Here is a 57,671-nt window from a genome sequence, read left to right on the forward strand (position 1 = left end):
GGTCTAACAAACAGGTTAAGCACCCAACGATGTAGCCAATCCCGATTCATCGGGAGGGAGCACGAACATGAAAATTTACTCTCTTAACCTTGTTATTGATACTTTACTACTTGATCGAAACGAAATTATATACACATGAAATACGTAATTATATTTTTCATTGCACTTCCCGGATTCTTCCAAAACAACTATCCGGATGCTACAAAGATATTGCAGAAAGTAGACGACAATATGACCTCCAAGTCAAGGATCGTGGAGTCGCAAATGGTTATACACGGTCGGAGAAATGATCGGGTGGTAACTTCTAAAGGCTACTCAGAGGGAAACGATAAGTCATTTACGGAATATCTTTCCCCCGAAAGAGAAAAAGGTACCAAGATGCTAAAGCTGGAAGACCGGCTTTGGATCTACTCTCCATCTACTGATCGTACCATTCAACTCTCTGGGCATATGCTTAGGCAATCTGTAATGGGTTCCGATCTATCGTACGAGGACATGATGGACGACAGGAAGCTTACGGATATCTATGACGCCAAAGTGATTGGCGAGGAAGAGATTGATGGCAGGAAGACCTGGGTACTGGAGTTGAATGCGAATGTGGATGATGCTTCGTATGCCCGCCGCAAAACATGGATTGACCAGGAGCGCTTCGTGCCTTTAAAGGAGGAGCTCTTTGCCAAAAGTGGGCAGCTTTTGAAGAAAACAGTGCTTAGTGATGTAGTCAGGATAGGCAACAGATGGTTCCCAAAGAGGATGAACTATAAGGACATGCTGAAAGATGGTGATGGCACAGACTTTATTATGACAGACATAGAGCTTGACCCTGAAATACCTGAGTATATTTTCAGTAAGGCTTCTCTGAAAAAATAGAATCTGATTGGGCAGATAAAAAAAAGGGTAGATATCGATCAAGCAAAGCGACATTCGCCCAGTTTAAGAATAAATAAACGACAGAAGAACTACCAGAGTCCTTTTAAAGCTAAGTCTGGCATTTTGACACTAATCCGGGCTGTTTGACCGGATTTTTTCTTGTCTGCCAATCAAACTCTCTTCTCTCCTCCTCTGGGTTTGTTTTTCAACTTTTTACCCGCACCTAAGCGTCTCTCATCACTCAAACTCCTCAAAAGTAACTAAGTGGCGTTATGTGTGAATTAAAGGGGCTTCTGCTATTTGAACGGATCAAAATATACTTCATTCCTTGTCGAACAAATTTCAAAAGTTGCATTTAAGTCAATTAAATGGAACATTTCCGGGCTGAACTGTGTACCTTTGAGGTAGTCGATCAAAGATATTGAAAGGGTTTACCCCTTTAGTACCCAAAACAATGAATTATCATAATGCCCCAAGTGCCAGTTTCATCTCCTGCCCAACGCTTCCATTTTACTACCCGAGGCCGCATAGGTGATTCCTTGTTTTTATAAACATTAACCAACGCAAGATTATTAACATTACCTGACATGCCCTGGGGCATGCCATAGCTATTTATTATTCATGAGTACATATAACAATCAGGAACTTCACAGCATTGACAAACAATACTACCTCCCAACTTTCGGCAGGTTTCCCGTAACTTTTGAGCGGGGTAAAGGCTCCAAACTCTGGGACACCGACGGCAAAGAGTATATCGACATGCTGGCTGGTATCGCTGTTTGCAATGTAGGGCATTGTCACCCCGCTGTTGTGAAAGCGCTCCGGGAACAGGCAGGCAAGCTGATGCACATCTCTAACTTCTTTCTAAGCGAACCCCAGGCCCTTCTCTCCAAAAAGCTATGCGAAATCTCTGGTATGGATAGGGTGTTTTTCAGCAACAGTGGGGCTGAGTCGGCTGAAGGTGCCATAAAAATTGCCCGGAAGTATGGGCACAGCAAAGGAAAAGGTGGTACCGTCATCTCTATGAAAAACTGCTTTCATGGCAGAACGCTGGCCACGATTGCCACCGGCAAAAAAACGATGCAAGATGGCTTTGAACCCATCCCACAGGGCTTTATGCAAGTGCCCTTCAACGACATAGACGCACTGAAGAAGTCCTTGCAGGGCAATAATCCGAAAGGCGGCACTCACCAAATATCCGCCATCATCGTAGAGCCCATTCAGGGGGAAGGCGGTATCAATGTAGCTGACCTTGAATTCCTCAAGGCGCTCCGTCAATTGTGCGACGAAGAAGAAATTGTGTTGATTTTTGACGAAATTCAATCTGGAATCGGCCGCACGGGTAAGTGGTTCGCTAAGGATCATTTCGGTGTGCAGCCGGACATTATGACCCTCGCCAAAGGGCTGGGCGGGGGCATCCCCATCGGTGCCATCCTGTGCAGTGAGAAAATGGCCTCGGTGATGAAGCCCGGCGACCATGGCACAACGTTTGGCGGTAATCCATTGGTGTGTGCTACGTCTATAGCGGTGTTGGAAGTGATTGAAGAAGAGAACTTACTGACGGCCGTAGCAGAAAAAGGAATCTGGCTCAAAAAGGCTCTGCTGGACATGAACGAGTCTTCCCTCAAGGAAGTAAGGGGAAGGGGGCTCATGCTCGGTGCTGAGTTTGATTTTGAAACTAAACCTCTTGTGGTGGAAATGCTCAAAAATGGTGTGGTTGCAAACGCTACCGCAGGCAACGTGCTTCGTTTTGTGCCAGCGCTTACCATCGGCTATGATGAGATGGAGCAGGCCATTGCTGTATTAAAGGAATCACTAATAAACATAAAGGCCCATGCCTAAGAAAAAGATAGGCGTTGTTGGCGCCACTGGTTATACAGGCTCTGAGCTTGTGCGCATCCTGGTCAGCCACCCGGAAGTAGAAATTTCCGTCATTACGTCCGAAAGTCGGGCGGGTGAAAAATTCTCAGATGTCCACCCGTTTTTCAAAGGCATCGTGGATCAGCCCTTGCACAAGGCCGACAAGGTGAATGAACTCGACCTTGACCTGGTTTTCCTGGCATTGCCACACGGCGTCTCCATGGAGTATGTGAAGCAGTTTGCAGGCAAAGGCTTTAAGATCGTTGACTTTTCGGGCGACTTCCGTCTCGACTCCGCCAAGACCTACGAGGAGTGGTACAAAAAGCCGCACACTTTCGTCAAAGGCTTCGACACAGCGGTGTATGGTCTGCCAGAGCTTTTCTACGACAAAATCAAAGGTGCTGAGTTGGTGGCTAATCCTGGCTGCTACCCCACCAGTGCTATTTTGCCCCTGGCCCCACTGCTCCAAAATAAGCTCATAGAGCCAAAAGGTATCATCATCGATGCCAAGTCAGGCATCACCGGCGCTGGCATTAAGGCCAGCGCCACTACGCACTTTTCGAATGTGAACGATAATTTCAGGGCTTATGGTTTAAAGAACCATCGCCATACGATTGAGATTCAGGGTGTGCTGGATGGCATAACAGCTGGCGTCACGCTTCAATTCACCCCTCACCTGCTGCCGGTAGATCGTGGCATCCTTTCAACGACTTATGCAAGACCTACAGGCCCAACAACGGGCGCTAAGTTGAAAGGACTTTATCAGGACTTTTACAGAGACAAGCCCTTCGTAAGAATCTGCGACACACCACCTGCGATCAAAGACGTGCGGGCCAGCAACTATTGCAATATATTTGTTGACTTCGACGAAAGAACGGGCAATATTATCATAGTAAGCACCATCGACAACCTGGTAAAAGGTGCCGCCGGGCAGGCTGTTCAGAATATGAACATCATGCTGGGCTTCGAAGAAACTTTAGGTCTAAACCACATCCCTGTCAATCCATAATCATGATCAAGAACATCACCAACGTACGAGGCATAAAATGCTGGGGTGCTCACTCCGGCGTGAAATCACTTAGAAGAGACCTCGCAATGATCTACTCTGAAGTGCCAGCCAGCGGTGCAGCTGTCTTCACCCAAAACAAGGTGGTTGCCGAGCCTGTTAAACTATCAAGAGAAAACATCAAAGGGGGCGTAGTTCAGGCCATTGTCATCAATGCAGGCAACGCCAATGCCTGTACAGGCCAGCAGGGTGCGGATGGCGCTCAGGCCATGCTGAAAACTGCCGCCGAGGCACTAGGTATCGATCAAAAAACGATCATTATAGCCTCGACGGGTATCATTGGCGAGCCATTCCCTACCGAAGACGTGGTAAAAGGCATCATCGAGTCGGCACCTAAGTTAAGCAGCAAGTCCAATGCAGGCTCATTCGCTGCCAACGCCATACTCACTACAGACACCTTCCCTAAAGAAGGCTTTCTGGAGTTTGAACTCGATGGCCATGAAATTAACATGGGGGGCATTGCCAAGGGATCGGGGATGATCCATCCCAATATGGCCACCATGCTTGCATTTATTGCCACCGACGTAGCCATAGAACCGAAGCTGTTGCAGAAAACCCTGAAAGAGGTGGTTGACCGCACCTTTAATATGATCACTGTAGATGGCGACACTTCCACGAACGACATGGTGGTGGTAATGGCCAACGGCAAGGCTGAAAACGACATACTGAAGTCAGAAAAAGACAAGGGCTATGACGTGTTCAAAACAAAGCTTGAGGAGATGATGAAGCACCTTTGTATGCTGATCGTTTCGGATGGAGAAGGGTCGTCGAAGTTTCTTGAATATACGGTTAAGAATGCAACAGACGAGGTAACGGCCAGAAAAATATGCCGGGCTGTGTCAAGTTCCACCCTGGTAAAGACCGCCATGTTTGGCCGTGACCCCAACTGGGGTCGAATTGTGTGCGCAGCAGGCAATGCCGACGTACCATTCAACTTCGAAAAAGCCGACCTGTATCTGGGCGACGACAAAGAGATGATTCAGGTGCTGGAAAAAGGCAAGCCGCTCGACTACGACCGCAACTATATGAAGCGGGTGCTCCGGGAATCTCACATATATATCAACCTCGACCTGAACGAAGGCAAAGCAGAAGCTACCGGCTGGGGTACTGATTTGACAACGGATTACGTGTTGTTTAACTCAGTGTATACGACTTAGGTAAGACCGAAGCAGGCGTCGGGACGGCAAGCAGACAGGTTGTGCTGGGGCCGTCAGACGTCATCCTCGACGCCTCATCAGCATTCGTCCGATACCGTTGAAAAGAAATCAGTCGATGATTTTGTCCGGGTTTATTTATCTTAATTGCTCATTCCAAAAAGGATACCTACATGTACAAAAGACTTTCATTCCTCACTGCTCTTTTCCTTGGTGGCTTCACGCTGCTTGCTCAAAACCCCCAGCGTTTTAAGGGAGAAATTGACAAATACGCTCAGGAAGCAGCTTCAGTCAATAACAAGAAGCTTGCTTTGTTTACAGGCAGTTCTTCCATCAGAATTTGGGATGATATGGCGGAGAGATTCCCAAAAAAGAATGTAGTCAACCGAGGCTTTGGAGGTTCTTCTATGTCGGATTTGCTGTACTACACAGATGAGCTAATCTTCAAATATTCCCCTTCGAAAATCTTTATTTATGAGGGCGACAACGACATTGCCTCCGGAAAGACACCTGAGCAAATCCTGGCAGACGCCGAGACTATTCTTGCTCAGATAAGAGAAAAACTACCGAAGAATGTAAAGGTTTACTTCATCTCCGCTAAGCCCAGCGTTTCCCGCTGGAATCTTAAAGACAAGTATGTCGACTTCAACACGCAACTGGAGGCCTGGGCCAAAACCGAGACGGGGGTCGAGTACATAGACGTTTGGACACCCATGCTGCAACCAAGCGGCGAGGTAATGGATGATATCTTCAAAGAAGATAACCTCCACATGACGTCGAAAGGCTACGACATTTGGGAGAAGGTTATCAAAAAATATTTGTAGGGCCAACTATCTTCATCAAGCGTAAGAAAGGGGTGCGGGAGCGCTTTTGGGCTCCCAAAGCCTGCTGCTTACCAACTACTGTTTACTTCTTACCCTTCACTTCCTTCCCTGTCCATTTTTTACTATCCCATTTCTGAATATTTGAGGATTTTGCATCTTTAATAAAGGTTCCAAAACTCAACCATGTTTAAAAGTGCTCTCCTTATCGGAATCAGAAGCTTGCTGAAGAACAAGTTGCATTCCGCCATCAACCTGTCTGGCTTTGCGATAGGTATTACCTGTTCGTTGCTTATCCTTGCCTTCGTGTGGGACGAGCTCCACTTCGACCGCTTCCACCCCAACGACGACAGGTTCTACCGCCTGGCCCTTCACCGCAGCTTTCCGGGCCGTGATGTGTCATTCGCCACTACGCCTTTCCCGGCAGGGCCGACCCTGCTACAGGACATCCCCGAAATAGAAAGCTATTGCCGTCTTTTCACACCCTTCTCCAGTCCGCCGAGGGTAAGAATAGGTGATATTGAATTTTATGAAACCAACAGGCTCGCTGCCGACTCCACTTTCTTCAGGCTGTTCGGCGTTCAGCTAAAAGAGGGGGATCCCCGCAACGCCCTGAAAGATCCCAATAGTGTGGTGCTAACGGAAAGCACCAGCAAAAAATACTTTGGGAATCAGGAGGCGCTTGGCAAAATGATCAAGGTGGGTGACTCCACGCTTTACCGGGTAACCGGCGTTACTGAAGACGTGCCGCACAGAAGTCACCTTGAGTTTGACCTGCTCTTCTCGCTTCGCTCCTTCCCCGGCGCCCACGATGGTACCTTTTGGGGGTCTTACCAATGCCTCAACTACTTCCTGCTAAAACCCGGCGTAACCCCCGAGCAAGTGAAAGCAAAAATCCCATCGGTTGTGAAGCAATATATGGGGCCGCAGGTGGAGTCTCTCCTCAACATCACTTTCGACGAGTATGAAGCAGCAGGCAACCGGCACAACTATGTCTTCCAGCCTATTCAAAGCATCCACCTCGAAAGCAACTTTCAGAATGAGATAAAGCCTAACGGTGATAAAAACTATGTCTACCTTTTTATGGTCGTTTCAGTGCTCATCCTGTGTACGGCATGCTTCAATTTTGTGAACCTGTCAACAGCCAACTCTGTCAAACGGGGCAAAGAAGTAGCCGTCAGAAAGGTGGTGGGCTCTAGTAAGCTTCAGCTCGTTATTCAGTTCATTACAGAGTCCATTGTTATCACGCTGATAGCTGTCGTCATTTCTTGTCTGCTCTTCATTTGGCTGCTGCCCTACTTTAATCAGCTGGCAGAAAAGCAAATTGCCTTGACGGACTTTAGCCTGCCAAATGTTGCCGGGCTGCTATTGGTGTTCACCGTGCTGTTGGGCACCCTGTCAGGGCTTTATCCTGCTTTCTTCATTTCATCGTTTCCCACGCTCAAGATTTTCAAGGGGGAACTCAAGCTAAGCCACAAAAAATGGGGCTTCAGAAACATCCTGGTGGTAGCACAGTTCATGGTATCTATTTTTTTGATGGCGGCCACGCTATTCATTTACCGCCAAATGAACTTCATGATGGACAAGAAACTGGGCTTCGACAAGGACCAGGTGCTCGTCATTGAGCGAAGCAACCAGCTGGGTGGTAGTCTCAGGGCTTTTATGGACGAATTACAGCAGGTCAACGGTGTGGAAAAAGCGTCAGCCTCTTTTCATGTACCTGGCCGACAAATGAGCGGTGGCAGCTTTCATGCCCAGGGAGTATCCGCCACAGAACGATATCTCTTTACGGCGATTTACGCCGACTATGATTTTGCTGACACCTACGGCATCAAAGTAAACGAAGGCCGCTTCTTTTCGAAAGATATGGCCTCCGACACGGCAGCTGTTCTTGTGAACCAGGCCACAGTAGACATGGTGGGCTGGGACAATCCGTTTGAGCAGAAAATTCTACCAACCGCCGGCACCCTCCAGCGCATCATTGGCGTGGTAGACGACTTCCATTTTGCTTCGCTGCATGAAAAGGTCGGGCCGCTGGTCGTCTTTGGCATCTCGCCCCAGCAGCTAGCCACGGTCAGCCCCAACCTTGTATCAATTCGAATCGGTTCGGGCGCATCCACAAAGGCAACGGTGCAAAGCATAGAAAACACCTGGAGCAAATGGATGCAGGGCAGCCCCATTCAATACAGCTTTCTCGATCAGGAATTCAACGCTCTTTACCAAAATGAAGAACGAATCAGCAGGGTGTTTTCCACTTTCTCCATACTGGCCATTTGCATAGCCCTTATTGGCGTAGTTGGCCTTTCCACCTACATCGCCAATCAGAGAACAAGAGAAATCGGTATCCGCAAAGTGCTGGGGTCGTCGGCTTCCGGCATTCTTGTGCTGCTCTCAAAAGATTTTGTTCAATTGCTGATTGCCGCAAACATACTGGCACTTCCGCTGGCGTGGCTGGCGCTGAGTAAATGGCTGGAGCAGTATCCTTACCAGACTTCGTTGACCATCTGGCTCTTCCCCGCCATTGGCATCGTCTTCTCTTTTTTTATTGTGCTCACTACTTGTCTTGTTACCTACAAAAAAGCGCAAATGAACCCTTCGAAAGCGATCAGGTATGAGTAGAGATTGAGAAGCCGGAGAGTGAAAAATGAGAGATTAAAAAAAAGCCCTTGCCGTTCTTTCAAACAACAAGGGCTAACAATTCATTTAGCTGTATGAACTAAGCCAGCGCCTTTCTGCAATATTCAACACATTTTTGCACCTCTTTTACGGCATCAGAACCTTCAGGAATCTCGTACTCAAGCTCAATGGTGCCAGGAAACTTGTACTTCTGCTCACTCATGAGTTGAAGCACCTCTGTCAGCGGTGTGTCGCCCGTTCCCCACACCAGGTTCTTTTTCCCATGCTCTGGGTTTTGGCGATCCTTCATGTGCATGCTAAGGATCCGATCAGCCTTTGCTTTCACCATGCCCAGCGGATCGGCATTGCCAGCAGCAACAAAGTGGCCCAAGTCAAGATTCAATCCATTGTACTTCGACTGCTTAAGCGCAGTATCCCATAAAGTGGGTGTTTGCTGCTCGTGCCCATGGTAGCCAATTGACACCTTCTGCTTGGCTGCCAGGGCACCCAGCCTGAGTGTCTGCGCATCGTCGCTTGGATGCTCCAGGGTCACGTGGCTGGCCCCAAGCGCCTTCGCTGCCTTAAGGCCGTATATCACTTCAGCATCGGTATTGTCTTTGCCAAAGGCATTAGGTTTGAAAGCGTAAATCTGCACACCGGCGTCGTTGTACATTTTCTTTACCTGTGCAAACTTATCCATAGAAGCTGTTGCCCTCCAGGCGGCCACTTCTTTGTTGTAGGCAGCCGACTGCGCCTGCATATCAGCCATTTGCTTCTTCTCATCGTCGGTAAGCTCTTCCCCTCTTCTTTGCTTACCATACAGGCCAAACATTGCCCTGCGGTCAATAGTACTTTCAGGCTTGCCTGCGAAACTTTCAGCCGGATCGCCCATTAGCTCCACCGCACTGATGCCGCAGTCTACAATGTACTTTAGTGTAGCCTCAGCACTTTGATCAGGCAGGCTGCGGAACGAGTAGGTAATGACACCCAACTGTACTCCGTTAATCATGGAGTCAGGCTTGCCATAACTTTTGATTATGTTGGGAAAACCGCTTGCTCTTAAAAGGGATGGAGCGACTAAAATACCGGCCGCAGCTGTTGCCGACTTGCCTATAAAACTCCGGCGTGAAGCCAGGTGTTGTTCGTTATTTTTCATTGAAGTAGGTAGTTAAAATGACACGACGTATAAGATAAACAGAGTTAACTCTCCATGGTTTGCGCCAACTTGCCATCAGCAAACATTCCAGGAGAACTAAGATACATGAATTTAGCTGTGCAAATGGCAATCAGCAAGCTTTTGGAAGTATAATAGACAATACGTCGTTTTTACACGATGGTCGGCAAGATTTACGTGACTGGCAGAATGCAGACAGTGCTTCAAAGCACATTCCTCGAGAAAAAATTAACCATTCTGATGAACCGAATCCTCTTAGTCCCGAAGGGAGGCCACGCCTGTCAGGCTGATTTTTCGAGAATACTCAACATTGTTCACTGTAAGGACATAATTCTTTGACTTGCCTACTCTTTCAATACTAACTGGCTTCAGTCCTATCTCTGGCTGATATATGTAGAGCTGATTTCCAACTACATGCCATCTTGTATTCTGAAGTTTTGTAGCATAGTCATTTGCCCAGTCGTCGTTCACCGTGACCGTTTGTCCCTGCTGCACCCACAAATATTTGGGCTCATTTTTGCTTTGTATGGCATTAAAAGTGCCCTGAGCGCTCTTATTGTACCAATAACCGACAATGTTGTTTATTGAAATGTACTCTTCGGCGCCATCAGTAGACACCATAACATACTCCCCCTCTTCAGCTATCCTCTCTTGAGCAAGTAGAGAAGTAGAAATCAGAAAGAGTGCGGAGAAAACAAGAAAGAAACACTTCATGGTAGCTTATTTTAGTTGGAAAATGGTGAAAAGCTATCTAAATAACAAAAAACAAGCCAACATTAAGTCTCTCCTGTTTCAAAACAATGAGTTCATGCTCCCTAATACGTTTTCAAAGATTTAAAAGCCTCCGCAGAAGTAGAAAAGTAAAGGCGTTTGTCTTTTAATTGGTGAACCCTTTTGATGGTATACAGTTGACCTGACTGTTCAATTTCACTTGGAAGCTCCAGCCACTCCTTCCCATCCCATTTGTAGATAAACCTTTGGCCGCTAAGACCCTCCACAGCGCCAACAGCTTTTACACTGAACAATGATCCGTCACTACCAACCAGATCGGGTACCTTTCCCTCAATCTCTTTCCATGTTTGCCCGCCATCGTCGCTTCTGATGCCCTGATTGAACTGCTGGTAGTTGCCGTTGGTACTTACACTCACGCCAAACAAAATTCCCTCCCTGTCAATACACGTAACATATTGTGAACCGCCTTCAAAAAGCACAGAAGAAGCTGACCAGCTGATTCCATCGGTAGACTTGCTCACATAGGCGTTGAACTTTGGCACACTGAAGCCAGTTCCGCCCAGGTAGTAGTCGTAATTATAACCGGCAATGGCGATAAGGCTTCCGTCACTGAGTTGCTGCACAGAATGGCCACTATAACTTGGGAAGCCAATGGAAGCTTCCTTCCAGCTGGCACCACCGTCGCTGCTTCTGTACACATTGTTGCCGAATACGTAAAGATTTCCATCAACATCTTCATAAAGCGTGGAAAGGGTAGTTGATTGCTTCAGGTCAACGGGAACGAGGCTCGCTTCGGCCTGCATTTCATAGAGACCTCCGTTCAGAATCACGAAAGTTTTTCCGTTCGATGCTTCAATCGCATCATACAAGGTCGCCTCCTGACCAACAAGCGCTTCGCCAATCACTATCTTCTCATCGGTATCCAGGTTATGTTCAACCAGACCATAAGCCAGCCCTCCCTCCGCTGCACCTGCATAGTAGATAGTTTCACCAGCCATTGCCATGGAAAAAATGCCTCCGCTAATATTGTTGTGGTAGCCGGCTTTGCCCGCCGACTCCCATGCTCCACCGGTATATTCGTAGATGCCGTTTGGTGCAGCCAGCAATACAAACACCCTTCCGGACGGCGAGACCCTCAGATCCAGTGGATTTTGGTAGTTAGTCATTTCTCCCTTAAAGGTCATTTGTGTTATCGATCCGCCGGGAGTTACTTTAGTGACACCAGTAGGGTTGGCAAAGTAAAAATTGCCATCTGCTCCAGCCGCTTGCTTTTTATTAGGCAGACCCCTGGCTATTCCCTGGCTAAACGTCCATTGATTCGTTGAGGGATCGTGCTTCGACATATCACCGGACTGGGAGTTGATAAAATAGATGCCACCTCCGGGTGCCACATCAAAATAAGCGCTATTGGAAGGAATTTCTACCACCTCAAACGCCGAAGCACCTTTCTTCTTTACCGAAAACTTATTAAGACTGGAAACGCTGCAATTACAGCCAATGAAATAGTAAAGATTACCGGCATCATCCAGATAGGCCACATCATAGTAGCCCCCTTCAGGGTGCTGCACCATGCCTAATGAAGTACCGTCCCACAGATAGAAAGTGTTGTCGTACTTAAGCAATACCTGGCCATCATTGCTTACCTTTTGCGGTACGCTCCGGTTAAAATTATTGGCAGCACTTGAAACCCTGCTCCAGGTGGCTCCTGCGTCCTTGCTGTAGTAAAACTCAACGGTAGTGTTTGTGACAAAACTAACCTTAGCTGCCATGTACTGCTTGTTGGGGCTTACCGCTATGTATTGCACGGGAAACTGACCAAATTGAGGCACAGTGATATTGAAAGCACCGGTCGTAGAGGTAAGATCCCCTTCCTGGTCGTCATCTTTGCCGCAGCCCGCCAGCACCAATAATGTGAGCAGCATCCAACTAAGGTTCTTCATATCATTTTTTGATGCCAAAGTTAGACTTGATGTAGCCTGCGGGACATCCGTGCCGGACGGTATTTTAGAGGGGTGGAAAGGTGGTATCCCTGTCCAGGTCTGTAGGTATTAAACCTATAAAACAAAAAAAGAGGGCTGTGCATAGGGCAAACGCATTTAAAACAAATTGGACAAATTATTATCAAAGCTGTTTTTCTACCCCTGCCCTTAAGGGTGAAACAGCTTTGAAATTCTCCTTTCCCTTTAGGGTCAGGGTAAAAAAGAAGAATTTCAAAGCTAAATAGTTTTAAATGCGTTTGCCCTGGGCTGCGCACCCTCCTTTCCATTTATTTCAAGTCCAATAATTATTCATCTTTGAGCACCTCCACCATATTGAGTCGGGCGGCAGTGTAAGAGCGGTAGCCCATAGTAACTACGGTAACGAGCAAGGTGACCCCGAGGGAAATGGCAACGATTTCCCAGCCAATTGTAATGTGATAGGCATAGCTTTCGAGCCACTTCTGCATGCCCAGGAAGGTGCCCGTTGCCGATACTACAAAGGCAACAGACAGGATAACAAGAATCTCTTTTGTGAAAATATTCAGAATCTGACCTACGGAAGCCCCTACTACCTTACGAATGCCTATTTCCTTGCGCTTGGCATTTGCCATATAGTCTGTAAGACCATACAGCCCTATGGCGCAAATCACCATGGCCATCAAGGCAAAAAACCTCATCACTTTGCCCATAACGTCTTCCATTCGGTACTGATTGGCTACCTTCTGGTCAAGAAAGTTATACTCAACAAGCAACTCAGGAAACACCTTCTCCCATTCTTCACTGATAATTGCCACAGCTCCTTGCCCCGCTTCTGGATCGGTAGAAGCAAGTGCAATAGACAGCTCATAAAAACCATCGGGCCCGTAGTTCAACATCACCGGCACAGCCTCCTGACGAAGTGAATTGGCGTTAAACTCCTCCACCACTCCTACTATCTGGAATTTACCTCCCCAGGTTGCCTGAAATAGCTTTCCAAGTGCCTCCTGTGGGTTAAAAATCCCCATTTTCCGAATAAGTGTTTCAGTAACAACAACTCTTTGATTGATAATCGATTCACCCTCCGGCGATCTTTGATAAGCATCAGTCGAGTTTACATTCCTTCCAGCCACCAATTTAATATCGAACAGATTCAGGTAGTTTTCATCTACCTCCTTCACGTTTACAGTAAATACCTCTTCCTCCCCTTTTTCAGGGCTGAAATACTGGCCGGTGTTGTTGGTGCTTGCAAGCGGACCTCCCAGGTTCAGGCTTGCCTGCGCAATTTCCGGGTGCTTCAGGAGCTCAGTCTTTAGCACTTCTGATCGCTTTAAATCCGGCTCGGGAAACTCGATGGTTATTACACCATCTTTCCTGAACCCCATGTCCTGGCTCCGGAAATAATCGAGCTGGAAAATCACTATGATAGTACCCATGATAAGCCCAATGGAAACCGCAAACTGAGAGCCTACCAGCACTTTGCGAAGCGGGAACTTACTTTGCCTGTCAATGTTGGAGATTTTCGTCTTAATAGCTGTAAGCGGTGAAAAGCCTGAAAGCACAAATGCAGGGTACAAACCAGACAATAAGGAGACCGCTGTGATCGAAATGGCACAGAAGATGATCCAGTTAGTCAACGGAACATCCTTAATAGTCATCGGGTAATCAATAAGATCACCAGCCGCACCAAGCATCACGTCGGCTATAAGAAAGCTAAAGCCGTGAGCCAACGCCACAATAATGAAGGACTCTAACAAAAACTGGAGAATGAGCGCCGGACGATGGCCCCCAAGCACTTTTCTTATCCCTACTTCTTTGGCTCTTTTAACAGCCCTGGCCGTAGAAATATTGATGAAATTGATGCTGGAAATCACTATAAGCAATATAGCCAGAGCGACGATAATCTTGATGGTGGCTGGCTCGAGAGACATGCCGCTATAGGTGCCGTAGTCGGTGGTGTGAACCTGGCTCAATGGCTGAAGGAAAACGCTATAGCCATCCAGTGTATTGTTTTTTTCTACAACCCCCTTAATGCCCGACTCGGCAACGCCTGCTTCGCTCTGGCTATTCAACTTGATCAGCGCCTGCGTATTACCATTGAGTCTGTCCCACATCTTAGCTTCCCCAAAGTAGGCGTTCACCCCCTCCTGGGCTTCATAATACGCTACCATGTTGAACGGGAAGTCGGTCGACTTCGGGAAATCCTGATAGACAGCTTTCACCACCAGGTCGTGCTTGTTGCCAAGGTTAATAATCCGGCCCAGCGCTCTATCGTACTCATTGATGATATCAAAAAACTTTCGGGCGGTTGTTGCAGAAATAACTACCGAGTTAATATCTGACAGTGCATTGGCAGAGGAGCCAGCCACCCACTCGAAATCAAGGATTTCAAACACATCCTGATAAGCAAAGCCAATATCTTCTTCCTTGAGCTTTTTTAGAGCTCCTCCTTCCAGGGGTATGTTCACCTGAGCTGAAAGTGAGTACAAATTTGTGGCAGCTTCAATGCCGGGGATTTCACTTTTTAACGCACCGGACAACGGATGTGGCACAGTAGCAAACTTCACATCGTCATCGCCACTTTTCCAATGGCTCACCACCCTGTATACTTGCTCCAGGTGGCTTTGGTGCTTGTCGTAGCTGAGCTGCAGGGTAAGAAATGAGTAAATGGCTATTACGCAGGAAGCGCCCAAAGTAAGGCCTGTAAGACTCAGTACCGTATAGGTTTTGCTCCTGAAAAAATTACGCAAAGCAGTGAGAAAGTAGTTCCTAAGCATAGTAGTAGTGGTTTGTCCTCACCTCTACCTAGCAAATAACTGTGCCAAAATCATATATTATTGACTTTCAACAAATTACGCACAAAAGAAATCAAACGCATGTACAGAAATGGACACGGGAGAGAAAAAATTGTACGGTATTAAAGATTTCTAAGCCATCATTTGTTGAAAACAAATTCTTTTGGTAGAATGCTTCACTATCCATCTTAATAATTAGCCGCTAAGTATAATCTGGTACTGATCATCTGATCGAAGGGATTCTGTTATGGCTACTTCATGGTCGAATATTTTACAATCCTTTTTCCAGTCAGCATATGCCATTGCGGTCTTGAAAATGACCAACTTAAAGTTATATAAGCCCTTTTTGTTTTTCTATGGAAAAATCAGCTAGCAGCCCTTTGAAAAATGAAGTGTATAAGCTTATCAGTACCGATAAAAGTATTTATGAGGCGATAGAAGAGCATGCCCATCAGGGCTTTTGGTATTTAGATCTCGATAACAAAACTAATTGGTGGGCCAACCCGAGGTTTTGGAATTCTTTAGGGTTTTCGTCTTCAAGTCAGAAAACCGAAGCACCCGGCCCATCGCTGGAAGAAATCCTTTTGTCAGATGATTTGACAAGCCTCCTCCAAACTATTGAAAATCTATCAAAAGAGGATAGTTTCCTGCTTACCCTCAGATACCTCCACAAAAACAATCAGGTGCTTTCCTTTGAGGTAAATGCTAAAGTTATCAGAGACGAGTCTGGAAAAGCAACGACGCTTCTCGCACTTCACTGCAAAAGCAAGGATATACCTTTTTTCGTCAATGATCTTTGCAGCCAGGTGCTCTATTCTGTTCATGAAAGCTATCAGCTTACCGACACGACAGGCAATATACTAGATGCCAATGATAGCTTTTGCAAACTGATTGGCTACACAAGGGACGAGCTATTGACAATGAACCTAAGTCATTTGTCTGCAGAACTCACACCTGATCAGGTTCAGGATTTCATTAATAAAGTTCTAGCCAAGAACGGTGGCACAGTATCTACTAAGGCCAGGACAAAAGATGGCCGTTTGATAGATATCGAAATCAGGACAACCCTTATCGATCATAATGGAAAGCCATTGCTGGCCTCTTTTGTGCGTGACGTAACTGAACAGTTAAAAACTAATGAAAGGCTTGAAATAGCGCTTCAGCGGTACAACTCTCACCGCAACAACTCTCCGCTGGGGACTGTAGAATATACAAAAGACCTGATTGTGACGCAGTGGTCCAGGCAATGTGAGGAAATATTTGAGTGGACAGCCGAGGAAATATTAAGCGCTAATATTTCAGCTTTCAACTTGATATACCAAGCCGATATTGAAGCCACAACCAAAGTGGCCATCGACCTCATGTCTGGCAAGGTTGACGGCAATGTGTCAGTGAATCGCAACTACACAAAAAGCGGTAAGATTGTCACCTGTATCTGGTACAATTCTGTCATAAAAAATGAAAAGGGTGAGGTTATCGCCGTCATATCACTCGTTCAAGACGTCACCCACGAGAAGGAGATTGAACTAGGGCTGAAAGCGAGTGAAGAAAAACTCAAAGAAGCACAAAAAATTGCGAAAATTGGCGATTCAAGCCTCAACCTTCTTACAGGTGAATTCATTGTATCAGAAGGTCTCCTTGATATTGTGCAGTTGTCAAAAGACGACGAAGGAGATCATCTGGAATGGCTTCGTGCGGCCCAGTATCCCGAAGACCGGCATAAATTGGAATTACTGATCAGGGAATGCATAGCAAGTAACAAAAAAGTCATCCCTCCATTGGAATATCGGTTGATAAGGAAAGATGGTGTGGTGATTTGGGTGAAGACTCAAGGGAAAATAACTTATGAAAATAAACAACCGTCCTCAATATTCTTCACCACTCAGGACATCTCAGAGAACAAGGCTATACAGGATCAGATAAAAGCCTCAGAGGAGCGGTTCAGGTCACTGGTCGAAAATGGCAAGGATGGACTGGCTATTCTGTCGGCAGAAGGCGAAATTAACTATATGTCGCCCTCGAGTTTGGGCATACTGGGCTACAGTGATAAAGAGATGGAGGCAGCCAATTTGGTCGATATGGTTCACCCGGAAGATTTAGATAGCCTTACTAAGGCTTTTTACCTGGCGATGGAGCAGCCATCAATACCAGTGGCCGATGTGCTCTACCGGGTCAAGAACAAGGAGGGGAAATGGCGCTGGATGGAAGGGTCGCTGACCAACTTCTTAGAAACCCCTCATATAGGTGGCGTTGTTAATAACTTTCATGACGTAACCCACCGACTGGAAAACTCAAACCTTCTAAAGAAAATCAACAAACAGCTCAAAACAGCTCAAAAAATTGCCGGGCTTGGGTATTATGAGTGGAACTGGAAAGACAACTCGGTTTTTTGGTCTGATGAACTTTACAACATCTGCAAAACGGATAAAATACCTTCTGAGGCAGCCCTTATTGCTGCCATCCACCCCGATGATCGACCAGGGTTCCTCTCCTACAGGGAAAAGCTAACGAACGAAAAGTCAGAAAGTACTATCGAATTTCGATTTCTGATAGGAAGAGACGTCAGAAGCCTCATGGTAAGAACGCTTCCATTACTTGACGACAGCGGCAAAGTGATTGGCTTGGAAGGAACGGTTCGGGACATCACAGAAAGAAAAGAACGTGAACAAGAAATTCTAAGGCTTTCAACCTTTCCTTCCGAAAACCCAAATCCAGTGCTAAGAGTGCTGAAAGACTATACGATTAGCTATTCCAACAAAGCCAGTCAACCAATCCTGGAAAACAAAACTTCAGGTAAAGCGCCAAAACTGCCTGAACATCTCTGGAAGTTTGTAAAACAAACCTTCAACAGCTCTGACGTATTGCGAACGGAATTCTCAGTTGGCGGTATTACCTATTCTTTTACGTCAGCCAGAAGCCCTCATGGTGACTATGTGAACCTGTACGGGCTTGACATTTCGTCTCAGAAGAAAATAGAGCAAGCACTTCGAGACAGCGAATACCTGCTGAACGAAGTCGGGAGGATAGCCAAGATTGGGGGTTGGGAGCTGGATCCGGAAACAGACATCGAAACCTGGACAGATGAGATTGCGGCAATTCATGAAATTGAAATTAGCCCGACCGGGCAGTATGTGCAAGGCATGCAGTTCTACACAACCTCCTCCAGGGCTGTCATTGAAAAGGTCGTAAACGATGCCATCAACTTTGGTAAGCCCTATGATCTTGAGCTTGATATTATGACGGCCAAAGGCAACCATAAATGGGTGAGGACGATCGGAATCCCCATACTGATGGACGATGGCAAGGTGAAGCTTAGGGGCTCATTTCAGGACATTACAGCTCTTAAGAATGCCAAAGACAGTATTCTGTTGGAAAAAGAACTTTCCGACAATATCATCAACAGTTTACCGGGGGCATTTTATTTATACACCACTGAAGGGAAATTTTTACGCTGGAATAAAAACTTTGAAAAGGTGACGGGTTACAGCGGGGAAGAAATAGCCAACATGCATCCTATCCAGTTCTTTCACAAAAGCGAAAAGGAACTGCTCGCAGAAAAAATAGGAAATGTATTTGTTGCTGGAGAAGACAGTGTTGATGCACACTTTCTCACCAAAAGCGGCCAGATGATCCCCTACTACTTCACAGGCAAGGCCATTTCTTACGATGGTGAAACCTGCCTTATGGGAGTAGGTATTGACACTAGTGAAAAGAAAAAAGCGCTGGATGCTCTGCGAGAAAGTGAGGAACAGTATCGCTCGTTGTTCGAGAACATGAATGAAGGTTTTGCTCTCTGCGAAATGATTTATGAGAAAGGTAAGGCAGTAGACTTTAAGTATTTAAAGGTAAATAAAGCATTTGAAAGTATTACAGGTCTGAAAAACCCGATAGGAAAGAAAGTGTCGGAGTTGATCCCGGGCGTAGAAAAAGTAAACCAGGAAGAAATTGCGTTATTGAGCAGGGTATGCGAAACTGGCACTCCTGAAAGGTTTGAGACCAAAGTGGAAGGGCTGAATGTTTGGTTATCTTCTTCTGTGTTCAGTCCTGGGAAAGGTCTCTTTGTCTCGATGTTCCAGAATATTACCGAAAAAAAATTGGCCGCTATTGCTATTGAATCAAGTGAAAAAAGATTCAAGGCAATAGCTGAGCAATCGCTCACGGGTATTTACATTTTTAACAAAGAAAAATTTCTCTACGTAAATAATCAGTTTGCCTCCATTTTTGGGTACACGGTCAATGAAGTCCTCTCAACGCTCAAGCCAATCGATGTTGTATCAATTAGTCAGTCCAAAGCAGCAAATGAGTTGATAAGTAAAGGTGTCAATAATAAACTTACAGCGTTACACGATGTAATAGAAGGAAAAAAGAAAGATGGCACCACAATATGGATTGAGGTGCATGGGTCGACAATGGAACTAGAGGGCGAAGTTTTGATTACAGGTACCATGCTTGACATCTCAGAAAGAGTTCGATCAGAACTGTCCATGAAAGAACTTCTCGAAACAACTACCAACCAAAATAGCAGGTTGAAGGATTTCTCGTTTATTACCTCACACAATATCAGGTCGTCGGTTTCGAATATACTGGGGCTTACCGACCTGCTGATGCATGACCCCTCTAATGCTGAATACCTCCGCATGCTGCGCACCAGCACCGAAAAAATGGATGCAACCATCAGAAATATCAACGAACTGATTCATTTTGAAAATGACCTTGGAGAGAAGGACAAGGTAGCGTATAATATCCTTCACTCAGTCAACAACATTCTTGCGCAAAATAATCAGGTTATTAAAGAGCAAGAGTTGGATATTAAAACCAATGTAGAGAAGGATTTGAGTGTCAGATGTATACCTGCCTATCTGGATAGTATCTTACAAAATCTTGTGACAAATGCGATTAAATATGGTACTACCGAAGATTCAAACATCATTGAAATCAAGGGGCAAAAGATTGATAACAAAATAGAATTGCAAGTAAAAGATTATGGAAGAGGTCTCGATTTAGATAGATTTAGGGATAAATTATTTAAAATTGGGAATCGGTTCCATTCTTTCAGTGAAGGTCAGGGTTTGGGTTTGTACATGTCAAAGAGGCAAATAGAAGCCATGGGCGGCAGCATAGAGGTGGAGAGTCAGCCAGGCAAAGGCGCAACTTTTAAAGTCTATTTCAATGCATGAAGGTCGGAGAATTTTTTTGATCGATGACGACGAGATCTTTTTGATGATCTCCACGGTAAATTTGAAGACGGTGTGTAGCGGCGTTGAAATACTGACAGCTACCAATGGCGAAGAGGGGTTGACGCAATTCGAAAACGTCCAGCCAAATGTAGTTCTCCTGGATATTAATATGCCCGTTATGAATGGCTGGGAGTTTTTGGATAAACTCTCGGGAAGCCCAGCCTCCCCATATCAAAATTCTGATTGTTCTATATTCATCACCACCTCCTCGGTAGATCCGGAAGACAGACAAAAAGCGCAGCAGCATCCGCTTGTCAAAGGCTTCATAGAGAAGCCGTTGACAGCAGAGAAAATCAAAGCTATGGATATATGCTAACAAGCCATATTTCCATAGCCCAACATCAACTGACTACTCGGATCATAGCAATCGTTATTCCGACATAATCCCTGGGGACAATCACGGTTGTGCACCCAATTAGCTGTACAGTACCCTTCGCCTGGGTATTTCAATTATTCCACTCTCAAGCTTTCAACAGGATTGATCCGTGACGCACGCAAAGTGTGATAGACAATGACAAGGGCGGCCACCAAAAGTGCGGCCAGCCCACTAACAACGAACAGCCCCACCCCGATTTCGGTTCGATAGGCGAAATTGGCCAGCCACTTATTCATCAACCAAAGCGTAAGTGGCACTGACAACACAATAGCAACAAGCAGCTGAGAAATGAAACTTTTCGATAGCAAAGCGAAAATTGTCAATGGAGTGGCTCCCATCACCTTCCGAATGCCAATTTCTTTGATGCGACTGTTCACAACCAGCACCATAAGACCAAGCAGACCTAAAATTGCAATGACTATGGAGAGGATTGTTGCTACGGTAATTAGCTTGTTTAGCCTTGCTTCGTTTTCATATTGCTGTTGTATTTTTTCATCAACGAAGCTGAAATCCAGGGCCTCATTTGGGAAAACTGCCTCCCACTCCTCGTCAAGGATATCCTGCACCGCCGTTAGGTTCAATCCAGTGTAAGTAAACACAAGCTTGGGAACCGGCGAATCCCCCACATTGAAGTCGGAAATCCCCTGCAAAATGGGCATAGCATTTTCCGCTATCACGAGCGGCTCCACCTGCGAATGAAGAGAAGTGAAGTTGAAATTTTCAGTCACTCCGATAATCCGGTGTTCGCCAAACTCTTTACCGGGCAGCTTGTCGTCGACAGGGTTTTCGAGTCCAAAGTAGTCGGCCGCCGCCTGATTAATTATAATCGACTGGCGTTCGTCAAGGCCGTTTCCCTCCTCAAAATCCCTGCCCTCCTTTACTTTTATCCCAAATGACTTCAGGTAGTTGGCGTCAACATTCAGGAAGGCAAACCGCCTGAACACATTCTTGTCGTCGGTGTAAGCAAGCTGCGTCCATCCATTTGAGCCAAAAACATGAGTAGCCATACCAATGTCGGTAACATCGGGGTGTTTTTGTAATGCAGCCTTCAGAAGCTTACCATTTTCCATGCCCGTAGCTATCACCTGAGTGAGTCGCTGCGCAGCCGGATCCGGCTGAAGCGTAACGGAAACAACAGACTCATAATTGAACCCCAGGTCTTTCTCTTGCATGAAGCTTACCTGCTTTTTCATGATCAGTGTAGTACTGATGAGAAAAACAGTAACAAGAAATTGAAACACCAGCATGCCCTTTTGCGCCACGTGCCTTCCACCGCCCTGGCTTCCTCCTCTCAAAATAGCCACGATACGAAAGCCAGACAGCACAAAAGCCGGGTAAATTCCAGCAGCGATGCCTATGGCTAACCCAACACCCAGGTAAGCGAACAAATGCCACCACCTGAAGGTGAAAAATATTTGGGTTCCGGTTAACGTGTTGAACGTGGGAACAAGCAATACCGTGAGCACAGTACCGATCGTCATAGCTATAAGCGCTACCAAGAGGCTTTCGCTGAGGTATTGCACCACCAGCGTACTTTGCCCGGCACCCAGCACTTTTCGCATACCCACCTCTCGGGCCCTGCGCAGAGACTGCCCAATGGAGAGAGTGGCGTAGTTGATGCAAGCAATTATGAGCACCAGTAAGCCAATAGCGCCAAGTATATACACATACTGAGGATTGCTTACCGGAGCAAAGCCAGCCGGTACGTCGGGGTTGAGGTGAATGTCTGTTATTGGCTGCAAACCAATGTTGTACTGCCCCCTTTCTACCTCTTCGCTCAGATACCCCATCACCACGTCCTGCATCTTGTCGTTTACGTTTTGAACATCAGCGTTTTCTCTGATCAGCACATATGTTTCAGCAAGCACGCTGAACCAGGCATTCATGGCACCTTCTCCATAAAATCTTCTGCTGTTCTCCGCCGATACAGCAATATCGAACCGTATGCTGGAGGCATGCGGCATATCGGCTATCACCGCCGACACTTTAAAGTCCTCTATATTTTCAGCGATTTGCAGGCTCAGCACCTTCCCCATCGGATCATCGTCGCCAAAATACTTTCTGGCATAAGACTCGGAGATGATCACACTTCTCAACTCCTGAAATGGCACCTCTCTGTTCCCCGCTATTACTTCAAAGTCGAAGACCTTGAAAAAATCAGGGCTAATGACGGCCACCTGCTCATCGATACGATTCTCCCCTCTTCCCACCAGATGGTTCTCCTGAGTTATTCGCACAGCAGCTTCTACTTCCGGAAAGTTTTGCTCAAACAAATCTTCAAACCTAAGCGGCGTAACACTGTTAAAAAATATCTTCCCCTCGCCATAGTCTTCTTTGACCCAACTTCGGTAGATGCGGTCCTTTTTTGAGTGAAAATGATCGAAGCTTAGCTCCTGCTTCACATAGAGCCCCATCAGCAGAAAGCAGGCAATGCCGATGGTCAGGCCCACCAGGTTGATAGCTGTGTTGACTTTGTCCCTGGCCAGCACCCTAAAAGCGATTTTGAAATTGTTGGCTGTCATCATAAATATTGAGTTTTTGAGTCTTTTCGATTTTCCTATGGCCGAAATTCTCAGCGACCGAATAACGAGCCATACGTACGTCAAATCAGCGGCTCGCTTTCCGATCTCAGTCCGGCGTTTTTGATACACCTCATACAGATCACCCTGCAGGTCCTCCAGAAGGTCGGGGTGGCAATACCACTCCAGAAACCGATCAGCCCACCTTGGAGGATTGGAACTCATGAGCCCTGAATCGTTAGTAACTTTTTGTACAAGCCCATCCTTACCAGCATCGTTTCATCGATCACCTTGCGGCCGGCCACCGTCAGCGTAAAAAAACGTTTCCTTCTTCCTCCCCTGTCGGCAGTAGCACCTCCCATCGAGGACGTGACAAATCCCTTGGCCTCCAACCGTCGGAGCACTGAGTGTATGGCAGTAACATCGGGCTTTCTACCAGCTTGCTCGGCAATCTCCTCAAGGATAGTTACTGCATAGGCCTGCCCTGCTAGTGAGCCCACGGTCAAAAGCACAAGCTCCTCCAGTTCGCCTAATGATTCTCTTTTCATAGTTGCACAAGATATTTATTGTACAAAGATACAAATAAACTATTTAATAATTTTTTGTACAACAAATTAACATTCGTTAACACCTGACAGACGATCTGGTGAGGTACGGAGTCAGGAAATCACTGACGCTCCGTCTTGTATAGAAATGTCGTAGAAGTTGGGCGCTGTATGAAATTGCTTGGTAAATGAGAGGTCGACGTGACGCTTGAATTCCTCCTCAAACTCCTTTTTCACGATGTTAATGGTGCATCCACCAAATCCCCCTCCCATCATCCTTGCGCCTGGTATTTCGTCGGGAAACCTGGCCGCTTCGGCAGCTAGAAAGTCCAGTTCCCGGCAGCTTACCTCGTAGTCGGCCGAGAGCCCACGGTGCGTGTCATTCATTTTTTTTCCGAACGCAAGCAAATCGCCCTTTTTTAAATCACGGGCAGCGGCCCGTGTACGTTCTATTTCACCCGTCACAAACCTGCACCTCCGAAAGACATTCTCAGGAAGTTCATCCGCCAGCTCTTCCACTTCAAATGAATTAAAGTCTCTGAGGGAATTTGCTTCAGGTTTATGCTTTTTAAGAACCGTAACCCCCAACTCACACTCAAGTCGTCTCGTATTGTACTCAGAGCTGGCCAGAGAGTGCTTCACCCGTGTGTCGATAAGCAGAAGGCTGTGATCCTGGAGCTGAAGTGGATAGTAGTCGAATGTAAGATCACGACAATCGAGCAACATGGCGTGGTCTTTCTTTCCCATTTTGCTGGCAAACATATCCATGATTCCACACTTGACCCCGACAAACTCATGCTCCGCCTTTTGAGCTATCTGAATAATGTCCCATGGCTCAACAAACAGCTCAAACAATTGCGTCAGTGCTGTTCCAAAACCAACCTCAAGCGCTGCTGACGATGACAAGCCGGCCCCATTTGGGATGTCGCCACCGAACACACAATTGACCGGAGGAATATCGAAACCACGCCGTTGCAAACCAGCCACAACGCCAGTAAAAAAGTTAGTCCACGCCGGATTGGACTTTGGCACCAACTTCTTGTGGTTGACCAGCGCTCCCTTATTGATATTCAAAGCAAAAAGGGAGGTATCGGGCCGGGTAGAAGGTGACATAGCAAAAATAATCTCCCTGTTAATAGCAGCAGGAAACACAAAGCCATTATTGTAGTCGGTGTGCTCGCCAATCAGGTTGATCCGGCCAGGTGCCCGCACAACAATGGCGGGACTTGAGCCGTAAAGCTCCGTAAATGTTCTCGATATTAGTGACTGGTAATCAAGTTCCTCAAACATCACTGTAGTTTAGGTTTAATCAACGGGAACAGCTTTCGCCAGGAAGGCTCTTCTCCCTCTTAAAAAAGTGCTCAAATATACGAGCAGTTTGCTATTTCGAATATAAGCCAGTTGAAATTGAAGTTTCTGAGAATACCGTTGGCACTCGTTATTTATTAATAAAGAGAGACCAGGAGCTATTGTCAACTATTTAACGTACCTTTGCGCCAGGTTCTCAGTTGACAGGCCAATTATTTCACATACTCAGCCTGCCGCACGCTTCAAGTCGATGTCTGCCATTCAACCAAGGATCTTTTAAGGACAGACTGCTGATTGTGACCCTTCCCGGCTCGTTATCAGCCATATTTAAACAAAAAACATTAATGACATTTGAAAATCTAGGGCTTATTGAGCCCATTCAGAAAGCCCTGAAGGCTGAAGGCTACACTACGCCTACGCCTATTCAGGCCCAAGCCATCCCACATCTTCTTGAAGGTAGAGACTTACTGGGTTGCGCACAAACAGGCACCGGAAAAACTGCTGCCTTTGCCATTCCCATTTTACAAAACATTTACACCGCCAGAACCGAACAAAGAGGTATCAAAGCCCTTATTCTTACCCCAACGAGGGAATTGGCGATACAAATTGACGAAAGCTTTGCCGCCTATGGCAAGTATACCAGAATCAGCCATACAGTAATATTTGGTGGCGTGTCGCAAAATGCGCAAACCAATGCCCTCCGTAGGGGTGTTGACGTGCTTATTGCTACTCCAGGTCGCTTACTTGACCTGATGAACCAGGGTTTTGTTCGCCTCGACACCATTCAGTTTTTCGTATTGGACGAAGCGGATCGCATGCTCGACATGGGGTTTGTGCACGATGTAAAGAAAGTGATTGCCAAAATACCCGCTAAAAGGCAGACGCTTTTCTTCTCAGCCACCATGCCGCCCGAAATTGTAAAGCTGTCTGACAGCCTTCTTACAAATCCTGTGAAAGTAGAGGTGACACCTGTATCTTCAACAGCCGAAAAGATAGAGCAGTCGCTGTTCTATGTGGAGAAAAGAGACAAGAAGCATTTGCTCAACCATATCCTGGAAAACAAGAGTATTGAGACGGCGCTGGTTTTCACAAGAACAAAACATGGTGCCGACCGGGTAGTGAAAGACCTTAACAAGGAGGGAATTACTGCCGAAGCCATTCATGGCAACAAATCGCAGAATGCACGTCAGCGTGCCCTCTCAAACTTCAAAACCCGTAAAACAAGGGTGTTGGTTGCTACCGACATTGCAGCCAGAGGTATCGATATCGATGAGCTGACCCATGTATTCAACTACGAGCTACCCAATATCCCTGAAACTTATGTTCACAGAATTGGGCGAACAGGACGTGCCGGAGCGGATGGAAAAGCAATTTCTTTTTGCGAGAGAGAAGAGAGACCTTATTTGAAGGACATCCAAAAGCTGATAGGAAAAACGATTCCTGTAATAGAGGAACACCCATACGTAAATGCTACACCAGTACCAACTTCCAGCGAAGTGTACTCGTCAAGACCAAAGTCTGGCTCTAGCGGCAATTCGGCGTCGTTCAAAAAGAAGTGGAACAACAACGGAAGGCCAAACAACAACGGAAACAGATCCTCGGATCGGCCGCAGCGTGACTCTTCTCAATCAACTGCCATGCCTTCACGGTTTTCGAGGTATTAAGAATTGATAGAATGTATTTTAAAAAAGGGCTTCGGCCCTTTTTTCATGTCTATACTTATCGGGAATTGGGCCAATCAAACCGTTGTAAGTGAAAGAAAGCACAAAAAAAACTAGCCGCCCTTTGAAAGAGCGGCTAGCCAGATTGATAAGCGGATTAATGAATGTTTTCAGTATAATTTACAGTCTGCTTTGTGCTTAAAAATCGAATTTTTGGTCTTTAACTACAGTGTTATTGTATGATACAGTGAAACGAACACCCGCTCCTTTTATTTGGCTTAAGTCGTACACTCTTGTGAAGAAATCAGCTGATTTCACATCCTCGGAGAACAAAAGTTCATCCTGGCCACCGTAGATAGCCACTGAAAGAGGTGAGCTTACTGACGCACTTGATCTAAGTACCATTTTCTTTGTGCTGGCATTAGAGCTAAGAGCTACCTGCTCAGTCAATTTGTCAACTTCAGAGACGTGGTGTACAGTTTGAGCTACTTTTTCACCTTTTGAAACTACCTCAAAAGTGTAGTAACCTGTAGGAACGTTTGAAAGGTCGAAGTTTTGTGCAAAACCATCAGCCACTCTAACGGATCCTTTGTGAACAGATACGCCTTTTTCATCCAAAACATTAACCGTTACATTCTGCTTGCCTTCACTCTTATATATAAGTTTGTAAGAGTCGTTCTTATTGTAAGATATCACCTTCACAGCAGATGAAGCCTTAAGTGAGTCTCCTCCGGCAAATGCAACACTAGAAGTACCCATAGCTACTAGGAGTACAGCAATAAAGTTCTTTGTCTTTTTCATAACTTTTCGTTTTTGAGCTTATCAATTATATATCAAAAGACGTAATAGTTATGATTTTGTTCAAATAATAGGCATTAATTTTAAATGAATATATGGCTAATATATAAAAATTTACGAATTCATTAAAATATCACTTTTTCGTAACCGTTTGCGCTGGCAGTTACGCTAATGCAAACGTCTGATTTTTATAATTTTTACATAAAATATTTTTCTCCATGTAGTTTATTCCGATTCATTTCAAATAATAGCCTATTAACAGAATATTATTCTGGTTTAATCGCCTCTAAACTGATTGCATAAATCCCGGAATCGCTTGCGGTGGGAATTTCGTTCTGACAAGGCGAAACCAAAAGATCGGAACAAAAGAAATGGGGGAAGGAATTGGTAGGACAGATTACCTATCTATAGTCTTCACTTTTCTCCTTTGGGTGAGTAAAGATCGTGGACGGCTCTATTTTGAAAGCCAAATCTTTGCCCGTTATCGGATGTTTTATGTAAAGCTGGGTGGCCATTAATCGAATCTGCCTTTTAAAGGCATTGCTCGCTCCATATTTGTAGTCGCCTACTATAGGGCAGCCAATATGACCAAGGTGAACCCTAATCTGATTTTTCTTGCCCGTGGCCAACTCCACTTCTACCATGTGATATCTCCCTATCCTCTCTTTATAGGTATAATAGGTGATAGCTTCCTTGGTATTGGGGCCTGGCGTGCTGGCTACAAACATCTTCAGGCCTCGTTCCTCCAGCAGCGTGCTAATGGTACCTTTTTTGGGATTGGGCTCCTTTTCTGTAATGGCAATGTACTTTTTAGAAAACTGATGCCAGTCAGATTTTAATTTCTCCTGTATCTCTTCGCTTTTTGCAAAAACAACCAGGCCGCTTACTTCTTTGTCAAGCCTGTGCACTGGGAAGGCGCTCTGTGCACCTTTTGTAGCGTCCTTTACGTAGTCGTCCACCAGTTTGTGCATGGTGGGCCGCCGTGTGATGCCTTCGCCAGCCGTAATGAGGCCTACGGGCTTATCGCAAACAATGATATATTGATCCTGCCAGATGACACGAAACGGTGCCTTTACATTAAGAGAGGGCTTCTCTTGCTTTTCAATATTAACAAGCTGGCCAGTCTTGACAGGTGTGTCAGCCATTCGAACCTGCTCCCCGTCGAGAGTGACGTTGGCAAACTTGAGCATTTTGCGCAGCTTGGTTGTGGAAGTGCCTGCATAGGCATCGCCCAATATTTCCAGGATGGTGCCGTCTCTTTTGGCTAAATGCTTCATAATTATCGTGTAAATCTTAAAAACGTTCCCAAAGGCAGCCTTTGCCCTGACGTGGACGGCAGGTAGAACTCCCCGAACTGCATATTATCCGGCTGAAAGAATGATTCGACCAGATTGGCTGAAACCAATGCCGAAAGCCCCATGCTGTACATATTAAGGACAAGAAAGGCCTGCCGGGATGCCAGCAGTTGGCTGCATAGCTCCATCAGCTCCGTCAAACTCTCTTCAATCACCCATTTCTCACCATCGGGGCCTCTGCCATAGGCGGGTGGGTCGAGTATGATACCATTGTATTGCTTACCCCGCTTTACTTCCCTTTTTACAAACTTCAGGGCGTCTTCCACCACCCACCTGATGTCCTTCAAACCACTCGCTTGCTGGTTATCATTAGACCAGGTGATCATGTTTTTTACAGCATCCACGTGTGTGACTTCGCTACCTGCAGCCCTGGCTGCCAGCGATGAGCCACCTGTGTAGGCAAACAGATTGAGCACCTTTCCCGGCTCAGGCCACGCTTTCACCGTATCGTATATGAAGTCCCAGTTCTCAGCCTGCTCAGGAAAAACACCCACATGCCCGAAGGAAGTGAACTGTAGCGACATGGTGAGTTGCATGTCTTTGTACTGATACTTTAAAGGCCAGCGATGATTGAGTTTTTGCGAATAAGTCCAGCCTTCATCTTCTCTGCTGCTCTTCCTGGCCTTCGCCGAGTCCCGCACAAATACCGCAGATGCCTGCTTTTTCCATTCGTCGTCCAACAACTTCTTTTTCCAAATAGCCTGAGGCTCGGGCCGGATGAGCGTATACTTTCCAAACCGCTCCAGCTTCTGAAAGTCGCCAGAATCGATCAGTTCGTAATCTTGCCAATGTCGGGGGAACAGCAACTGCATAGGTAGCACGGGGAAGTAAGGTGCAAAAGTAACGGAATTGTTGGAATTGGGTGCTTTCTGGTTTCACATTACTCATCGCAGCGCACCAGGCGATTTAGTTGTGACCATGAGATGAACTTTGCACAATACCCTGTACTTTTGCTTTCCATGATTCTTGAAATATCAAGTCCGCAGAACCAACGCATTAAAAACCTGATCGCCCTTCAGAAGCCCAGGGAGCGCAAAGAGCAGCAGGCGTTTGTTATTGAAGGAGTCCGTGAGATTTCGCTCGCTCAGCAAAGTGGCTACGAACTACAGGAAATTTACATCAACCCAAACATCTTCAGAGAAGACCCCCACTACCCTATCTCCTTCGAGCATTCTACTACCTACCACCTGAGCAACGTAGTTTTCTCAAAAGTTGCCTACAGAGAAAGTACAGGCGGGGTAATCGCCATTGCTGCTACCAGGTCGCTTAGCCTTGCTGATTTACCAAAAAAGGACAACCCCCTTTATCTGGTGCTGGAAAATGTGGAAAAGCCTGGTAACATTGGAGCGATGCTTCGGACGGCGGATGCCGCCGGGCTTAGCGGGGTAATTGTTTGCGACCCCAACACCGACTTTTTCAACCCCAACGTAGTGAGGTCGAGCGTAGGTTGCCTTTTTACTGTGCCGGTCGCCTCCGCCAGCAATCAGGAAGCCAGGGATTGGCTTACCAACCAGGGCATCACCACCTATGCAGCGACCCTCACCGACAAAGCCAGGCCCTATCACACCTTTGATTACAAAGCGCCCTCTGCCGTGCTACTGGGCACGGAAGCCACTGGTCTATCCGATTTTTGGTTGACAGAAGCTAATCAGCAGGTGATTATTCCGATGAAAGGGAAAATTGACTCTATGAACGTGTCGAATGCCGCAGCCATTCTTATTTATGAAGCCCTCCGTCAGCGTGATTTTGGCTGAGCCCTTTTCGTAGCCCAGCCTTCAATCCAATTTTTTGCAGCCACCTACTTCTGTGAATCCGTATGAAAACAGCGCCAGGTCAGCACCGAAAGTGGCAACCAAACCGAAATCTATCTATGAAATTAGCCATGCTTACAGTCGAATTCTATTACTTTGGGCTCTCATTGTGAAGTTCGCATGAAATGAAAAACAGAGCGCTTTTTTTCTGCATCTTTTCGCTAGGCTCCCAGGTATCCTGGTCTCAAAATGCAGAAAAGCTTAACGAAAAAATTGAGGATTGGTATTTTGGCACCATCGTGATGACATCGGGAGATGTGATCGAATGTGATTTTGCCTATAACCCGCTTACAATAGAAGGTCTGCTACAATTCAGCTACGAGGGCGTCAACTACACGGCTGGCCCAAGCAAAATATCTTCCTTTGGCTTTTTTGATGAAGAGCGTGGCACCTACCGCAAGTTCCAGTCGTTTCCGGTATACAGCGAAGTGACTGAGATGACAAATGAGATCTTCATGGAGATACTTCACGAAACGCAATTCATTTCACTGGTTGGGAGGAAAACGACTGGACTGAAGCCTGGCTATGGCTTCAATGCCAATGCTGTGATAACTCAGAAAAACGTTATCAAGGGCTATGAAAGATACTTCATAGATATGGCCACCGCCAGGTTACACGAAATGACTAAAAAAGAATTTTTCAAGCTTACGTCAGACAAAAAACCAGAGATAAAGTCCTTTATGAAAGAAGAGCATGTTCAGCTAAATGAATCAGCTGATTTCATAAAATTGATGGAATACTATGCTTCTTTGAAGTAGTATTATAAACGCCTCAGCGAGTTGAGTATGATGACACCAGAAACCTTTAGAGTGGAAGCCCACCGCCTCGTCGACTGGATGGCAGATTTTCTCGAAAACATCGAGGAATATCCCGTAAAACCCGCCACAAAGCCCGGCGACATTATCAAGCAGCTACCTGTTTCTCCTCCTCTTCAAGGCGAAAGCTTTGACAGCCTCTTCAAAGATTTTCAGAGCATCATTATGCCAGGTATTACGCATTGGCAGCATCCCCATTTTCATGCCTATTTCCCCGCCAATGGGAGCTACCCTTCTATTTTGGCCGAAATGTTAACCACCACGCTCGGTGCTCAGTGTATGATCTGGGAAACGTCGCCAGCAGCGGCAGAGCTGGAGGAGATGGTAATGAACTGGCTCAAAGAAATGATGGCTCTACCCTCCACATGGCACGGCGTTATTCAGGACACCGCTTCCACGGCCACCCTTGTGGCGCTCCTCACCGCCAGGGAAAAGCAAAGTGGCTTCCGTGTGAACGACGAAGGCTTCAGCGGGACAGAAAAGTACCGTGTATATTGTTCCAGCGAAACCCACTCCTCAATTGAAAAGGGTGCCAAAGTAGCCGGCATAGGAAAGAAAAACGTTGTGAAGGTGCCTGTAGATGAGCTACTCGCAATGAAGCCCGATCTGCTAGAGGAAGCCATTAAAAAGGATATCCAGGCCGGGTATACGCCATTAGCAGTGGTGGCTGCCTTAGGCACGACCAGTACGGTGGCCGTTGACCCATTAAAGGCGATTGGTGCCATTTGCAGCAAATATAATGTGTGGCTGCATGTGGATGCGGCTTATGCCGGCACAGCCCTGCTGCTGCCAGAGTGCCGCTGGATGATGGAAGGTCAGGAGCTGGCCGACAGCTTTGTGTTCAACCCGCACAAATGGATGTTTACGCATTTCGACTGCACAGCTTACTTTGTAAAGGACAAGGAGGCCCTTATCCGCACATTTGAAATACTACCCGAATACCTCAAAACCGCCACCCGTGGGCAGGTGAACGACTACCGGGACTGGGGCGTGCAACTGGGTCGCCGTTTCAGGGCTTTGAAACTGTGGTTTGTCATTCGCTCCTTTGGCATCGATGGATTACAAAAGACGTTAAGAGCACACATAGCCAGTGCTGAAGATTTTGAAGCTAAGGTTGTAAGTCACCCAGATTTTGAGCTCATCCTGCCACGATCTTTGAATGTAGTGGTCTTCCGATTTAAGCCAGCCGGCGAAGACAATTTAGAGACGCTAAATCAGCTGAATGAGCAACTGATAAAAACCCTGAATGCTTCCGGAAAAGTCTTTATCTCACACACCAAAGTAAATGGCGTTTACTGCATAAGAATGGTGCTCGGAAATACCAGACTGGAGCAGAGGCATGTCGAGGAAGTTTGGTCATGGATAAGGGATGCCGCCAAGTCGCTTTAAACCATTATCTTCGTTCTATGCGCATCGCTTTTCTTCTATTTCTTCTGGTTTCTTTCAAAAGTGCAGTCGCTCAGGACTCGCTGAAGTGGCTCTCAGTAGGATTTAATGCCCAGGCATACAAAGGAGACCTGGGAGATAATTACAGCAAATGGACTGGTGGTTTCTATGGCAGCCTGCAGTTTAAGACCCAGAAGAAATGGCATGGTAGTGTGAACCTCGTCATCGGCAACATTGCCGGGCAAGACCTCAATCCGGTTTTTAATGTCAGCCCTGAAAGTGGCAGACAGCCCAATACCTATTTCAACAATTCCTTTGTGGCTGCCTACTACCAACTTCACTGGAATGTGTACCTGGGAAATAGGCTAAGGGTTTTTCTCGGCCAGGGAATCGGTTTGATGAGGTACAATGCCAAAGATGAGCAGGGTGCCAGTCTGGCTAATCAAACAAACACCCGGGCCGCTAATGAATCGGCAGGCAATATTGCCTTGCTCCTGCCTACCAGCATCGGTACGGCCTACCGCTTTCGAAACAACTTTGGCCTAAGCTACAAGTTCACGCTATTGAACACAGCCACCGACTACCTGGACAATATTTCACAACTGGGAAGTGTCACCGGTGGCGACAATGTATTGGCACATCAGGTATCACTGCTGGTGCCTGTTCACTTCTAGGGCAAACACTCAGCCTTCAATTTCTTCCACCAGCTGCTGATACCAGGCTTCCCCATATTTACGGATCAGCGCTTCTTTTAAGAACTTGTAAACAGGCACACCCAGCTCCTTTCCATGGTCACAAGCAGGAGCACATATTTGCCAGCGGTGGTAGTTGAGGGCATCGTAGTTATCGTATTTCGACACTCTGATAGGGTACAAATGGCATGAAATAGGCTTTCTCCATTTTGTTTTTCCTGCCAGCCAGGCTTGCTCAATGGCGCATTTTAAAATGCCTCTGTCGTCGTATATAGCGAAGGCACATTCCTTATTATTGATAGTTGTGGTAGAGAAGTCACCCTCCTCGTCGAGCAGGTAAGCGCCACTTTTTTCAATGGCCTTTACACCAGCATCGGACATAAAAGGTTTCACATCTTCCAATATGCTGTCAATTTCCTGCAACTCATCCTCCTCTAAAGGCGCCCCAAGGTCACCCTCTACACAGCAAGCCCCTTTGCACTTAGTAAGGTCACAAACAAACAACTGCTCTTTAATATCGTCGGAGATGACGGCGTTTTCTACCAGTATCATGGTGCAAAGTTCTGGCTATTTACGGAGTAAAACAACGATTCATCCTAAGACGCTTGCCATTTCCATATTATCTTCAACCTGTCAGAGCTCTAAGCCAACAGTTTAAAACGAGATATGCATATCAAATTCAAAAAATATCGTTATTTGTAAATAACAGAGAAGAAGATCTGGCTACAGAAACGCTGCGTCCAAATTAACTGTTTACCTAAGATATGGCTTCCAACGATACATTTAACCTTAAAATAAGCCGAGCTCAGCTATTCGATTTAGTTAGCAAAATGAGTAAAAAAGATCAGGGAGAGCTACTGAAAGCTCTTCAGGACAGAACCTATTTGGAGCGCTTCGAAGATTTACTTCAGAAATTCCGCACAGACGAGCTAACAATGGAAGAAATCTCCCAGGAGGTTGAATTAGTAAGACAAAAAAGGTACGATGAAGGGAAGCATCAAGTACAAAGTAGTAGTCGATACTAACATCTTTATTTCCTTCCTGATTGGCAAAGTTTTGAAGGATCTGCCAAAATACCTTCACTCAAGTGCTGTTGAGCTAGTTGTATCGGATGAATTGATCAGCGAACTTATCGAAGTTACTTCAAGGCCGAAGTTCAGCAGGTACTTTTCTGAAGAGATTGTCCGAGAACTTCTGGTTCTGGTAGAAGAACGATCAACCGCAGTTCAACCAATCTCGCAAATCGAAGCCTGCAGGGACGCTAAGGACAACTACCTTCTCGCCTTAGCTGTTGACGGCGGTGCAGACTTTCTTGTCACAGGAGACAAAGATTTACTCACCATGGGCACTTTTGAGAAGACGAGAATTATCGACTATACCGAGTTAGAAAGAACAGTTGAAGCTACCCTAAAGTAGCAGAGTATTACTCCCTGCACCCTCCTTTTGATTTCGTCCAAGCGCCAAAAGCCTATTCCTTATACAAAGCGGCAATTTTCGCCAGCTCGCCGTCAATAAACTGTCTGTCCAGCAGTTTACCCCTCACCATCACCCACTGAATCTTGCTCATATTAGTAATGTCATCCAGCGGATTGGCCTTCACCAGCACCAGGTCGGCCGAGGCACCTTCACTTACTTCACCAAACTTTCCTTTTTGATCAAAAAATGTCGCACTGTTAACCGTTCCTGCTTTCAAAGCTTCATAAGGCGTTAGCCCGCAGTCGATCATGGACTTGAGCTCGTGGTGAGCGGAAAACCCCGGGACATTAAACACCTGCGGAGCATCCGACCCCAGAATGATGGGCACACCAGCCTCGTGCATCTTTTTGATCATTACTTTCCTGATCTCATTAAGCCTGTTGGCATTGGCTGCGCTAAAAGTTGGGCCACTCAAAAAGTTTTCCTTCGACCTTTTCCAGTTGGCTCTGGTCTGCTGCGACATGTAAATCATTTCTGGTTCGGCCAGCAATGCATCAGCCGATTTGGTTGATATCCAGCGATCAAACAGCGACTGAGTTGGCACTATTGCCACCTTGTTATCCAGCGTTTTTTGAATAAGCCCATCCAGAAGGCCCATGTCTGTATACGGCACCCAGTCGACACCAAAGAAGCCATTGCTTTCCGGATCCAGCCCCAAAGTGTCAGGCACCAGCCCCTCGACATAGCCGTCGACATGATCTACCGTTCCATACCCCGCCTCCAGCGCATGACGTATGCCAACAAACACCGACACGTGGCCGCTGTACGTCTGACCAACCTCTTTTGCTGCGGTTACCATTGAATCAAAAACCGACAACTTAATGCCGGGATGCAGCTTCATAAAATCGTAGCCCATCTCCTTTTGTTCTTTCACCAGTTTCACGGCCGACTCTCCGGTGGGCACACTATTTCCATTGAAAGAAGGGCCTGAGGTGAAAATCCTGGGCCCAAGTATTTCGCCGGCCATTACCTGCTCCCTGAGTTTCAAATGTTCGGGATGCCCAAGCATGCCCCTGATGGTGGTGACACCCTGAGAAAGATAAAGAAACAGCGTTTCAAGGGTTTTATCAGGGCCTGGACCTGGCTGGGGTATGTGTGCATGCATTTCGGTAAGACCTGGCACCAGATATGCTTCTTTCGCATCTATAATAGTGGCTGCCTGGCTAGGCATGAAATGCTTTTCATTCACTATTTTTTGAATCACACCATCTTTCACATACACAACCTGCCCGGTTAGCACCTTGTCGGAGGTCATAGTGACGAGGTTTGCATTGGTAATGGCAAAGTCATAGCCGTCGCCCACATTAGGGTCGCTAACGCAGCCTGAAATGATAACAACAAACGATAACAGAAAGGTGAATTTCAAAGGTTTCATATAAATGCCTGGTTAGTCCACTGAGTAATTAGCACAATTTAATGAAACTATTGATTGAAAGTACTTGCTATGGGTTGGAGCCAAAAAAAGCCCTGGCCAACGGTCAGAGCTTTATCGCTATGCTTAAGAAAATCTATTCATTTCGAAGCGCATTCACAGGATTGGCTGTAGCTGCTTTTATCACCTGAGAAACAATCGTCACCAGGCCAAGACAACCAACAATCAGCAAAGCCATCGCTATCACGCCAAAACCAATAGACACCCTGGTTGCCATCAGGTTCAGCCACAAATCGCTGACAAGCACCGCAATGGGCACAAACACCACCACTGATATGATAATTACCATAGAAAACTGGCGGGTGAGTGACATGACAAGGTATTGAGTGGTGGCACCCAGCACTTTTTTGATACCGATCTCTTTTACCTTTGTTTGAAGTTGGAAGCTCACCATGCCCAACAGCCCAAGGCAGGAAATAAAAATAGCGAAGAGTGATACTGCCGTTACGATTGAGGTGATATCGCCCAGAAAGAAGTAAAAATGATCCATTTCCTGATCCAAAAAGCTGTACTTCAAATCTCTTTTGCTGTCTATCGTCTTCCACGTTTCCTGTAGGTCACTTATCGCCGATGGCACATTGGCAGAACTAATTTTAAGGTTAATGTTCTCATAACTATCCGGCATAAACCGCAGGGCCATCGGCTCTATGGATTTCATCAACGGCTCGAAATGATAGTCTTTCACCACGCCAATTATCTGCACCCGGTTTTCTTTGTTCAAAATGACTTCCTGCCCTATGGCTTCATGGGGTGTTTCAAAGCCAACTGCCTTCACAGCAGTTTCATTGAGAATGATGAATTTTTCTTTACCATCGCCATCGCCTGGTTCAAAGTCCCTGCCTGCCAACAGCGTGATGCCAAAAGTGGAAATGTATTTGTTATCAACAGAGAAGTGGTTGAGCCCAAGCCGTTCGTCGTCTTCGTTTCTTTGAAAATCGGCACCATGCGAACGGCCAACAGCCGGATTGTGCGATGAAAACGTGTAGGCAGTTACAGCCGGATTCTTGCTAAGCTCATCTGCCACTACCTCCGGTTTACTGCCCTGCAATTCCACCACGAGCAAGTTCTCTTCATCGAACCCGTACTCGGAGTTTACCATCAGGCTGGTTTGCTCCCTCATCACGAGGATGGAGATGATCATAAAGATGGACAGGCCAAACTGAACAATCATGAGCACTTTTTTGAAAGAGAAGTTGGACATGAATCCTTTCCTGCCTGCATCACCGGAAACCCCATGGTAGCCCTTCAATGCCTGAATGGGGCTAAACTTTGAAAGGAAAAGAGCAGGAAAAACACCCGCAAAAAGTCCAACCAGTATACTAAATGCGATGAAGTAAGGAAAAGCGCCGTAGGAGAAATCAACACTCAGTTCTGCCAGAGTAAATATCTCCAGTCCATTGAAGGCGGGGATCATCATTTTAAGAATACCCACTGAAAGGACTAGTGACAGCATGGCCATGATGACCGATTCAATCACAAACTGATGAATCACCTGACGACGGGTGGCACCTGACACTTTGCGAATACCAATCTCCCGTGCCCGGGTCAGCGATTTTGCCAGCGACAGGTTGGTGTAGTTGAACAACGCAGTCACCATTACCACAAGGGCCAGAAACCCGAAGAATACCAGCACAATGCTGGGTATGTAAAACCCAAGTTCATTACCATACATATTGCCCATGGCAATTTTTGTCACCGATGCCACGCCAAATGTGTAAGGTTGCCTGTCCGCCGCCCATTCGATGTTTTCTTCAGCAAGAGTGGTGACAGTAGCTGCCACCTGCTGAGGATCTACACCCGGGTTCAACTTGAAGTAATTATAACCTACCCACAAGTTCGACCAGTTGTCGTTCTTCCTATCCGAAAAAGGGCCATCGTCAGCCATCGAATTGAGTGTACTCATGGAACCGAGGGCCTCAAATTTCATGTGCGTACTAACTCCGTCCATATCAAGTACGCCTGTGATTTTGAAAGGGCCTACGCCTGTATAATCAAGCACCAACCCCAGATAGGAATCCCTTTTTCCAAAAAACTTTTCAGCTGTTTCCTTCGTCACTACCACTGAAAAAGGGTCTCTTAACGCAGTTTCTTTATTGCCTTCCATCAGTGGAAATGAAAAAACCTTAAAGAAACTTTCATCAGCCAAAAGGCCATTGATATCCAATACCTTGTCGGCTGTTTGTGCCTCTCTCCGAAAATCAGATCTTAAATTGGTGTATGCCTCAAAATAGGCATATTGGTCAACCATCGCCTTCCTGAAAGGCAAAGGGCTGCTGGCCGTGCCTGCGAAAATACGTGGCGCATTGGGGTTAAAACTCTCTACCCGGTATATACGATCAGCGTCGGCATGAAACCTGTCGTAGTTGTACTGATTATAAATGATGGTGATAAGCAGCAACGAAACCGACATCGCCAATGACAATCCGGCGATATTAACAAAGCTGAACAGCTTTTGGCGAGCCATGCTCCTTAGAGCAATCTTGAGGTAGTTCTTAAGCATAATAGTCCTTTTTTAAGTTATGAGCTTTAGACTATTACTTTACGCTTTCAGTTACCCTGCCAGTAGACCTATTGTATTGAAATGAATAAATGAGGGATTGAACAGGTTATTCATTTGAGCGAACTGACTGGCGGGTTCTCCCACTTTATAGGCACTTTTGTCAGTGTTCTGTTCCATTTGAAAAGAAGTTGAGCCCCGTTTTCATCGGGTTGAAACTCTATCGTCAACTGTTCTGCTTCATTTTTTGGGTTAAGCACCGGCACTTCTACCCTCAGCACATCGAGGTCGTAGTTGGGTTCGAACTTTCCCCACTGGGCTAACTCGCTGTTGAGTACTATTGTCCAGCGGGCAGATTCAGGAATAGTATAGAGTCTGTATCTTCCTTTTTTTACCGGTTTGCCACCAAAAACAACGTCTCTGCTAAACTCAATTTCAGTAGCTTCGTTGGCTCCTGTTCTCCAATACTCGCCGTAGGGCACCAGCCCACCAAAAACCTTTCTCCCCCTTTTGTAAGGTCTGCCGTAGTCAAGGTCAATGGTAATGTCCTGCGTTTGGTAGGTTGCCTGCCCACGTGGACTCAGTCCCAGAGAATTATAGAATTCGTAAGCCGTGTAGCCACCATAGACTAGCAATGCGAAACCCAGTACAAATAATACCTTTTTCATTTCCTTCTACTTTAACCATTCGTACAACTGGTAATGGTCTCCATTCATACCAAGTTTGCTGTACACGCCCTGAGCTGATGTGTTGGTTTTATCCACATACAATCTCAGACCTGCCAGAGAAGGAATCCTTTTTACTTTGTCGGAGAGAAACTGATACATTTTCTTAAAAACACCTTTTCCCCGGGACTCTTCTATCACAAACACCGACTGAATCCACCACATGGTGCTGTTTCTCCAGTCGGACCACTCAAAGGTGATTAGCAATGAGGCAACAACCTTACCCTCCTCTTCAGCTACAAAATACGTGCCCTTATTTGGATCATTGAAAACAGAAATGACGCCTTTTTCAACCACAGCTCTGTCCAGGTTCAGTTTTTCAGTTTCCCAGGCCATTTTTATCTGGAAGTCGATAATAATCTTGGCATCTCCCAATGATGCCTCACGGATAATCAAATTCATACACTGTTCTTTGATAGAAGGCTGGCAAATTAATAAACGAGTAGAATAATCGGACAGTATTTGAAGCATTATCAACACATTCCCGCATTAGCCTTCCTGCCAGACGCAGATTCCACCGCCTTCGTGTCCTTAATTTTCCAGATATCAAAAATTCCTCCAAAAGTTTACTCGCATGTGAAGCCCGTCATTTGTTAACTTGCGGTCATGAGTCTAGATGCGGAAGAGGAATTTCTAAAAGAACTAAACGAACCTCAGCGAGAAGGGGTGATTAATACGGAAGGCCCCACCATGATCATTGCGGGCGCTGGATCGGGAAAAACCAGGGTACTCACCTACAGAATCGCCTACCTGATCAAGTACAAGCATGTTGATCCTTTCTCAATAATGGCACTCACCTTTACCAATAAGGCGGCCAGAGAAATGCGCAACCGGATAGAAAAAGTAGTGGACAATGATGCCCGAAACATTTGGATGGGCACTTTTCACTCCGTGTTTGCCCGGCTCCTTCGTTCGGAAGCGCACCATATTGGCTATCCAAGCAACTTCACCATCTACGATGCCGACGACTCCAAGTCGCTCATCAAAGCAATAGTAAAAGAACAGGGCCTGGATGATAAAGTTTACAAAGCCAACGCTGTATTTAGCCGTATTTCCGGGGCCAAAAACAACCTGGTTTCCTGGAAAGACTACATCAACAATCCTCTGTATCAGGCCGACGACGAAAGCCAGATGCGGCCACATATTGGCAAACTCTACCAGCTTTATGTGCAGCGCTGTTTCAAGGCCGACGCCATGGATTTCGACGACCTGCTTTTTAATACCAACCTGCTTTTCAAGGAACACCCCGATGTGCTCAACAAATACCAGCAACGGTTTCAATATGTGCTGGTGGACGAGTTTCAGGACACCAATATTTCACAGTACCTGATCACAAAAAGGCTCGCATCCGTCCGACAAAACATAGCTGTGGTAGGCGACGATGCACAGAGTATTTACGCCTTCCGGGGGGCCAATATTCAGAACATTCTCAATTTCGAAAAAGACTATCCCGACCTGAGGATCATCAAGCTGGAGCAGAACTACCGGTCGACGCAGAACATCGTGAATGCTGCCAACTCGGTGATTGTGAAGAACAAAGCGCAGCTGCACAAAAACGTTTGGACGTCGAATCAGGAAGGCCGTTTGATAGAGCTCATTAAAGCCGTGAGTGACAACGAGGAAGGCAAGCTGGTGGCCTCTACCATTTTTGAGCAAAAAATGAACCACCAGTACCATAATAGCGATTTTGCTGTACTGTACCGCACCAACAGCCAGTCGAGGGCGATGGAAGAAGCACTCAGACGAATGAACATCAAGTACAAGGTAGTCGGTGGATTGTCGTTCTACCAAAGGAAGGAGATCAAAGACCTGCTTGGGTACCTGCGTTTCGCTGTCAATCAAAATGACGAACAGGCACTTCGCCGTATTATCAATCTGCCAAAGCGTGGCATTGGCGACTCCAGTGTAGATAAAGTTATCGTTGCCGCCGATGAGCAGGGTGTTTCTCTTTGGGAGATTCTTGAGAACATCCGCCATTTTGTGGGTGGACGTGCCGGTGAAGCCATCAAAAACTTTGTCACCATGATCAAGAGCTTTCGCATCACGATGGAAAAAAGTGATGCTTACGACACTGCTCAACTGGTCGCAAAAAACTCCGGCTTGCTCAAGGAGCTTTACGAAGACAAAACGGTGGAAGGACTGAACCGGTACGAAAACGTGCAGGAACTACTCAACGCCATCAAAGAGTTTGTTGACAATCCGGAAACGAACGACAAAACGCTTGGTGCCTTCCTGCAGGAGGTATCACTCCTTACTGATGCCGACGACAAAAACAAAGAGCTCGACGACGCCGTGACACTGATGACCATCCACATGGCGAAGGGGCTGGAGTTTAAAAACGTATTTGTGGTGGGCATGGAAGAAGACCTTTTCCCCTCCCAAATGATGCTCAGCAGCCGGGCCGATCTGGAAGAAGAGCGCAGGTTATTCTATGTGGCCATTACCCGGGCGGAACAGCATCTGTTCCTTAGCTATGCGCTCAACCGCTATCGTTATGGCAGACTAAAAACCTGCGAACCCAGCCGCTTTTTGTCCGACATCGACACGACTTATCTGCAGGTGAGCAAATCTATTGGCAACCACGAACCACTACCGGGAGTGCAGGCGCAGCACTTTGGAAAGCGCTCGCTCATCGCCGGCTTCCCCGAGCAAAAACCACAAGCACCAAGACATTTTGTAAAACAAACTGCTCACCAACCCTCTTCCAATTTCAAACCAAGCGACACCAGCAATTTAATAGTAGGCAACAGGGTGGAACATCCCAAATTCGGGTTTGGGAAGGTAATAAGGATGGACGTGGACGGTGCCAACAGGAAGGCCATCATTGATTTTGAACAGTTTGGCGAAAAAACTTTGCTTTTAAGCTTTGCCAAATTGAGAATAGTAGAATAGTTTCGCCAAAAGTTTCATTTCGGAGTAAGAAGACTCTACCTTTAGATGAAACTTTTCATTGCGATTTTTGTAAATTGCTAGGAACCCTGTTAGAGTAGCACCAAAACGGCGTTCCTATGAATGACTTCGATGAAGATAAAAGCCCTTTAGTTTTGAGAGAATACGGAAGAAATGTCCAAAAGCTGGTCAACTATGTGAAGACCATTGAGGACAAAGAAAAAAGGACCCGCTTTGCGGAGACCCTTGTGGATTTGATGAAGATGATCAATCCTAACACCAAAGATTATCCGGAGTACACACAGAAAGTTTGGGACGACCTGTATATCATGGCTGGCTTCGAGCTTGAAGTGGACGGTCCTTTTCCTATGCCTGAAAAGAGCATACTTGGTCGCAAGCCAAGAAAAATGGACTACAATACTCACAATGTGCGGTTTAAGCACTACGGAAAAAACGTGGAGCTCATGATTCAGAAGGCGCTGGCTTTGGAGGATGCAGAAGAGCGTGAAGCTGCTGTCATTTCCATTGGTAAGCTGATGAAAACTTTCCAGCTGGCCTGGAACCGTGACAATGTTGATGATGAAGTAATTCTTCAAAACATTGAGCAGCTTTCTAAGGGGGATCTTACGATTGGCATTGAGAAAGTAAAGGAACAAAACCTTTTCGACCCGTTGGTGAAAGAAAGAGAATTTGCCACCAACCAACCCCGCCAACAACGAGAAAATAACAACAGAGGCGGCAACAACAACAGAAACAAACGTAATTTCCAAAAGCGCAGGAGAAACTAGATGGCCTCTTTCAGGGTAAAGGGAGGGCAGCGCCTTAAGGGGGAAATACAACCTCAGGGTGCTAAAAACGAAGCTCTTCAGATAATTTCGGCAGTTTTACTTACAGCAGAGCCAGTACACATCAAGAAAATTCCTGATATCAGGGATGTGAACAAACTCATAGAGTTATTGGCTGACTTTGGTGTGCAAATTGAAAAAACGGGCCCTGAATCCTACATTTTTACTGCCAAGGACGTTAACCTGGACTTCCTTGAGTCCGATCAGTTCAAGGAAAAGGCTGCATCGCTGCGTGGATCTATCATGATCCTCGGCCCCCTTTTAGCCCGGTTTGGGAAAGGAAAAATACCGAAGCCTGGAGGAGACAAAATAGGCCGCAGAAGGCTCGATACGCACTTTATTGGTTTTCAAAAGCTGGGAGCTAAATTCGACTACCATATTGGCACCGGCTTCTACAACGTGTCAGCCAAAGAGCTTACCGGCACCTATCTTCATTTGGATGAAGCTTCCGTTACAGGCACCGCCAATATCATTATGGCAGCCTCAATGGCCAAAGGCACCACTACTGTTTACAATGCGGCCTGCGAGCCCTATATCCAGCAGTTGTGTAAAATGATTAACCGGATGGGTGGCAAAATATCCGGCGTTGGCTCCAACCTGCTTGTGATTGAGGGTGTTGAGAGCCTGGGGGGTACCGAGCACACCATGCTGCCCGATATGATTGAAATAGGCAGCTTTATTGGGCTTGCTGCCATGACTCAAAGCGAAATCACCATCAAAGATGCCCGCATTGATCAGCTGGGCATCATCCCTGACACCTTTAGAAGACTGGGCATCAACCTGGAATTCAGAGGCGACGACATCTTTATACCTGCTCAGGATCATTACGTGATTGATTCCTTTATTGATGGCTCCATCCTTACCATTGCAGATGCTATTTGGCCTGGCTTCACACCCGACCTCATCAGTATCATCCTGGTGACCGCCACCCAAGCCAGAGGAACGGTGCTTGTCCATCAAAAAATGTTCGAATCACGCCTTTTCTTCGTAGATAAGCTCATCGACATGGGCGCTCAAATCATCCTTTGTGACCCTCACAGGGCGACGGTGATTGGACTGGACAGAGCATTTCCATTGCGTAGCATACAAATGACATCCCCGGACATCCGTGCAGGAGTATCGCTGCTCATCGCTGCGCTGTCTGCCGAGGGCACCAGCACCATCCACAACGTGGAGCAAATCGACCGTGGATATCAATACATAGAAAAACGTTTAAATGCCATTGGTGCACAAATAGAGAGGTTTTAACCCCGTTAAGGAGGCGTTAATACCTGACTTTGGGTCATAGAAATATTTTTTTCTATATTCGATTTTTCCATCGACCTGTTCTTGTATGAAACCAATGTTCCAACTACTCGCTCGGGTAGCCGTGTACCTTATGTTTACACTGAGCGTTTCGCAAATTGCTACGGCTAAAGTTAGCTCAGAAGCAATAAAAACATCCACCGACAATTCTGAAGAAACACCTCCCGAAAACCGCAAGCAAAACCCCAGGTTAACTCTGGTAGTAGTCGACAGCGAGACGAAGCAAAAAATCACTGCCAAGGTTAAAGTACTCGACATGCTGAATAAAAAGGTGCTCCTTGCCAAAGAGCTCGGCGACACGCTCAAGCTAAACCTTGTTGCAGGCGGAGACTATCGCATTGTTAGCAAAGCCGACAGCCACCTCTTCAATGAAGTAGAATTCAATCTGGCGAAAGAAAACCTGGAGCCTGACATCAAAATAACGCTGGAACTAAGCCCAATTAAGGTTGGCATGAAGCTCCAACTAAAAGAAGTTTTTTTTGAAACCAACTCAGCGAAAATGCTGGAAGAGTCTCTGGCAGAGATACAAGAGGTTTATGAGTTGCTGTGGGAGCACCCGAATCTGGTCGTTCAAATTGCAGCACATACGGACAATTCTGGCACTCACGATGATAACATGGAGCTTTCCGGTCGACGTGCACAAGCCATTGTTGAAGTGCTAAAGGACAAGGGCGTGCCCGAAAAAATGCTCGCAGCCAAAGGATATGGCGAAATGAAACCGCTCCTGCCTAATACCACCGAGGAGAACAAGCAAAAAAACCGACGGGTTGAGTTTATCGTGATTGATATTCTATAGACGCCATAGTACGGTTTTCATGTCGTTGTATTAATATTGTATTCTTAAATGCGGATGTGGTGAAATTGGTAGACACGCCAGATTCAGAGTCTGGTGCCGCAAGGTATGGAAGTTCGAGTCTTCTCATCCGCACTATTTTTTACTCCAAAGCTCGTAAAGCGGCACCCCCTGGCTGCTTTTTCCTGTGTGTGTCCAGTTACTTCCCTCCAGCTTATACCTGAATCCAAGCGATTTACCGATCCTATCGTCTGCATTCGCATAAAATTCCAGACTCTCCACGTAACCTGCCTGCGTGACAGAATAAGTGCCACCCGCCGTTGCCATAAACTTCCGGGAAATTGTGTCAAAGGCCACCCACTGGAAACGGGTGTCGGATAATATCTTGATGGTCTTTACTTTATAGTCAGTTCTGATTGTGTCACCTGCTGCATTCCTATAAGCTGCGGCGTACCAAAGGCCAGCCATTTTGCTTTTGCTGCCTGGGTCGATTCGCTTCCAATCGCCCAGCACCATGCCGTCCCGGGCCACCAGCTTATAGCCAGTCTCAGTGGGTTTTGCATGCAACACATGCTGTTTCCCTACCTGGTAGTGATCAGGAGAATGATACTCGATGGTCACCGACATTTTGCCGTCTTCCATCTTGTAAGTGCCTCCTGAAGTAGAAAGGAAATGATGGTCTTTTGTCAGAAAAGAGGCTGTTGTGAAATACGTGTCGCTAGCAATCAAAATCTGAGTAACAGGCCTCCCTTTGTCGACACTTTCGCTCATCCAGGCACCAACATATTCTTCATTGGCCAGGATTCGAGTGGGCGCATCAGGCGAGCTTTGCCAGGTAAAAAAACCTCCCGGCAAAACCAGCCAATATAAGATGCTCAAAAACTGCATCGGAGAGCAATCACCTCTTAGACCACACCTCGTAAATCGGGTCGCCTTTGCTGCTGAGTCCACTGTGGTGCCAGGCACCCTCCTTCAGCGAATAATCGAACTGCAAAGCTGCTCCTACCCTTGTATTGTCTCTGGAGAAAAACTCTATGTTTTCAGTGTACTTTCCACCTTTGGTGGTGTAATTGCCTCCACCGGTGCCGAAAAACTCTCCAGTAGAAGTGTTGAAGGCGATCCACTGGAAACGTGTACCTGAAAGGATTTTCATGGTTTTACGAGGGCCACTGGTGTCTCTGTTGGCGATGCTGCCATCATCCGCCTTGCGGCCTGACATCAGCCACGGGCCTGCCAGCGCACCTGGCTTTCCCTTATCTACATTGGTAAAGGCATAATAAATCGAGCCGTCTGAGCTGCTCACTGTAAAACCTTCTTTGGTTTCTTTCAAATTCAGCGTTGTTGGCTGGCCAACAGAAGAAGGGTCTGAGCTATTGAACTCCAAAGTGACTGATAGTGAGTTGTCAGTGTTAGAATAGCTACCTCCCAGCGTGGTGATAAATGAACCGTCAGCTTCGGCATAGGTAGCCATGGAAAAGTATCCGTCGGTCATGACAAGCATATGTTTCGCAGGCTTGCCACTAACGGTAGCAGTGCTGCTCCAGGCTCCTGAAAGATCCAGCTTTCGAAATGAGTCAGCCTTGGTAAATGAAAGATTGATAGTGCCCGCCAAACCTATGCAAGCCATTACGAGTAAAGTGCGTCTTTTCATGGGTATTTGTTTGAGTTTATTACTCAAATTAATGAAAAACAATGACACACTAAAGCCTCAGTAGCGGCTACCGGCAGGAAATGACATGATCGGTTTAAAACAAAGTTCGCTTACACGTAGTTGTTAAGCATCACAGGCATTACCAGCATAAGGAGGTCTTCATTCTCATCTTTGTCGACCGGCACCAATAAGCCTGCTTTGTTGGCAGCCTGAAGTTTAAACGAAATCTTTTTCGACTCGAGGTTACTCAACATCTGAATGAGGAACTGAGCATTGAATCCGATTTCAATATCTTCTCCGTCGTGCTCACATGAAAGTCTTTCGTTGGCTTCATTGGAAAAGTCAAGATCTTCAGCTGAAATCATCAGCTCACTGCCTGTGATTTTAATCCTTACCTGGTGAGTGGTTTTGTTGGCATAAATCGCAATCCGCTTCATGGAGCTAAGGAACTCCAGGCGGTCGATGGTCATGATGTTATTGTTTTCCGCCGGGATCACATTGTCGTAGTCTGGGAAGCGCTCATCAATGAGTCGGCAAATCATCTTAACATGATCAAACTTGAAGTAGGCGTTTGACACGTTGAACTCCACACTTACGTTGGTGTTTGCTACCGGCAAAGTTGTTTTCAGCAGGTTCAAAGCCTTTCTCGGGATGATCATCGAGTTGGTTACATCGGCAGCCACATCCACCCTGCGGTAGCGCACCAGGCGGTGACCATCAGTGGCTACAAAAGTGGTGTTGGTTTCGTCAAGCTTAATGTATACACCCGTCATGGCAGGACGAAGCTCGTCGTTGCTGGTAGCGAAGAAGGTATTGTTAATGGCTGTTGAAAGCACGTCAGAAGATATATTCACCGAAAAACCATTGGTTACTTCCGGCACCTTGGGGAAGTCGGTGGCGTTTTCGCCTGAAAGCTTGTAGCGCCCGTTGTCGGAACTGATCTCGATGCTGTAGGTGTCTTCGTCAACAGAAATGGTCACTGGCTGCTCAGGAAGGTTAGAAAGGGTTTCCAGCAAAATCTTGGCAGGAACGGCGATGCTGCCATTTTCTTTGGCCTCTACTTCTATTTCGGTGATCATAGAAGTTTGCAGATCCGAAGCAGTCACTTTCAAGGTTCCGTCGGTAATCTCAAATAGAAAGTTTTCAAGGATAGGTACTACCGGATTAGTGGTAATCACTCCCTTGATAGCTGATAGTTGTTTGAGTAGATATGATGACGAAACAATGAATTTCATAGAATTTCTGTATTGTAAGGTAAGATTGTTAACCCGGCAAAGTTATAACAAAAATTAGATTTGAGGGTAATAAAATGCTATTCCAATTTTAAACAACGAAAGAGCCAAACTAACCTAATTTTTAGGCCTCAAGTCTTCCATCGAAATCAATAGTGAGCGGACCCGACCGGCATCGCAAACAGAGTAGTTTCCCTCCGCATCCTTCAGCAGCACATAGGGTTGATCTGCTGGGCCGGGGTAGACATCAAGCTCCGTATTCTTCGCAGAATCTATATCCCTCAATCTGATGGTTGCTACAGGTGTTGCGTTCATCAAACTGTCATAAACAGGGATTTGCCCCTTACTGATGAACTCGTTGGTGAAGAAAGATTCATACTGCTGAATGTAGTTTTCCAGCACGACAGTATCTGCCTCAGGCACGCCATTCACCTTAAGGGTGGTCTTATCAAAGGCAATGGTCACATCTTCCTTTTGATCATCGGCATAGTCGACTGTTAAAGACTGGATTGAGCGCCAGTCGCTGGAAAACAGCAGCCTGTTGCGCCACTGATTTTCGGTAAATTCAAAGATGCCGGAGACGTAGTTCGGATAGCCGGGCAGCTCTACCTGATACACCTTGCTATCACCAGCCAAAGTGAAGTAAGATTCGGTTTTCGAGGGGTTGCCTGTAGCGGTGAACTCTGCGAGCACACCCTGCTCCCCGCTAACAATTACTTTTCTGCCTGTGGCCATCCACTGCCTTACTTCAGCCAGCTGACTTGGCCCCACTTCTCTTTTCACCCTCACCAGCTTCAGCACTCCCACCAGGAAATTTCGGATAGATCGATCAACTTTGTAATTGTCATTGACCAGCCAATTGTTGTTTGCTTTGCTCAATACCACGCTACTCTCACCGGAAATCATCTCAATGCGTGAGATTTTGGTCGTGTCGGATAGCTCCAGTAAATCGTATCCAACAATGGATGTTTCCGATGGACGCCCAGCCCACCATGTGCCGGCAATTAGCAGCAACAAAACGCCCAGAGAGATAAGTAGTGTGGTGTTTTTATGCATAGCCTTAGAACCTGGTGTATTTTCTCTTTCTTAGGAACATTTTAGCGATACCGAAGAGCAGCAAGAGCACCAAAGGACCTGCCAGATTCAGCACCTGCCAGAATGTGCGGCTTTCATCTATCTTCTGCTTATCGAGCGGTCGTATCTTCACCTCCCGGTTTCTGGCCAAAATCAATCCATCATCGTCCATGAGGTACTCGAGGGCATTCACAATGAAGTCTTTGTTGGCATACACTTTTTGAGAAATGGGGTCGATACCCAGCTCCATTGGCTGCCCGTTTTCAGGGTTCAGTTCATTGCGGATAAAATCGCCATCTGCTACCACTACTATTTTTGAGGGTACACCTTTTTCCCTGAAACCGGTTTTATTGACTCCTCTGGGCAGTGTTCTGTTTCTGTAAAGCGAGCTAAATGGCCCCTCCAGCAAATAGGCCACAGGCTGACTACCCTGATTGAAAGTTTCAGGATTGATGCCTCCCCGGATATCGTTGAGGTTGACCCTGACGGGTGATGACAGCACCCTCGATCTTTCGGAAGTAAACATCAAAGGCGTCTTCACTATGCCGTCGGCCTTTACTGTGTCGATGGTAGAGGTGAATCGGAAAATGACCGCATCGAGGTTTTTGACCACAGGGTGATCCGAGAAGCGATTGACCTCCGGGAAAAATGGCCATGGAATCAATTTCATCTGCGGTTGATCGCCCACCATGCCGTCGATGACGAGAAATTCTCCGCAGCTTAGGTCTTGCACAAAGTTCTGGTTGATGCGTGCGCCGTAGTTGAATAAAAGGTCAGTCAGGTTATGCTCAATTGGAAAGGCAATGGTGCCTGCACCCTCTGCCCCTGCCATGTCGACGCTGAGCGCATCAATGAAAAACAGCAGCCTGCCCCCGTTCATGACAAACTGATCGAGCAGGTATTTTTCATTTTCGCTAAACTCTACTGAGGGTTTTGCCACAACAATGGCATCGAAGCCAGCCAGTGGCTGCACCTGCCTGGCGAGCTGTATGGCACTCACCTCGTATTTTTCCATTAGCAACGACTGAAACCCGGCCAACGCCAATGTGTCAATCGAGTAATGGTCAACGACCACCCCTACCCTCTTTCTGTCGTTGTTTACCAACTGTTTGATGGCATAGGCCAGGTTGTATTCCACTCCTTCTATCGACTGATTGAGCAGTTCCTCGTTGCCGTCGCCTTTGTTGCCTTTGAGCAGCATCACGCCAGCTTCCCGACCACCATAGGAAATCAGTGCTCCGGGATACAACCGGCGGCGGACAGTATTGCCATCTTTGGTGTAGCTCAGGTCTGTGGGCTGAATGCCTTTGGCACTTAGCTCCATCATCATTTTTTCCTGCGCCTGACGAGATCCTCCAGCTACCGGATTCTTGAAAGTGAACTCCAGGTTTTTGCCACCATACACGCTGAACTCTTCCAACGTCTCCCTGATCGATTTCTGAAGCCTTTTCAGGTTGGAAGGCAGCTCTCCTTCGAGATACACCTCCACATACACCACCTCATCCAGGTTGTGCAACAGTTCTTTAGTGGGCTCAGAAATGGAATATCTTCCTTCCTCGGTCAGGTCGATGCGCACCGGCCAGGTTTCAGCCAGCATATTTACCCAAACGACCAGAAAAAGGCCATTGAGCAATATCAACCATCGGGTCACCTGTCTGCTTTTCCAGTTCATATCCTTTGGTTGAGTTTAAGCCTGGTAATAAGCAGAAAAATGAAAATCACGCTCAGGAAATAAACGATATCCCGGGAGTCGAGCAAACCCTTGCTCAATGAGTTGTAATGCGTAAGCATGCCCAGCTGCTCTAGGAACAGTGAATAGCTGCCCCAAACGTTGATGGCGGCGATAGATGTGAAGCCAGTAAAAAGGAAAAAGCACAGAAACACGGCCAGTATAAAGGCAATGATCTGGTTCTCCGAAAGTGATGAGGCCATTAACCCAATAGCCGTGAAAGCAGCTCCCAATAATACCAGGCCGACATAAGAACCCAGGATGCCAGCGGTATCGAGATTGCCCGGAGGATTGCCCAAAGACGAAATAGAGAAATAATACAGGGCCGTTGGCAACAACGTAAACACGACAAGGAACAGGCCCGCCAGATATTTGCCACCAATGATCTGCACTTCGGAAAGTGGCCGGGTAAGTAGGAGCTCCAGTGTTCCGCCCTTTTTCTCCTCAGCAAAAAGCCGCATGGTAATAGCAGGAATAAGAAACATCAACACATATGGCCCAAGGCTGAATAGGGTCTCCATATCGGCATAGCCATAGTCGAGCACACCGGTTTCGGGAAACACCCACATCAGTAGACCAATGCCCGTTAAGAACACTGCAATGACCACGTAGGCGATGAGGGAATTGAGGAAGCTATTGACTTCTTTGCTGAAAACTGTCCACATAGGCTAAGAAACTGGTTCTTGTGTAAGTTCCTTAAATATATTCTCCAGCGAGTTCTCCTCTTGCTGGATGCCCAACAGCGGCCAACTATTTTCACCCGCCAGCTTGAGCAGCGACGGTCTGATGTCCTTGTCAGCATCGATTGTAAGCCGGATTTTCCTGGCGTCGATGGTCTCTATATTGACTACTTCTTTCACTTTATCCAACCCGGCAAAGCTGCTCATTTCTTCCGAAAACTCCAGCACCACATAGGTTTGGCCTTTGGCCTGTTTACCCAGCTCTTTCACCGTACTGTCGGCCACTTTTTTCCCTTTATTGATGATGATGACCCTTTCGCAAATGGCAGTCACCTCCTGCATGATGTGGGTAGAAAACACGACTGTCTTTTCTTTTCCTATCTCTTTGATCACCTGGCGGATTTCCAGGATTTGGTTAGGATCAAGGCCGGTGGTCGGTTCATCAAGGATAAGCACCGGCGGATTGTGGATCAGCGCCTGCGCTAAGCCCACCCGCTGGCGGTAGCCTTTCGACAGCTGGCCAATCAGTTTGTTTTGCTCTACGCCAAGTCCGCACAGGTCAATCATCTCCCTTACCCGGTTGGCGAGGGCATTGCCTTTGATTTTGTGCACCTGGCCAATGAAAGCAAGGTACTCATGTACGTACATGTCGAGGTAGAGCGGGTTGTGCTCGGGCAGGTAGCCCACGTGGTTGCGCACTTCAGCCGATTGGGTTTCTACATCGTAGCCAGCCACGGAAATCGTTCCTTCTGTAGGAACAAAGTAGGTGGTAGCCATTTTCATGGTGGTAGACTTGCCAGCACCATTGGGGCCTAAAAATCCGAGAATTTCTCCTTTCTTAGCCGAAAAAGAAAGATGATCCACCGCTCTCTGAGCACCGAAAACCTTGCTTACATTTTGTACCTCTAGCGACATATCTTGAATGCAACCCCAAAAATATTATTTTTTAGGCTTTCCTTGTGGTCTTAAAGGTCTTAATTCAATATCGCCTGGTAAGTAATTTGGGTGGGTGTCCAATAACTCAACTACCGACTTGGCAATATCCTCCGGCCGCATCATGTTTTCAGGCGGTGTCGACGTGTGCCTGCCTTCGAAGAAATGTGTATTGGTCGAGCCCGGATACACCCCGGTGACTTTGATGCCAAAGTCTCTGAGCTCCATCATCATGGAATGGGTAAGCCCGGTTACCGCATGCTTGGTGGCGCTGTAGGCTGCGTAGCCTTTCACCCCATTGAGTCCGGCAATCGACGAGATGTTCACAATATGGCCAAAGTCGTTTTGCTTCATTTGCGGCACCAGCAGCCTGGATATGTAGAAAATGCTGTCCACATTGGTGCGAAACATCGTTTGCCAGTCTTCCGGCTTGGTGTCTTCAAAAGCCGAAGGAATGCCGAGTCCGGCATTATTGATCAGAAAGTCGATGGTGGTACCAAACTTTGCTACTGTGGCCTTGTAAGCAGCTTCAATCGACTCAACCGACTGCACATCGGCTTTAACAAACTGAAAATCGTTGTCTGAAATTCCGGGGTCTGTTCTGCTCCAGCCAGCCACCTTCACTCCCCTCTCTAAAAGTTCCTCTACAATGGCAAGACCTATTCCCTTGCTCGCTCCTGTTACAATTGCCGTTTTACCTTTCAAAACCATACTTTTGAGTCTTTCACTTGTTCGATGCGCTATACGCTTGCAATAATCTTTATTTTCAATCTACTATCAAATGTTTTCGGGCAAAGCATTAGTTCCATTGCAGCATCACAAAGTATAGAATTGACGGGTGAGCATGGTGCCTTCTTTTTCAATGAAAAAATCCCCCACCTGACCAACACCTCCCTCACTGGTTTTAGTGTCGGATATCAAAAAACACCCATTCCTCTATACAATTGGGCCAACACTTCCAAAGTATTTGCTTTCCATGCGAAGTTGACTTACCTCGACTTCCGCAACAAAAACCTGGGGAAGGCCGTGGGCCTGCAGGCCTTCCTCGATATACCTGTCGTTCAGAGTGCAAAATCGACCATTTACGCCAACACGGGCGTAGGGCTGCTCTACTCCGGCTCTCATTTCAGCATAAAAGAAAGCAACCTCAACTTTGCCATTGGCGCTCCACTTAGCTACAAAATCAATTTTGGTGTCGGGTTTAAAAGACACTGGGGCCAGAGGTGGTACAGCCGGACTGAACTGTCCTTCATGCACATTTCGAACGGAGGCATAAGAGTGCCTAACCTGGGACTCAATAGTGCGCAGATGGCCGTTGGGGCTGGCTACATCTTCTCACAAAAGGAAAAAATACTTGAAGCACCCAGGGCCGGGATGCACCTGACAAAAAAAGGCCACTGGCTTCTTCAGTTTGGTGGGGGGCTGAGGCAACCGGAGTGGCTTCTCGCAAAAAAGTATGCGATGGTTTACCTCGGGGTTCTGAGAGAAAGGCTGTTTTTTGAAAAAGTCTATCTTGGCATAGGCGTCGACTACTTCTATGATTGGGCGACGAAGTATGAGGTGAACACAGGCATTGTGGTAGGAAACAGCCTTCATCATAGAATCGGGCTCCTCGCTCAACAGGAGTGGCTATTTGGGCGAATGGGTTTGCAGGCAGGGCTTGGCTATCATGTGGTGAAGCAAACCGCTGATCCCGACTGGTACCAGAAGGCAGGGCTGAAATTCCATATCAACGACAAGTTCTCGGTGGCCAGTCACCTGATTGTCAGGAATTTCAAGGGATCTTACGCAGTAATTTGGGGAGGTGCCTATGCGTTTTAGTAGTAGACACATCTTGCAGTCACTAATGATGACGCTTGGTGGACTAACCGGTTCAGCCTGTCAGGATGGGTTTGTTGATCGGTGCTTTGAAAAATATGGCAGGGAGATAGTAGAGGAGATAGAATTGAAGAAGTTCACCAGCCTGGAAATCATGGATGACATTGAAGTAGAGCTGGTAAGCGGCGCCTTTCAACAGGTAGTACTTACTACTTATGAAGGGTTGCTGCCCAACGTGGTGTTTACAGAAATTGACCAGGGTTATCAGGTGGAGAACGCAACGACTTGCCTTTGGAACAGCCACTATAAGAGCCCAAAGCTGACGATTTCTTCGCCTGATCTGAACTTCATTGTTCACCGAAGCACCAGTCCGATGTACAGCAAAGACACCATACAGCTCAACCGGCTTTGGCTGGCTATCCATCTCAGCTATACTGAGATTAACCTCACCATAAAAACAGGTGGATTTGTGCTGAGAAACTACGGCAAGTCCAACGTAAAAATTAGTGGCACCAGCGACTACGCCGACCTGTTTGTCAACCAGCAGGTGTCGTTGGTTGACTGCAGCCAGCTTAAGGCAAAGGTGGTGGTGGTGGAGCACGAAGGACTGAACGAGATGAAAGTGTTTCCAACAGATACGTTGAGAGGCACAATGAGCGGCTACGGAAACCTTATCTATTTTAATGAGCCAAAGGCCCTCAGTGTGGAGCAAACCGGGACAGGAAAACTATTGTTTAATAAACCGTAAATTGCCCTCAACTTCGGGCACTTTTCTGCGCATCAAGTCATTTAAAAACTATGGAAGCTTCAGCACACCGACCACAGACCCTCAAGGAGGAAATTGCCAACAGCCTCACCCACGGAATAGGCATCCTTTTTAGCGTGGTGGCCATCTCCCTGTTAGTCACTTTCTCGGTCTTAAATGGCTCAGCCATTCATGTGGTGAGCAGCAGCATTTTTGCAGGGTCGTTTCTCTTGCTCTACACCTTTTCGACCCTCTATCATGCCTTTCAGCACCAGCAGGTGAAAAGACTCCTCCGCACGTTCGACCACATCAGCATTTATATTCTGATTGCCGGCACATACACACCCTTCTTGCTTTTAGGAGTAGGCGGAGCACTCGGATGGGTGTTTTTCGGCATCATCTGGCTGCTGGCCGTGCTGGGCATCATTTTCAAGGTGTACTACCAGTACCGTTTTCCCAAGGCATCGCTGATATTTTACCTGGGCATGGGATGGATGGGTGTTTTTCTCATCAAACCACTTTTCGCTTCGCTCGACGCCACCGTTTTGTCATTGATTCTTGGCGGCGGCGTGAGTTATACCCTTGGCACCATCTTTTTTGTGCAAAAGAAAATGATGTATGCCCACGCAATCTGGCATTTGTTTGTGCTGGGAGGCACCATCACCCACTTTATAGCGATGATGTTTTTGTTGCAGGTTTAGGTTAGCTTTTTCAGTGATGGTAATTTAATTCTTCACCCATACTATTGTTAAGAGTTGTCTAAATAGGTAACTTTGTATTATGAGTGAAAGGTACCTCCGGGACATTTTTGTCTATGGCACTGACTTTTGGGAATTCTATAATGGACAGACAACAAAAGTACAAGCCAAAATAGATTGGGTAATTGATTTGGTTCGGACGCTACCAATGATTCCCGAGAGATTCTTTAAGCATCTGGAAGGTACGGATGGATTGTTTGAAATTAGAATCAAAGTAGGCAGCAATATCTTCCGAGTATTTTGCTTTTTCGACGAAGGTAAACTGGTGATTTTGCTCAACGGGTTTCAAAAGAAGTCACAAAAGACACCTAGAAATGAGATTGAAAAAGCTGAGCGATTAAAGCAAAAATATCATGAAGAACGAAAAAAGTAAGCTGGTATCCTGGGACGATCATATCAATGAGAAGTATGGCAAACCGGGCACTGTTTCTCGTAAGAAATATGAAGAGGGGTTTGAAACTTTCAAAATAGGCATACTGATACAAGAAGCCCGGAAGAGAAAGAACCTCACACAGGAAGAGCTCGCCATCAAAGCAGGAACAACAAAAAACTACATCTCAAGGATCGAGAACGACGCAAGCGACATACGTCTGTCTACCCTAATGAGGATCATAAAAGATGGACTAGGCGGGCATTTAACGCTCAATTTGGATTTGTAGCACGGCACTGCTTAGAGGCCATGCTAAAAATTGGTGCCGGCCCCAAGCAAAGGTTCAGCCTTTATGCAGACGTTGCCGTTACCATCCTACTCACCATTTTCTTCAGCAGTGGCTCTGCTTTTTGAGCGGCATCCACTATTTCCTGAAGGTTTACCTTCTTAATCATTCCTGGCACGCCCATGTCGGTGATGATGGAAAGGGCAAACACCGGAATGTCCATGTGCCGGGCTACAATCACCTCAGGCACGGTGGACATGCCCACCGCATCGGCACCAATAATTCTGAGGTATTTGTATTCTGCTGGCGTTTCCAGGTTCGGCCCCTCAACTCCGGCATACACCCCCTCTTTCAAATCGATACCTTCCTCTTTCGCAATCTGTCTCGCCAGCTTTAGCATGCTCCTGTCATAAGCCTCGCTCATGTCCGGAAAGCGGTCACCCAGAGCATCCAGGTTTTTGCCTCGAAGCGGGTTTTCTGTAAACAGGTTAATGTGGTCGGTCACCATCATCATGTCGCTGTTTTGGAAGCCAGGGTTGAGTCCGCCTGAAGCATTCGACACGAACAGGCGCTTAATGCCCAGCAGCTTCATCACCCTCACCGGCAGGGTCACCTGCTGCATGCTGTAGCCTTCGTAAAAATGAAACCGGCCCTGCATCACCACTACAGGCACTTTCCCAATGTGCCCAAATATCAACTTGCCTTTGTGAAACTCAACTGTTGAAACAGGAAAGTGCGGAATGTCTTTATAGTCAATCACATCGGCAATTGTCACCTCATCTACCAGGCTATGAAGGCCAGTACCCAGGATGATTCCCGTTTCCGGAACAACGGAGGTTTTGCTCTGAATAAAATGAGCAGCTTCCTGAATTTGATTGAGATTAATG

Annotated in this window: 48 protein-coding genes and 1 tRNA gene (1 of these 49 running past the window's edge); 25 read left to right on the top strand and 24 right to left on the bottom strand. The window is 46.6% G+C overall.

Annotation, left to right across the window (positions count from 1 at the left end; translation table 11 throughout):
* The first annotated feature begins 135 nt into the window (after positions 1 to 135).
* From RIF36_RS19655 to RIF36_RS19680, 6 genes are all read left to right on the top strand, one after another.
* A complete protein-coding gene (locus RIF36_RS19655; RefSeq protein ID WP_350091146.1) occupies positions 136 to 870 on the top strand; it encodes an outer membrane lipoprotein-sorting protein in 735 nt (244 codons plus the stop codon).
* A 621-nt stretch (positions 871 to 1,491) separates the two neighbouring features.
* Entirely contained in the window at positions 1,492 to 2,712 is a 1,221-nt protein-coding gene (locus RIF36_RS19660) for an aspartate aminotransferase family protein (RefSeq protein ID WP_350120830.1), read from the top strand.
* Positions 2,705 to 3,739 (top strand): N-acetyl-gamma-glutamyl-phosphate reductase, encoded by a 1,035-nt coding sequence (gene argC / locus RIF36_RS19665; protein WP_350120832.1) that lies wholly within the window; start codon positions 2,705 to 2,707, stop codon positions 3,737 to 3,739. The genes RIF36_RS19660 and argC overlap by 8 nt, the downstream gene beginning before the upstream one ends.
* Positions 3,740 to 3,741: 2 nt before the next feature.
* Positions 3,742 to 4,953, top strand: a complete 1,212-nt coding sequence (gene argJ / locus RIF36_RS19670) for a bifunctional glutamate N-acetyltransferase/amino-acid acetyltransferase ArgJ (RefSeq protein ID WP_350120835.1) — start codon at positions 3,742 to 3,744, stop codon at positions 4,951 to 4,953.
* A gap of 170 nt (positions 4,954 to 5,123) precedes the next feature.
* Positions 5,124 to 5,774: an SGNH/GDSL hydrolase family protein gene (locus tag RIF36_RS19675; protein WP_350120838.1), complete on the top strand. Its 651-nt coding sequence runs from the start codon at positions 5,124 to 5,126 to the stop codon at positions 5,772 to 5,774.
* A 183-nt stretch (positions 5,775 to 5,957) separates the two neighbouring features.
* The gene (locus RIF36_RS19680) at positions 5,958 to 8,390 is read left to right on the top strand and encodes an ABC transporter permease (protein ID WP_350120841.1); all 2,433 of its coding nucleotides are present in this window, start codon (positions 5,958 to 5,960) and stop codon (positions 8,388 to 8,390) included.
* Between the two features lie 97 nt (positions 8,391 to 8,487).
* Here RIF36_RS19680 and RIF36_RS19685 read toward each other — a convergent pair whose 3' ends face one another.
* From RIF36_RS19685 to RIF36_RS19700, 4 genes are all read right to left on the bottom strand, one after another.
* On the bottom strand, positions 8,488 to 9,543 hold the full coding sequence (locus RIF36_RS19685; RefSeq protein ID WP_350120844.1) for a sugar phosphate isomerase/epimerase family protein: 1,056 nt from the start codon (positions 9,541 to 9,543) through the stop codon (positions 8,488 to 8,490).
* 273 nt (positions 9,544 to 9,816) lie between these two features.
* The gene (locus tag RIF36_RS19690) at positions 9,817 to 10,275 is read right to left on the bottom strand and encodes a hypothetical protein (protein WP_350120847.1); all 459 of its coding nucleotides are present in this window, start codon (positions 10,273 to 10,275) and stop codon (positions 9,817 to 9,819) included.
* Between the two features lie 101 nt (positions 10,276 to 10,376).
* Complete coding sequence (locus tag RIF36_RS19695) at positions 10,377 to 12,233, bottom strand: sialidase family protein (protein WP_350120850.1); 1,857 nt, start codon at positions 12,231 to 12,233, stop codon at positions 10,377 to 10,379.
* A 344-nt stretch (positions 12,234 to 12,577) separates the two neighbouring features.
* On the bottom strand, positions 12,578 to 15,025 hold the full coding sequence (locus RIF36_RS19700; RefSeq protein WP_350120853.1) for an ABC transporter permease: 2,448 nt from the start codon (positions 15,023 to 15,025) through the stop codon (positions 12,578 to 12,580).
* A gap of 374 nt (positions 15,026 to 15,399) precedes the next feature.
* Between RIF36_RS19700 and RIF36_RS19705 the strand changes: the two genes are divergently transcribed.
* Positions 15,400 to 20,220, top strand: coding sequence for a PAS domain S-box protein (locus RIF36_RS19705; protein WP_350120856.1), 4,821 nt, complete (start codon positions 15,400 to 15,402; stop codon positions 20,218 to 20,220).
* Positions 20,213 to 20,596: a response regulator gene (locus tag RIF36_RS19710; protein WP_350078014.1), complete on the top strand. Its 384-nt coding sequence runs from the start codon at positions 20,213 to 20,215 to the stop codon at positions 20,594 to 20,596. Before RIF36_RS19705 ends, RIF36_RS19710 begins: the two co-directional genes overlap by 8 nt.
* 134 nt (positions 20,597 to 20,730) lie before the next feature.
* Here the strand turns inward: RIF36_RS19710 and RIF36_RS19715 are convergent, their stop codons facing one another.
* The 3 genes from RIF36_RS19715 to galK form a co-directional block, all read right to left on the bottom strand.
* Entirely contained in the window at positions 20,731 to 23,400 is a 2,670-nt protein-coding gene (locus tag RIF36_RS19715; RefSeq protein WP_350120859.1) for an ABC transporter permease, read from the bottom strand.
* Positions 23,397 to 23,723, bottom strand: a complete 327-nt coding sequence (locus RIF36_RS19720) for a PadR family transcriptional regulator (protein ID WP_151999539.1) — start codon at positions 23,721 to 23,723, stop codon at positions 23,397 to 23,399. Before RIF36_RS19720 ends, RIF36_RS19715 begins: the two co-directional genes overlap by 4 nt.
* 111 nt (positions 23,724 to 23,834) lie before the next feature.
* Complete coding sequence (gene galK / locus RIF36_RS19725) at positions 23,835 to 25,010, bottom strand: galactokinase (protein ID WP_350120862.1); 1,176 nt, start codon at positions 25,008 to 25,010, stop codon at positions 23,835 to 23,837.
* A 362-nt stretch (positions 25,011 to 25,372) separates the two neighbouring features.
* On the opposite strand from galK, the gene RIF36_RS19730 reads away from it, so the two are divergent.
* The gene (locus tag RIF36_RS19730; RefSeq protein ID WP_350078006.1) at positions 25,373 to 26,692 is read left to right on the top strand and encodes a DEAD/DEAH box helicase; all 1,320 of its coding nucleotides are present in this window, start codon (positions 25,373 to 25,375) and stop codon (positions 26,690 to 26,692) included.
* A gap of 195 nt (positions 26,693 to 26,887) precedes the next feature.
* Here the strand turns inward: RIF36_RS19730 and RIF36_RS19735 are convergent, their stop codons facing one another.
* The 3 genes from RIF36_RS19735 to RIF36_RS19745 all read right to left on the bottom strand — a co-directional run bounded on the left by RIF36_RS19735 (position 26,888) and on the right by RIF36_RS19745 (position 29,654).
* A complete protein-coding gene (locus tag RIF36_RS19735) occupies positions 26,888 to 27,490 on the bottom strand; it encodes a T9SS type A sorting domain-containing protein (RefSeq protein WP_350092398.1) in 603 nt (200 codons plus the stop codon).
* A 398-nt stretch (positions 27,491 to 27,888) separates the two neighbouring features.
* Entirely contained in the window at positions 27,889 to 28,764 is an 876-nt protein-coding gene (locus RIF36_RS19740; protein ID WP_350078002.1) for an RluA family pseudouridine synthase, read from the bottom strand.
* A 2-nt stretch (positions 28,765 to 28,766) separates the two neighbouring features.
* Positions 28,767 to 29,654 carry an RsmD family RNA methyltransferase gene (locus RIF36_RS19745; RefSeq protein ID WP_350127989.1) on the bottom strand — a complete coding sequence of 296 codons (888 nt, stop codon included), beginning with the start codon at positions 29,652 to 29,654 and terminating at the stop codon, positions 28,767 to 28,769.
* A gap of 111 nt (positions 29,655 to 29,765) precedes the next feature.
* Here RIF36_RS19745 and RIF36_RS19750 point away from each other — a divergent pair, with 111 nt between their 5' ends.
* The 4 genes from RIF36_RS19750 to RIF36_RS19765 all read left to right on the top strand — a co-directional run bounded on the left by RIF36_RS19750 (position 29,766) and on the right by RIF36_RS19765 (position 33,528).
* Positions 29,766 to 30,596, top strand: a complete 831-nt coding sequence (locus RIF36_RS19750) for a TrmH family RNA methyltransferase (protein ID WP_350127992.1) — start codon at positions 29,766 to 29,768, stop codon at positions 30,594 to 30,596.
* A 182-nt stretch (positions 30,597 to 30,778) separates the two neighbouring features.
* On the top strand, positions 30,779 to 31,411 hold the full coding sequence (locus RIF36_RS19755) for a hypothetical protein (RefSeq protein ID WP_350077996.1): 633 nt from the start codon (positions 30,779 to 30,781) through the stop codon (positions 31,409 to 31,411).
* Positions 31,412 to 31,438: 27 nt separating this feature from the next.
* On the top strand, positions 31,439 to 32,857 hold the full coding sequence (locus RIF36_RS19760) for a pyridoxal phosphate-dependent decarboxylase family protein (protein WP_350127995.1): 1,419 nt from the start codon (positions 31,439 to 31,441) through the stop codon (positions 32,855 to 32,857).
* 17 nt (positions 32,858 to 32,874) lie between these two features.
* Positions 32,875 to 33,528, top strand: coding sequence for an outer membrane beta-barrel protein (locus RIF36_RS19765; RefSeq protein ID WP_350127998.1), 654 nt, complete (start codon positions 32,875 to 32,877; stop codon positions 33,526 to 33,528).
* Between the two features lie 9 nt (positions 33,529 to 33,537).
* Here RIF36_RS19765 and RIF36_RS19770 read toward each other — a convergent pair whose 3' ends face one another.
* Positions 33,538 to 34,098: a DUF3109 family protein gene (locus RIF36_RS19770; RefSeq protein WP_350128001.1), complete on the bottom strand. Its 561-nt coding sequence runs from the start codon at positions 34,096 to 34,098 to the stop codon at positions 33,538 to 33,540.
* A gap of 278 nt (positions 34,099 to 34,376) precedes the next feature.
* Between RIF36_RS19770 and RIF36_RS19775 the strand changes: the two genes are divergently transcribed.
* Positions 34,377 to 34,571 (top strand): hypothetical protein, encoded by a 195-nt coding sequence (locus RIF36_RS19775; RefSeq protein ID WP_350092416.1) that lies wholly within the window; start codon positions 34,377 to 34,379, stop codon positions 34,569 to 34,571.
* Positions 34,531 to 34,962, top strand: coding sequence for a putative toxin-antitoxin system toxin component, PIN family (locus RIF36_RS19780; protein WP_350128004.1), 432 nt, complete (start codon positions 34,531 to 34,533; stop codon positions 34,960 to 34,962). The genes RIF36_RS19775 and RIF36_RS19780 overlap by 41 nt, the downstream gene beginning before the upstream one ends.
* Positions 34,963 to 35,014: 52 nt before the next feature.
* On the opposite strand, the gene RIF36_RS19785 is transcribed toward RIF36_RS19780, so the two are convergent.
* The 4 genes from RIF36_RS19785 to RIF36_RS19800 form a co-directional block, all read right to left on the bottom strand.
* Positions 35,015 to 36,397, bottom strand: a complete 1,383-nt coding sequence (locus RIF36_RS19785) for an amidohydrolase family protein (protein WP_350128007.1) — start codon at positions 36,395 to 36,397, stop codon at positions 35,015 to 35,017.
* A 133-nt stretch (positions 36,398 to 36,530) separates the two neighbouring features.
* The gene (locus tag RIF36_RS19790; protein WP_350128010.1) at positions 36,531 to 38,954 is read right to left on the bottom strand and encodes an ABC transporter permease; all 2,424 of its coding nucleotides are present in this window, start codon (positions 38,952 to 38,954) and stop codon (positions 36,531 to 36,533) included.
* 110 nt (positions 38,955 to 39,064) lie between these two features.
* Positions 39,065 to 39,619 carry a DUF2911 domain-containing protein gene (locus RIF36_RS19795; RefSeq protein ID WP_350092427.1) on the bottom strand — a complete coding sequence of 185 codons (555 nt, stop codon included), beginning with the start codon at positions 39,617 to 39,619 and terminating at the stop codon, positions 39,065 to 39,067.
* Between the two features lie 6 nt (positions 39,620 to 39,625).
* On the bottom strand, positions 39,626 to 40,078 hold the full coding sequence (locus tag RIF36_RS19800; protein WP_350092430.1) for a GNAT family N-acetyltransferase: 453 nt from the start codon (positions 40,076 to 40,078) through the stop codon (positions 39,626 to 39,628).
* Between the two features lie 204 nt (positions 40,079 to 40,282).
* Here RIF36_RS19800 and RIF36_RS19805 point away from each other — a divergent pair, with 204 nt between their 5' ends.
* From RIF36_RS19805 to RIF36_RS19825, 5 genes are all read left to right on the top strand, one after another.
* A complete protein-coding gene (locus RIF36_RS19805) occupies positions 40,283 to 42,568 on the top strand; it encodes an ATP-dependent helicase (protein ID WP_350092433.1) in 2,286 nt (761 codons plus the stop codon).
* 116 nt (positions 42,569 to 42,684) lie between these two features.
* Positions 42,685 to 43,353 (top strand): DUF4290 domain-containing protein, encoded by a 669-nt coding sequence (locus RIF36_RS19810; protein WP_152000697.1) that lies wholly within the window; start codon positions 42,685 to 42,687, stop codon positions 43,351 to 43,353.
* Positions 43,354 to 44,658: a UDP-N-acetylglucosamine 1-carboxyvinyltransferase gene (gene murA, locus RIF36_RS19815; RefSeq protein ID WP_350128013.1), complete on the top strand. Its 1,305-nt coding sequence runs from the start codon at positions 43,354 to 43,356 to the stop codon at positions 44,656 to 44,658. It abuts the gene before it with no gap.
* A gap of 85 nt (positions 44,659 to 44,743) precedes the next feature.
* The gene (locus RIF36_RS19820; RefSeq protein WP_350128016.1) at positions 44,744 to 45,511 is read left to right on the top strand and encodes an OmpA family protein; all 768 of its coding nucleotides are present in this window, start codon (positions 44,744 to 44,746) and stop codon (positions 45,509 to 45,511) included.
* Between the two features lie 50 nt (positions 45,512 to 45,561).
* Positions 45,562 to 45,643: transfer RNA gene (locus RIF36_RS19825), tRNA-Leu, on the top strand.
* Here RIF36_RS19825 and RIF36_RS19830 read toward each other — a convergent pair.
* The 8 genes from RIF36_RS19830 to RIF36_RS19865 all read right to left on the bottom strand — a co-directional run bounded on the left by RIF36_RS19830 (position 45,644) and on the right by RIF36_RS19865 (position 53,518).
* Positions 45,644 to 46,387: a hypothetical protein gene (locus tag RIF36_RS19830; RefSeq protein ID WP_350128019.1), complete on the bottom strand. Its 744-nt coding sequence runs from the start codon at positions 46,385 to 46,387 to the stop codon at positions 45,644 to 45,646.
* A 19-nt stretch (positions 46,388 to 46,406) separates the two neighbouring features.
* Positions 46,407 to 47,159 (bottom strand): membrane or secreted protein, encoded by a 753-nt coding sequence (locus RIF36_RS19835; protein ID WP_350128022.1) that lies wholly within the window; start codon positions 47,157 to 47,159, stop codon positions 46,407 to 46,409.
* A gap of 110 nt (positions 47,160 to 47,269) precedes the next feature.
* Positions 47,270 to 48,394, bottom strand: coding sequence for a DNA polymerase III subunit beta (gene dnaN / locus RIF36_RS19840; RefSeq protein ID WP_152000702.1), 1,125 nt, complete (start codon positions 48,392 to 48,394; stop codon positions 47,270 to 47,272).
* A gap of 114 nt (positions 48,395 to 48,508) precedes the next feature.
* On the bottom strand, positions 48,509 to 49,447 hold the full coding sequence (locus RIF36_RS19845) for a hypothetical protein (protein WP_350128025.1): 939 nt from the start codon (positions 49,445 to 49,447) through the stop codon (positions 48,509 to 48,511).
* Between the two features lie 4 nt (positions 49,448 to 49,451).
* Positions 49,452 to 51,137: a gliding motility-associated ABC transporter substrate-binding protein GldG gene (gene gldG, locus RIF36_RS19850; protein ID WP_350128028.1), complete on the bottom strand. Its 1,686-nt coding sequence runs from the start codon at positions 51,135 to 51,137 to the stop codon at positions 49,452 to 49,454.
* Positions 51,134 to 51,859 (bottom strand): gliding motility-associated ABC transporter permease subunit GldF, encoded by a 726-nt coding sequence (gene gldF, locus RIF36_RS19855; RefSeq protein WP_350128031.1) that lies wholly within the window; start codon positions 51,857 to 51,859, stop codon positions 51,134 to 51,136. The genes gldG and gldF overlap by 4 nt, the downstream gene beginning before the upstream one ends.
* A gap of 3 nt (positions 51,860 to 51,862) precedes the next feature.
* Complete coding sequence (gene gldA / locus RIF36_RS19860) at positions 51,863 to 52,789, bottom strand: gliding motility-associated ABC transporter ATP-binding subunit GldA (protein WP_350128034.1); 927 nt, start codon at positions 52,787 to 52,789, stop codon at positions 51,863 to 51,865.
* A gap of 24 nt (positions 52,790 to 52,813) precedes the next feature.
* A complete protein-coding gene (locus RIF36_RS19865) occupies positions 52,814 to 53,518 on the bottom strand; it encodes an SDR family oxidoreductase (protein ID WP_350128036.1) in 705 nt (234 codons plus the stop codon).
* Positions 53,519 to 53,542: 24 nt separating this feature from the next.
* Between RIF36_RS19865 and RIF36_RS19870 the strand changes: the two genes are divergently transcribed.
* The 5 genes from RIF36_RS19870 to RIF36_RS19890 all read left to right on the top strand — a co-directional run bounded on the left by RIF36_RS19870 (position 53,543) and on the right by RIF36_RS19890 (position 56,787).
* Positions 53,543 to 54,628 carry an acyloxyacyl hydrolase gene (locus tag RIF36_RS19870; RefSeq protein WP_350128039.1) on the top strand — a complete coding sequence of 362 codons (1,086 nt, stop codon included), beginning with the start codon at positions 53,543 to 53,545 and terminating at the stop codon, positions 54,626 to 54,628.
* Complete coding sequence (locus tag RIF36_RS19875; RefSeq protein WP_350128042.1) at positions 54,618 to 55,373, top strand: GIN domain-containing protein; 756 nt, start codon at positions 54,618 to 54,620, stop codon at positions 55,371 to 55,373. The genes RIF36_RS19870 and RIF36_RS19875 overlap by 11 nt, the downstream gene beginning before the upstream one ends.
* Positions 55,374 to 55,423: 50 nt before the next feature.
* Positions 55,424 to 56,071, top strand: a complete 648-nt coding sequence (gene trhA, locus RIF36_RS19880; protein WP_350096125.1) for a PAQR family membrane homeostasis protein TrhA — start codon at positions 55,424 to 55,426, stop codon at positions 56,069 to 56,071.
* A gap of 79 nt (positions 56,072 to 56,150) precedes the next feature.
* Complete coding sequence (locus RIF36_RS19885) at positions 56,151 to 56,501, top strand: type II toxin-antitoxin system RelE/ParE family toxin (RefSeq protein ID WP_350077950.1); 351 nt, start codon at positions 56,151 to 56,153, stop codon at positions 56,499 to 56,501.
* Positions 56,482 to 56,787 carry a helix-turn-helix domain-containing protein gene (locus tag RIF36_RS19890; RefSeq protein ID WP_350128045.1) on the top strand — a complete coding sequence of 102 codons (306 nt, stop codon included), beginning with the start codon at positions 56,482 to 56,484 and terminating at the stop codon, positions 56,785 to 56,787. The genes RIF36_RS19885 and RIF36_RS19890 overlap by 20 nt, the downstream gene beginning before the upstream one ends.
* A 61-nt stretch (positions 56,788 to 56,848) precedes the next feature.
* Here the strand turns inward: RIF36_RS19890 and RIF36_RS19895 are convergent, their stop codons facing one another.
* A protein-coding gene (locus RIF36_RS19895; protein ID WP_350128048.1) for a purine-nucleoside phosphorylase crosses the window boundary here: on the bottom strand, positions 56,849 to 57,671 show its 3' portion. Its footprint extends 5 nt past the window's final position; 823 of the gene's 828 nt are visible here — the last part of the coding sequence; its start codon lies beyond the right edge, outside the window — the gene reads right to left on this strand; its stop codon occupies positions 56,849 to 56,851.

It is taken from the genome of Imperialibacter sp. (assembly GCF_040222815.1).
Taxonomy (GTDB): Bacteria; Bacteroidota; Bacteroidia; order Cytophagales; family Cyclobacteriaceae; genus Imperialibacter.

Excerpts from the sequence above, each read along its gene's own strand:
- RIF36_RS19655 (WP_350091146.1), top strand. The coding sequence starts at position 136 with ATGAAATACGTAATTATATTTTTCATTGCACTTCCCGGATTCTTCCAA.
- RIF36_RS19660 (WP_350120830.1), top strand. The coding sequence starts at position 1,492 with ATGAGTACATATAACAATCAGGAACTTCACAGCATTGACAAACAATAC.
- argC (WP_350120832.1), top strand. The coding sequence starts at position 2,705 with ATGCCTAAGAAAAAGATAGGCGTTGTTGGCGCCACTGGTTATACAGGC.
- argJ (WP_350120835.1), top strand. The coding sequence starts at position 3,742 with ATGATCAAGAACATCACCAACGTACGAGGCATAAAATGCTGGGGTGCT.
- RIF36_RS19675 (WP_350120838.1), top strand. The coding sequence starts at position 5,124 with ATGTACAAAAGACTTTCATTCCTCACTGCTCTTTTCCTTGGTGGCTTC.
- RIF36_RS19680 (WP_350120841.1), top strand. The coding sequence starts at position 5,958 with ATGTTTAAAAGTGCTCTCCTTATCGGAATCAGAAGCTTGCTGAAGAAC.
- RIF36_RS19685 (WP_350120844.1), bottom strand. The coding sequence starts at position 9,543 with ATGAAAAATAACGAACAACACCTGGCTTCACGCCGGAGTTTTATAGGC.
- RIF36_RS19690 (WP_350120847.1), bottom strand. The coding sequence starts at position 10,275 with ATGAAGTGTTTCTTTCTTGTTTTCTCCGCACTCTTTCTGATTTCTACT.
- RIF36_RS19695 (WP_350120850.1), bottom strand. The coding sequence starts at position 12,233 with ATGAAGAACCTTAGTTGGATGCTGCTCACATTATTGGTGCTGGCGGGC.
- RIF36_RS19700 (WP_350120853.1), bottom strand. The coding sequence starts at position 15,025 with ATGCTTAGGAACTACTTTCTCACTGCTTTGCGTAATTTTTTCAGGAGC.
- RIF36_RS19705 (WP_350120856.1), top strand. The coding sequence starts at position 15,400 with ATGGAAAAATCAGCTAGCAGCCCTTTGAAAAATGAAGTGTATAAGCTT.
- RIF36_RS19710 (WP_350078014.1), top strand. The coding sequence starts at position 20,213 with ATGCATGAAGGTCGGAGAATTTTTTTGATCGATGACGACGAGATCTTT.
- RIF36_RS19715 (WP_350120859.1), bottom strand. The coding sequence starts at position 23,400 with ATGAGTTCCAATCCTCCAAGGTGGGCTGATCGGTTTCTGGAGTGGTAT.
- RIF36_RS19720 (WP_151999539.1), bottom strand. The coding sequence starts at position 23,723 with ATGAAAAGAGAATCATTAGGCGAACTGGAGGAGCTTGTGCTTTTGACC.
- galK (WP_350120862.1), bottom strand. The coding sequence starts at position 25,010 with ATGTTTGAGGAACTTGATTACCAGTCACTAATATCGAGAACATTTACG.
- RIF36_RS19730 (WP_350078006.1), top strand. The coding sequence starts at position 25,373 with ATGACATTTGAAAATCTAGGGCTTATTGAGCCCATTCAGAAAGCCCTG.
- RIF36_RS19735 (WP_350092398.1), bottom strand. The coding sequence starts at position 27,490 with ATGAAAAAGACAAAGAACTTTATTGCTGTACTCCTAGTAGCTATGGGT.
- RIF36_RS19740 (WP_350078002.1), bottom strand. The coding sequence starts at position 28,764 with ATGAAGCATTTAGCCAAAAGAGACGGCACCATCCTGGAAATATTGGGC.
- RIF36_RS19745 (WP_350127989.1), bottom strand. The coding sequence starts at position 29,654 with ATGCAGTTGCTGTTCCCCCGACATTGGCAAGATTACGAACTGATCGAT.
- RIF36_RS19750 (WP_350127992.1), top strand. The coding sequence starts at position 29,766 with ATGAACTTTGCACAATACCCTGTACTTTTGCTTTCCATGATTCTTGAA.
- RIF36_RS19755 (WP_350077996.1), top strand. The coding sequence starts at position 30,779 with ATGAAAAACAGAGCGCTTTTTTTCTGCATCTTTTCGCTAGGCTCCCAG.
- RIF36_RS19760 (WP_350127995.1), top strand. The coding sequence starts at position 31,439 with ATGATGACACCAGAAACCTTTAGAGTGGAAGCCCACCGCCTCGTCGAC.
- RIF36_RS19765 (WP_350127998.1), top strand. The coding sequence starts at position 32,875 with ATGCGCATCGCTTTTCTTCTATTTCTTCTGGTTTCTTTCAAAAGTGCA.
- RIF36_RS19770 (WP_350128001.1), bottom strand. The coding sequence starts at position 34,098 with ATGATACTGGTAGAAAACGCCGTCATCTCCGACGATATTAAAGAGCAG.
- RIF36_RS19775 (WP_350092416.1), top strand. The coding sequence starts at position 34,377 with ATGAGTAAAAAAGATCAGGGAGAGCTACTGAAAGCTCTTCAGGACAGA.
- RIF36_RS19780 (WP_350128004.1), top strand. The coding sequence starts at position 34,531 with ATGAAGGGAAGCATCAAGTACAAAGTAGTAGTCGATACTAACATCTTT.
- RIF36_RS19785 (WP_350128007.1), bottom strand. The coding sequence starts at position 36,397 with ATGAAACCTTTGAAATTCACCTTTCTGTTATCGTTTGTTGTTATCATT.
- RIF36_RS19790 (WP_350128010.1), bottom strand. The coding sequence starts at position 38,954 with ATGCTTAAGAACTACCTCAAGATTGCTCTAAGGAGCATGGCTCGCCAA.
- RIF36_RS19795 (WP_350092427.1), bottom strand. The coding sequence starts at position 39,619 with ATGAAAAAGGTATTATTTGTACTGGGTTTCGCATTGCTAGTCTATGGT.
- RIF36_RS19800 (WP_350092430.1), bottom strand. The coding sequence starts at position 40,078 with ATGAATTTGATTATCCGTGAGGCATCATTGGGAGATGCCAAGATTATT.
- RIF36_RS19805 (WP_350092433.1), top strand. The coding sequence starts at position 40,283 with ATGAGTCTAGATGCGGAAGAGGAATTTCTAAAAGAACTAAACGAACCT.
- RIF36_RS19810 (WP_152000697.1), top strand. The coding sequence starts at position 42,685 with ATGAATGACTTCGATGAAGATAAAAGCCCTTTAGTTTTGAGAGAATAC.
- murA (WP_350128013.1), top strand. The coding sequence starts at position 43,354 with ATGGCCTCTTTCAGGGTAAAGGGAGGGCAGCGCCTTAAGGGGGAAATA.
- RIF36_RS19820 (WP_350128016.1), top strand. The coding sequence starts at position 44,744 with ATGAAACCAATGTTCCAACTACTCGCTCGGGTAGCCGTGTACCTTATG.
- RIF36_RS19835 (WP_350128022.1), bottom strand. The coding sequence starts at position 47,159 with ATGAAAAGACGCACTTTACTCGTAATGGCTTGCATAGGTTTGGCGGGC.
- dnaN (WP_152000702.1), bottom strand. The coding sequence starts at position 48,394 with ATGAAATTCATTGTTTCGTCATCATATCTACTCAAACAACTATCAGCT.
- RIF36_RS19845 (WP_350128025.1), bottom strand. The coding sequence starts at position 49,447 with ATGCATAAAAACACCACACTACTTATCTCTCTGGGCGTTTTGTTGCTG.
- gldG (WP_350128028.1), bottom strand. The coding sequence starts at position 51,137 with ATGAACTGGAAAAGCAGACAGGTGACCCGATGGTTGATATTGCTCAAT.
- gldF (WP_350128031.1), bottom strand. The coding sequence starts at position 51,859 with ATGTGGACAGTTTTCAGCAAAGAAGTCAATAGCTTCCTCAATTCCCTC.
- gldA (WP_350128034.1), bottom strand. The coding sequence starts at position 52,789 with ATGTCGCTAGAGGTACAAAATGTAAGCAAGGTTTTCGGTGCTCAGAGA.
- RIF36_RS19865 (WP_350128036.1), bottom strand. The coding sequence starts at position 53,518 with ATGGTTTTGAAAGGTAAAACGGCAATTGTAACAGGAGCGAGCAAGGGA.
- RIF36_RS19870 (WP_350128039.1), top strand. The coding sequence starts at position 53,543 with ATGCGCTATACGCTTGCAATAATCTTTATTTTCAATCTACTATCAAAT.
- RIF36_RS19875 (WP_350128042.1), top strand. The coding sequence starts at position 54,618 with ATGCGTTTTAGTAGTAGACACATCTTGCAGTCACTAATGATGACGCTT.
- trhA (WP_350096125.1), top strand. The coding sequence starts at position 55,424 with ATGGAAGCTTCAGCACACCGACCACAGACCCTCAAGGAGGAAATTGCC.
- RIF36_RS19885 (WP_350077950.1), top strand. The coding sequence starts at position 56,151 with ATGAGTGAAAGGTACCTCCGGGACATTTTTGTCTATGGCACTGACTTT.
- RIF36_RS19890 (WP_350128045.1), top strand. The coding sequence starts at position 56,482 with ATGAAGAACGAAAAAAGTAAGCTGGTATCCTGGGACGATCATATCAAT.